We start from the raw sequence: 57,671 nt of genomic DNA, 5'->3' as shown, positions 1-57,671 counted from the left end.
TATTTCAACCCATCGACGCTGTACGGAACTTTGTTGTTCAAGGCGTAAGTCCGCTCTTCCCCAGTCAGCAGCTTATCGGCCAACGCGGCGGCGGTATGGTCTTTCAGATCTATTAATGTCAGAAGTCCGGTAAGATTCGGCCGAACGACCAAATAGTCCTCGCCGACTGCTAGCACGGAGTACACCCCATCTTTGCCGACAAGCGCAGGCAGTTCATAGTTGTTTATCTCTTTGCCTTGTTCATCGAATACGGTCACGATTTTGCCATCTGTCAGAACAGAACGCTGGAGCCAGCCATCCGGTCTGTACACTTGAAAATAATTCGTATTCGACTCATAGCGCTGCACGTAGGTTGCCTTCTTCTGGATCACAATTTTACTGTTCTGGATAAACAAGTTATACGCATCATATAGAACGTGATGCTCCTCATCTACATGTTGGTCCACGAATGTAAGTATGCTTGTTAAACCGCCTATTCCACCCATGCTCACCGAGATATTGCCCACAAGCATGCCATCTAACTTACCGATGAGGACGACAGGGTACTGCTCATCTCGCGCCGTATAGATGTCGCTTGTTTCACGGTTATACCATATTGGACTCCCAACCCCTACTTTGAGGTATGTATCCTTGCGTGTAATTCGGACTGTTTTGTTCTTTTCGTCCCACACGACCTCGGCCTTGGTAGCTTCAGAGAAGAACCGAAGCGGAGCGTAAACGCGTCCCTTCAAGTTGATAAGAGGCGCCGTTAATGCGACTTGATGGTCATTAACGGTTGCCTGCTTAGAACCATAACTCAATTTAACGGAGAGCTCCGGGTATTTCATGGACACAACCTTGGCTGCGGCATTCCAGGACACAATCGTTCCGAGCAGCTGGCCCATATCGCGTACGGATAAGTACACATTGCCTCTGGCAACGAGCGGAGCAGAGTTCGACTCGTACATGCGGCCGTTCATCATGACCTTGATTCCGCTCGCATTGGAGGTATCAACAGCTCCGGAATTATCTTCTGCTGAAGCTGACATCGGGATGCTTAACAGCATCGATATAACTAAAGTAATCGTAGCTAGAGAGGTAAGTAATCTTTTAATTAGAAGCAAGGGATCATCCTCCTGTTTAATAGTTAACCGGATGACCATTAGACGACCGCTGCTGAGAAATGTTGCGGCAAATACCTAATAATGGATAATTCATTTGCCGATCGATTGCTCAGTCGCTAACCGTAACAAATACTGGATATTATGCGTCATAACTAGAGGAGGTGTTGCTAGTGCGAATCGTAGTATTCATGTTGCTTTTCGGAGTTATTTTGACAGCTTGCGGAAGTAAACCAGAGGGGGATTTCATTCAAGGAACTGTTGATTCTACTGTTGCTGGTCTCAAGGATACGATTGGAAACCCTGAGTCGGCCAGCGTTTCCTCCAAACTCAATCGGCTGCAAGCATTAGCTGCCGCAACAGATTATGGAGCCAGAACCGAGAAATGGTTTAAAGGGGATTATGGATTCAATATGCTCACGTCTTACCCTAACGATATGGCTCAAGCGGGGGGCGATGCAGGAATTGGACTTGTCCGGATTCCAAAGCAAATTTCGGTTCGCTATCAGATTACCAGCCGGGATCAGGACGGCAACCGGGATAAACTGCTGACTGAAATTGTCGCTGATCGCAGCAATATCAAAGAGGATCAATTTAACTTCTCCTATAAGCTGCCTGATCAGCCCAACACGAATTACTTGCTGAGCTTAGAGGCGCTCAACGCTAAGGGAGTGGTGGAGGATACTTTGTTAGCACCATTCTATGTTCCGGCCCATGAACTGAATGCGCGACTTACTATTGATCCCCCTTTACAGGGAGCCGACCGCACGGAATTAAAACTCTATAACGCGGGGCCGACTGACCTGAATTTGGGCTACGGTTACACGATCTACCGCGATCAACCTGAGGGATGGACGATGGTGCCGGATGATTCGGCTGTTGATGCGATTGGCATTGAAACTCCGCCCGACCATACCTATACCGAGACGGTAAAATTTCCACAGAAACTTCCGCCGGGGAAATACCGCGTAGTGAAAACCTTTGGCGCTGCCAATACGGATATAAGAGCCATATTAGCTGCTGATTTTGAAATCCACTAGCCAATCCGACAGCTCTTCAGAACTGGATTATTGAACGACGTACTCGAAGAAGGCTGTCGGATATCGATTAAACTTAACTACCAAATATCCACGATAGCGATGTTATTCTCCAATCTCGCCTTACTCTGTGCAATCCAATCCTTAAACCACTGATTATCCGAGCTGCTGAACGATTCATCCCCATCATAGTTGCGGAACGCCCCGATATAGACAATCAACTCTCTCAACATTAGGAATAACGGAATTTGCTTCAAAGCCTCGTTGCTTAACGTGTTTTCGAGCCTATAACCTTTCAGAAAAGATCGCATGAAACGGCGTGCTTGATTCTCCCTCTGCTCCCGTCCGCCATCGTCTCCATAGACATAAACCAGATAGTATAACTGGATCGCGATATCTTCCACAAACCAGCTGTACTGCGCTTCGTCGAAATCAAAGAGCGTGATCTTCTCTTCGCTATCCACAGTAAAATTACCGACTCCCATATCCCCATGAATAAGTCCAAAAGCATCAGGATCCGTTGGCAACTCGTTCAGCCGATCCGCCATCAGGTTGTAATTCTCTTTCACGCGCTGATGGGACGGGGGAAGAATATCGATATCCTTCAAGTAATCATTCTGATGCCATGCCAATCTGCGAATGCTGCTGTCCTCGGGTTTATACAGCTTTGATAAAGCATGCATTTGACCCGTGATTCGACCAAGAGACTCATATACTTGTCGTCATCCAGACACGCCGGATAATTCACCTTCTGCCCCGGCGCTTTCTCGAAAGAAACCGCGGTAAAGAACAATTCCGCCGTCACGATTACTTCGGTCCATTCACCGGCCACGGATGGAATCGGCAGCGACGCTGAAATGCCGTGGCTCACCAAATACTGAATCCACGCCAGCTCTGCCTTTACCGCACCAACCGTACGACGGCTTCCCGGCGTTATTCGCAGAATATAAGTACGTCCATTTCGCTGGTACTCGTACACAAAGTTTTGAAATCCACCTATAGAAGTAACCTCTTCGCTGCTAAGTCCATATCGCTCCACGGCACTGGCAAGGACGCCATGACGATGGAAGAGGTCCGTAATGGCATGTTCCATATCTAATTCCCCCTAACCTGAACTCGCATCCAAGTAAGCAATCAACGATTCATAATCGATTCGGCAAAAGCAACCGGTTTGAGCAGCTCCCGATATTCTTCAGCCGTTGCCCCATCCTCCATGCTCCAGCATGAGCTCATTGCCGTCTCGACGAAGAGGCATTGTTTTAAGATCGCGCCCGGTATGCCCAGCTTCCTCTCGAACACGGCGATTATCTCGCTGATTTTGGCATAACCTGCCTCCGAATAATCATCGTCAAATTCATTTAATATAAAGCGCGGAACGTCAAATACAGGATCACCGATTACGCCCTTCGGATCAATGATTCGATAGCTGCCATCCTGCCCAAGCAAAATATTATCGTGGTGGAAATCACCGTGCAGCAGCATCTGCCCATTATACACCGCGGACACCGATAAGCAGATCTCTTCAGCTTTCTTCATATACGCTGCTAATTCACTGCAATCTTGCCGCTTGCCCATGTACTCGGTTATTCTATTTACCCAATCTACGTAAGTTGGATACAGCTCTGTGTTAGCAGCCGTTAGGTGTAGGTCGTTGAACAGCGAACTGAATACGTCCAATCTTGCCGTAAGCGAAGTCACTTCCCTCAGCGGATTCCCTGGTTTGACGCATGCTTCTAGCAACACGCTTCGAACCACATCCGCTTCATACACGTTGCAGAACCGTCTGCCATCATATTGGAGCAACGCGTTATATTCCGTACTTATCTCTACGGAGGAAATTCTGCCTATCTTCAGTACAGAACTCCCGAACTGCGCCGATTCACATATAAATACCAGGTTTGCAGAATAGGAAGGAATAAGCTGAAGCGCGCTCAGCGCCCATCGATCCGCGAAGGTGTCGAGATCCCTCAATACCTTCTCATAGAACAATTGCCCAAACTGCTTCACGATTTGATCGATTTCATTTTGCCGGAATGGATAATGCTTGCTCATTGTTAGGCTTCTCCTCCGCTCAGCTCGCTTCTACTCCGATACTCGGATCGTATCATGCTCGGGGTCCCATACCGTAGTCCAACCGAATGCCGAACCAAGCTCGCGGACAGGTGCAAGCATTTCCCCTCTTACATTGTATACTTCTTTGCCAATAGCGACAGACTGCCCATTCACATAGATGCCCCCCGTTTCTTCCAAATGAAAGGAGAACTCCTTGCCATCTTTTAGAGCAACCGCTATTTTGTCCACTGGGCTCCACGTCATTCGATACCCCATCGCTTCCATAATCCCTCTGACAGAAGCATAAACGCTCCCATCAATCTGCATCGACCACATGACAATCTGCTCCCCATTCACCAGCACGCGAGGCGCTTCCAAGACAGGTTCATATTTGGCAACAGAGAATGTTCCCCATGAGTACGGTTCATACGAGTAAGGCGGAACGCCGAAGCCTTCCTCTCCTCCCCCTAAACCTAATAGCCCGCGGCCAATCTGACCATCGCCGTTTAAGCCCGCCCCCCACAAAGTACCATCCTTCTTAATGAGAAAAGAAGTTCGAAAACCGCTGACAACCTTCTCTGCCTGCTGGCGCTCCAGCATTACGGGATGATTGAACCTATGCGGCTGCAGGCCGTCTCCGATTTGGCGGTAAGAGTTATTACCCCATACCCACACATGGTCAAGCTGATCAAGCGCCAAACATTGCAAATACGAGCATGATAGCTCCTCTATCGATTGAAGCTCCGGAATCCGTTCCAGATGGAGCGGCCCCTCCAACGGATCCCTGTTTCTACCCAGCATACCGCCATAGTTATCTCCAAAGGACCACACGGTGCCGTCCGAACGCAGCAATAGGGTAGATCCTCCTGAACCTATAATTGCCTTAATAGGATCAAGCTTCTCGAATAACCTCGGTTTCGTAATTACAGCTTGATTACCGGTCTGGCTATAATACCAATAAGGCGAGCCCCAGAACCAAAGCTTGCCACGCTTATCGATGGCGAACGCTGCATTACCTTCTATATGTATGGACGCTATCGCAGGCAAACCCGCTACTTGAGCCGGTGCAGCTAGGGACTTCGCTTTGCCAGTACCCAATTCTCCGTACTCGTTGCTTCCCCAAGCCCAGACCGTTCCGTCCTTCTTCAGAGCCAGCGCAGCGTCATAGCCTAATTGAACATCTTTCACATCGCGCAGTCCTTCGATTTCTTTCGGAATTCTCGTGAATTCCGAATGGGCTGACGAATAGGTTACCCCATCGTAAGTGCCGTATCGTAATTGGCCAAACATCCACGCTGTCCCATCCTTCTTCACGGCAACGCCCGTATCCCCGTAAGTAGAAGAAAGTCTAATAGAATCTACATCCGTTAATTCCGGCACTTGAACGGCGGTCGTTGTCAGACGCGTCGTCAGGTTGGCTCCCCAGGTCCAGACAGTCCCGTCAGTCTTCAGGGCCAGCGTACTTGCATATCCTGAAGCAACCTGTTTGACATTCGAGAGCACTTTTCCTTCAATGGTCATGGATTGCTCCCGTGAATTTTCCGCCGATACGCCTAATGGAATCAGCAAACTAGCCATACCTAACAGCACGATCAACTTTAGTAAACGAGAATGTCTCATTTCCACTCCACCTCGGAACCATTAATTAGGATATCTTCATAGATCATAGACGTTTACTCTGCAAAAAGGTTACTGAACTACTGAAAAGACTGCCAATTGGCAGTCTAGTCGATGGTCTATTTAATTCTCAGGTCAATGTCGCCATGAATTCGAGTTGGATAGTCGACGATGGTGAGCGTCAGCGGGCCTTGATAATTCGCCTTCTTGATAAAATACTGAAACTCGTCGCCGGAAGATCCCGTCATATGCGACTCAAAGGTTTTGCCGGATGCATCCTTGAATCTCATGTCTAAAATGTTGTATTGACGGTTCTCATCAAGCGGGTTGTCATTCTTCAGTTTTAAGACAATTATGCTCTGACCATCCTCCTTGCTGGTGCCGACATCACTTAAGGTAAGATGATCATCGGGACTCGCGAGCAATTTCTTATGATCAAGATCCACTTTAATCTCCAGCTTGTTTTTGTCCAATGCCCGAATACTGTTCGCCCGTAAGTAGAGCCGGTGCGGCTTACGGAAATAGTTGCTCTGGAAGTAGAGCACTTGCCGATTCTCGGTTATGGTTGAACCGGATACGCCATTAGTAATGGTCCCGAACGTTTCACCGCGCTCATCTTCAATCCGTATATCGTCAAAGTAGAACAACTTCTTCGTGTTGGCCGGATCATAAGCGACCTCCAGCCCAATCCGGGTCGGGTAAACGGTCATTTTCCCAAAGGTGATATGCTGACCTTCGACGGTAACCGTCTTATTGATAGCATAGGTTTCTTTTAAGCCTTCAAACTTCGCCTTATCCACTGGAATTGCAAATTTCCAAACCTCACCAATGGCTGTTTTCTCGTCCTTACCGACCTTCAGCTCCAGGTTGAGGATATCGGGAACCTCTGCTCCCTCTTGAAAATTAAAATCGATCGTGCCTTTCTTGCTTACCCACTCCTCGCTGAAATCCGAGGAACCATGCGAGCTGCTGAACTCTTTGCCATTCAGCAGATTAATCCGCTGAACATTAACGACTCGCTTCCGTCCGTCCATGTTGTTCAGGGTGTAGAAGACGATAACCCGCGATTCATCTGCAAGTACGCCATCCACGGTCACCTTGATGCCATCATGCTCTTCGGACAGGCCTACCGGCTGCATAAAATCATTTTCTAAGGCAAGCTCCAGCCCTTTGTCATGATTAATAAGCTCAACAAGTGGCCGAAGTCCAGGCAAATCGCCAACATAGGCAGCAACAACAGGCGAGAAGCGGACTGAAGCTACCGTTATCAGAAGCAGTAGGCATGCTGTATAAGAAGCGAATCTAGTTACTGTGCGGCGCCTTCTGCGTTGCCTTGCAAGCCGCATGCCATTCCTAATTCTCTCATCGACAGTCGAAGGAACTACAATCTGATTGATCTGTTCCTTCATTGCCTCTAACTGAGGCCAATCCTGTTCGTACGAATCGCGAAAATCATTCATGAGGTTCACCGTCCTTCTCCAGCCGCTGCCGCAACCCGCCGAGTGCTTTGTGCAGCCATGTTTTTATCGTACCTTCCGGCTTCCTTAACGTTCTCGCAATTTCGGTGATCGTCAGATCATGATAATATTTCAGCTCAATGACGGTCCGATAGTTGGCATCCAGCCGTTCCACCGCCGATTCGAGCATGACCTTCTCCAGCAAAGCAGATTCACCGCTCGCCACCTGCTGCTCTTCAGCACTGGCTGCCACCTGCCGTTTCTCATTCCGACGAGCCCGCCTCTTGGTCTCGTCCGCGCAATAGTTCATCAGAATGCGAATCAGCCAGCTGCCAAAATAGCCCGGTTCCTTCAATTTGTGTAGCTGCATGTAAGCCCGGCAGGTCACTTCTTGTATGGCTTCAAGCGCATCGTTCTCATTCTTTAAGTACGAATAGGCAATCCGGTACATTTTATCCTTGTGCTGCGTAATGAGGCTGTAGAAGGCCGCATCGTCTCCGCGTTTAGCTGCAAGAGCCAGCAATTCATCATCCATGCGATTCCTCTCCTGCCATTGTGCTTCTTCTACTTGTTAGACTCTGCAGAACGTCAAACGGTTTTCGTTCATTAAAAAAATGTGTGCTCGAATATCAAAAAGGCCGCCTAACCGGCAGCCTTCCTGGTAACGAGCATCTATTCGGACTTTCTACCAATGTACATGAAATGTTCAGCTAAACTCAATAGCTCCTCGCGTTCACATACTTGCTCCGCCAAGTCGAGCCACGCCGATACCACCTCGGGCGGTTGCGTAAGAAGCTCCGGCTCCCGCATGTATAGGAAGCTTTCGCAGTTAAGCACGTGCAGCTTCTCTAGTTGGAAAGCTTCAAAGAAGGGTGCTACATCTCGGGGACGAATGTAATAGTTGTCCGTGAATCCATGTCCGGCAAAATTCGCATCCTCAATCATCGTATGAAGCTCAGACTGGCGATCGGCAGATAGGATCAATGCCGGATTGCGGATCAGGTAGTCCCACACAAATGAATAAGATGAGACAAAGGATACGAATAGAATTCCGTTTGGCTTTAGCTTCTTCAAGCATTCCTGAATTGTAGCAGCCCGGTCCTTCTCTTCTTTCAGATGATACATCGGTCCCATGCAGAGCACATGATCAAATGGCTCATCCGCAATACTCGATAAGTCCCGGCTATCCACGCATAACCCCTTAAGCGGTAGCCCGAGTTCCTTCGCTTTATGCAACGCAAAGTTCACATTGTTAGGCGAGAGATCTGCCAGCGTCACTTCGCAGCCATGCGCCGAGAGATGAAGCGAGTACCTGCCCGGTCCTCCGCCGAGATCGAGCACTTTGTCACCTGGTTTGATGTAGCGATTCATATAACGTTTGCTAAGCTCGAACTCAACCTTGTGGCGATCGAGCCGATCCCATTCATACTGCACCGTCTCATCGTAGAACCTTCGAACAATCTCAACGTCATCCATAAGAACACTCCTCGTCGTCGAACAAACTCAATTGGAACGAGTCCGCAACAGGCGGCTGATAATAGAGATTTGCACCACTTCATTGACAATGAGATCTGCTAATTGTTCGCTCATAGCTTTTCCTCCTGATTGGAGATTGGAGTCTTTCGGGATGTTATTCTATGAGTTTCCAAGCCTTCTTGGCATAGACCAACCAAACTTTATTATCACTAACCACATCACGTAAGCCATAGACTTTGTCCATATCCGTGTAATGACCAACCGTTGCAAGTGGAATCTTATATTCGGCTGTTTTCTTGATCGCTTTGGATAAGTCAATGAATAATCCATCTCGGGTAAACTCCAATAGTGCTGCTGATACTTCCTTCGGAACAGCCCCAAACTTCCTTCCCGTCAGCTTTCGCAGCTTATCTACAATAACGTTGGCCAGAAGTATTTCATAATCGTGCTCGTCCGTTACATAGAGCTTGTTGAACCAACCATCATCATGAGCATAATACGCAAATCTCACCTTTGGCAATTGATGCAACGGTCTAGCGAGATGCCCGAAAAACAATAATTCCGCAATTTGAGTGTTGTTTAATGCATCCAAATCCTCTTCTTGCGCAAAATCCACCCAGCAAAAATCCCCATAGCCGTAAACATCATCCTCGATCAGCTCATCAAGCTCTTCCCGAGTCACATAATCAAATCGAGAATGAGGATTCCATTGCGCATTCGAAAAATGATGTTGGAGCAGAATTAGGTTCTCCGGTCTAGGCGTCACACCGATCATAAACTCATGAAATTCAATCCCATACGAATAGAAGCAGTTATTCGGATGCATTTGGCTGACATAAATCAAATCTCGGATTTTCTTCTTTTTCTTCATGAATCGATTCTCCGTTTCACTGAAATAACGCCCGCTGCGCGAGCCATAGATCCAAATCCACAGAACCTTGCACGCCCAGCAGCCGATAGAAATACCGATAGACGGGGCGATAGTGCGTTAAATCCGGAGGGGGCAGAATCGTCGAATAACCTTCGAGGAAGGAAGCAGCAGAGCGTTCATCGAGCACATATTCCAATCCGACAAAATCAAGCTCACGAGGACCAACCGCATAAGCTTCAACATCCACGACTGCGGATAACATCCCCTCTTGCATGAGGAACTGCGACGAATCTAGATCTATAAAAATAGGGCAAAAGTGAGCAGGTACCGGAAGAACGTCAAGCTCCTCAAGAATGGCGTTGAGTTTCCCTGCTATCTTGTTATCATTCGCATAATCGCGCTCGACGAGCTGCTTTATGGTGTGAGCCATGCGAGTATGGAAGAATTCCAGCCGTCCAATTGGGTCACCGGCAAGGTTGCCAAAATAGTCGCACCGCTGCGCATGCACTCGAGCCAACCAGACGCCTAACTGATGCAGGAGCGTATCAGATTGCATGGTGAACGACCGGAGTGTCTGACCGCTCATCTTCTCAACGACAAGATATTCTCTGCCCTCGATGATCTCTTGCTTCAGAATTCGCGGCGCCGGAATATCTGCAATCGTACGGAGCATTGCAGCATTCGCTATGAAGTGATGCATTCGTCTGGGATCAATTCCAAACAGATCATAACACCCCCACCAAAACTCATGGGTAGGTGCTTCCTTCCATCTGGATGAACGTACGACACATTCCTCCGATGCGGTCTTCACCAGCCAGACATCGCTCGCATGCCCGGAATAACCAGGATCGAGCGCTGTTATTTGTTCAATCGGTTTCTCAAAGAGCTGCTGAAGCTGAGAATCCGTAGTCATAGCTGGAACACTCCCCTTTGCATTATCGTGCTAACGAATCCTACAGGTCTTATTCGTGCCTAATTCGCAAGTTCTCGATTCTAACGAACTGTAGAGGTCTTATTGCGGAGGAATGATACGAAAAAGAGCCATTTAACACCACATAAGACCTCCAGGATTCGTTAGACTTTCAACCACCGTCTTTTTGTTGAAATAAGACCTCTAGGATTCGTTAGCATGCTGTCTCACCATTGACCGCGCCAACCGAAACCCAAGATCATCGATGCAAAAGGTCGGGTGACTGCGGCGGCGGCAGGTTGCCCCACAGCCCCTAGCCTCTTCGGCCCAGCTCCCACCTCGAAAAATCCGATAAGTGCCATACACTTCCTCATCATAGAGATCCCAGCACCACTCCCACACATTACCAAGCATATCGTATAATCCCCACGCGTTCGGTTCCTTCCCACCTGCCTCATGGACGATTCCGCCAGAATTCTCTTCATACCAAGCGATCTGATCAAGCTCACCGTATCGGTAACCAGTAGTGCCGGCTTTACATGCATACTGCCACTCCGCTTCCGTGGGAAGACGATAGCCGTCCGCTTCCCAGTCGCAATCCACATTATCAGAACGAATGGAGTAACAAGCCTGCAGCCCCTCTCTCTCCGACAGCAGGTTGCAGAACTTCACGGCATCCATCCAAGAGACATTCACTACCGGCCACCTCGGATCACTGTCCGAAGGAGCAGCAGCACCTGTAATCGCGCCATACAGCCCCACCGTTACCGGATATCGAGCAAGCAGAAACCCATTCACCGCCGTTTTCCATTTGCTTTTCACACGGTCGTCCCTTAGCTCAACTTCTCCCCTGGGGATCTCCACCATCGTAAGCTCAACATTGCTCCATCTATCTTTTGACACATTGCTTTCCTCCCACGGAGACTCATTTCTTATCGGTTCAGAAAAAGGATTCTAGCATCCAATCATAATCTCTCGCATGTAATAATATGGAAATAGATTCACCATCATTATGTCTTACAAAAGGAGATGTTGCAACATGGCACCATGTAATGCCCAAGCAACGGGGACATGCTCCGAGGCTGAAGGTTCAGATACGCTGGCAAGCGCAGACGCCTCTCATGTAGAAGGCTTCCAATCAACGGCGAGCGGTTTTGCCGCTCACGCGGAAGGCTATGCAAATACGGCTCAAGGACCTGCCTCGCATGCGGAGGGCGGAAGCTCGCTCGCAGAGGGGATCTATTCGCATGCCGAAGGCAGAGAAACAGATGCCTCCAATGAGGCTTCGCATGCGGAAGGTTTTCTAGCCATTGCAAGCGGATTCGCCGCTCACGCGGAAGGCTACGCCACGAATGCGATTGGTCCTGCCTCGCACGCGGAAGGCGGCGGTTCGATTTCATTCGGCATCTATGCGCATGCGGAAGGGGAAGTGGCGCAAGCCATCGGCGACCGCTCGCATGCGGAAGGGATGAATACGCTGGCTAGTGGGATGAATGCGCATGCCGAAGGGGAGTTGACCCAGGCTTCCGGCTTAGATTCTCACGCCGAAGGACTAGAAACGTTCGCTACCGGACAATGCGCGCATGCCGAAGGCGAAAGCAGCACCGCAAGCGGCAGAGCATCGCATGTGGAAGGAAACTTGAACCTGGCTAGCGGTATCTTCGCACATGCGGAAGGACAGCGCACAGTTGCAAGCGGCGATGTCTCGCATGCCGAAGGAAACCAAAGCATGGCAAGCGGCCAATCGGCGCACGCAGAGGGAGCCGTGACGACGGCAAGCGGTTTCTCCTCGCATGCTCAAGGCGTGAATACGATTGCCGACGGATTATTTTCGCACGCTGAAGGACTGAATACATCTACAAACCTGCTTGACGGGGTACACATTATGGGGCAATTCGGCTCAGCCAACGAGCTGTCCTACTCGTGGTATCTGGCTAATGGAACGAGTGAGGGTGCGCCGGGAATAGCAGCGAAGATTCTAAGTAATGGCAATGTGAAAATCGACGGAACGATGAGCAGTCCTGCTGCTGACTATGCCGAAATGTTCGAAATCTATGACGGACAACCCATCGAACCGGGCTATTTCCTCGCCTTGGTTGAAGATAAGGTGCGCATAGCTACTTCTGCGGATCCCTACATTGTAGGCATTACCAGCGGCAAGCCTGCTTTTCTATCCGATAGCGCCGACCTAGGCTGGCATCGCAAATTCATGACGGATGAGTGGGGACGAACCCTTTATCAGGATGTACAGATTCCGGAACGGCGGGACGACTCGGGACAGCTGCTTGCGCCCGGTCGCACAGATAGGCAGCCTATCTTGAATCCCGAATGGAACCCGCTTCAAGACTATGTGCCTCGGTTAAACCGGCCGGAGTGGGTAGCTGTAGGCATGGTGGGGAAATTGCTTGTACGAGATGATGGTTCTTGCCAACCTGGCGGATTGTGCCTGCCGAACGATAATGGAATCGCCACGCTCGCGGACGAAGGGTACTATGTGCTGAGAAGAACTCGCCCTAATCAAATCTTAGTGTTGCTGGGCAAGCGTTATTAGTTATTTGGACATAAAAAAACCGCCTTTGGCGGTTTTTTCTTGTTCGATTATCTGTTCCGGTTAGAACATGCCGTTCTCATTAATGGATTGCGCTGGTATGGCCTGCCCTAAATCCCACAATTCGACGATGCGGCCGTCCTCGAAGCGGAAGATGTGGACTACGGCAGCTCCGAGGTCTCCAGGCTTCTGTCTCACGTGGGAATAGACCATGACGCAATCCCCTTCTTCGATGGTGCGTTTGACATCAAGGGTCTTATGAGGATTCAAAGTCGCGTTTTCTTCCATCGCCAGCATGAGCGATTCCGCATCGCCGCGGAAGTAGGCATTGTGATGACGGAAATCAGCTCCTACATAACTCTCGTAGGCCTCGCGTACTTTCCCCGAAGCAACCAGCCGTAAAAATGACACAGCCTTCTCTTTAAGTGGTTCCGTATGCATGGCAATCATCCTTTCAATGTTTTTCAGGCCGACGCTCTTCTTTCATTTTACCATTACAAATTCATAAATTCCTCGAAACGTACTCGAGAACGTATCTCGGCTGATACGCACTTGTGCCTTCAGCTGCTGTTCTGCCAGCCCCGCTTGGAAAGCCCCGATAAACAAGCTGGCACTCTTCGAGATTTGACCGCCGAGGACAATGACGTCCGGGTCGAATTGTCGCAGCGCCGGTCCCAAAATCATCGCCATCCGCTCGCCGAACGCTTCGAACAGTTCAATCTCAGGCTTACTTCCGCGAAACGCGGCTTCAGCCAGTTCACGCACATCTCTACTGCCGAGTTCGAGGCCGAGTTCCTCGGCAAGCCGCAGCACGCCGCTCTTCGAGATATATTGATCGGCGATTCCGTCGCGATAAGGCGTCTGGTACAGCCAGCCGTTATCCGGCACATCTGAGCGATGCTTTACCAAACCTCCGTCTTCTAAGAAACAGGAGCCAAGGCCGGTGCCAATTGTGAGGCATACCGCTCTGTCCGGCTCCAATGGCGTATCCCGCTCTACTCGAACCTCCTTTGAGCCAGCCAATTCCCCAAGACCAAACAATGCCGCGTCGTTCTCGAAAGCAATGCGGAACTGCGGCGCCAGCCGACCCCGCAGACGATCATCCGCGCGCATCGCCGCTTCGAGCAGCGTCCCTACGGAAAGGCCGTACAACGACTCGAATTTGCCTAATCCTCGGATCAGGCAGATCCCGTTCTCGTAATCGAAAGGGCCGGGGAATGCGAGCCCGAAGCCGGTAATCGGCTCCCCATCCAGTCCGCCTCGCTTCAACATATCCTGCACAATCGCAACGAAATGCGCCAGGATCGCATTCGCTCCCAAATCCGATTTTGCCTCATATTGCCCAATCGTCTGCTCAATTATGGAGCCGTCACGCATGACCGCCGCTTTAATTTGCGTACCGCCAACATCAAAAGCCAGAATAACGCCTGGGTTCATCACGACTCACCCCTAAGCTCTGACAAATGCTTTGATCGTGCCAATCGTCTTGCCAACGCTCGGACCGCTTGGACGAATCGTGTACGCCGGAATGGAAGCCGGCACGATGAACGTTTCCGCATAACGGATGACGAAGGGTTCGAACGCGCCGTCCGGACTTTCCACCGTCGCCTCTTCGCCTTCGATCAAATTCAGCATATGGACGCTGCCGTTAGCTTCATGCCGAACAGGTGCGGAGAACCAGTGCCGCCGCGTCTCGATAAACTCCAGATCATGGAGACCCGTCCGCTCTTCCTTCCAGCCTTCGCCTTCCGCAACCGGTTCAACTCTGCCGACGCAGCTCTTCGTCCACTCCGTCGTCCGCTCCCACTGAATGACCTTCTCCCCATGGTCCACATGGACAGGGCGCGGTTTGCCATCCAGTCCGAGACGGTCCCAATCCCACAGCTTAAAGGTGAATATATAAGGTGTTGCGCTAATTTCAAGCACCATGCATCCCTCGCCCGAGCAATGAACAGTCCCCGCAGGAATGAGAAAATGATCATGTTTAGCAGCCGGGTACACATTCACGTAGTTCTCGGCCGGGAAAGTAAAATCACCTTGCTGCGCTTTACGCAGATCCGCCATCATTTGCTCCGCATCCACATTGTCCTTCAGTCCCAAATACACTTCCGCGCCGGGAACCGCCTCCAGAATGTAGTAGCTCTCATCCTGCGTATATGGCATACCGAACTGCTCACGGATATATTCCGTCGTTGGATGCACCTGCAAACTCAATTTCTGGCCGCCGATCGTATCGAGGAAGTCGAAACGAATGGGAAACTCTGCCCCGAAACGCGAGTACACCTTCTCCCCGAGCAGCTTAATCGATTCGAAGAAGACCAGATTAATCGAAGGCAGCTCCACCCGAAGCGCACCGTATTGAAAATATAGACTGTTCTCCTCAGGCACTCCATCAAAGCCCCACGCATACGGATGGTTCCGCTTCGGCAGATCAATGTTCGCCTCAAGCCAAGTTCCGCCCCATACGCCGGGATCAAAATACGGCACAAGCCGGAACGGCTGACTAACCGTTTGGGCAAGACCGGCAAACAAGGCTTCCCGGGAAACCATCTTGGGAGCATCCGCTGCATGGGTATCCAGATAGTAATCGATCCCGCCGAGCAGCGATTTCTTCAGTCGATCTGCCATGCGCCATTCGAAGAAGAAGCCGCGCTTGTAGAGACGGAGAATGTCCGTTTCCACGACCTTCGTTCTCCAGTTGCTATACGTCTTCGCACGATAGCGCTGCTGGATTTCCCAGCGCGCCAAGTCGGCGTACAGCAGCATATCGCCGCTTGTCACAAGTGTTGCGCCGAAACCGATAACGACAACGACGCCGGACTGTACCGCATCGATTCCATCACGGAGCTGCTGCAGCTTATCCGCATCATAGAACTCTTCCATTCGAAAAGGCGTCATATAGCCAAACACGCGGTCATCCGTCATATAACGCTCGACTTTGCGGTCAACCTCATCAGGTTCCAGCGCCGCGTCTTCCGCGTTTATGATTAGCGCAGGTGTCAGTGCAGCAGACAGCCCTGCGATAATTTCCTCTTGTCTTACGCCGGGATAACATTCCACGACGACAACGGTTTTCGGTTTGTTTTTACCCGAAATAGCTTCCCGTACCGTATCTGCGATTGCTTCATACCCCGACCACGCTTCATGCTCCCAGCCCTGAATCGTCACAATCGGTTCCTTGTTGTATCCCGAATTCATGATTAACTCCCTCTCTACTTGCGTCTACATCCCGCCGGATTTTTTCACCTATTTTAACACAAATAAGCAGGAAGCCGAACCTGATTCCGATTATTCCATTGCCGATTTCTATATTTTCTTTTCCAAGCATCGCAACTTTATGGTAAATATAGTCGTTTAAACAGTGGTCATCTAAATTATCGATTCGAAATAGAGAAGGAGTCGCGTATGAAACCACTGAAGCATTATCTTGTCTGTACTTTGGCACTATTAACATTATTTCAAACGGCGCCGCTTTCCGCGGAAGGAACGGTCGATGCACCAACAACGACGACAACGACGACAGGCGGCTCAACAACCGCTAGTCCGATTATTGATGTCGCACCAACTGGCGGCGTACTCACGCCGCAAACGCTCCCGGACAACGAGCTTATACTGAAGAAGAACAGCACGGCAATGCTGTTTAACAAGAAACCGCTCAAAGCCGCGCAGCCCTTAACGATCAAAGCCGGTTCCTCTTATGCCGCATTGAACGGAATTGCCGGTCCTTTCGGCTACAAGCTGTCCTATGATGCTAAATCGAAGGAATCCATTGCGAAGTCCGGTGCCATCGAGCTTCGATTCAAACCAGGCAGCGACATCATTAAAGTCAACGGTGAATCCGTGAAAGGACCCGGTCCCACCTTCATCCTGAAGGGCTCGCTCATGGTGCCGCTTCGTATGTGGTCGAATTTGACCGGAAGCCGAATTATCCCGCGCGGCACCGACACCGTTATCAGTTGGGCAGTACCGGTACCGCCGCCGTCAGCGGAATTTACGGTTCAGCCTACTGAAATTTTCGCACAACAGACGCTTGTCGATTATTTAGTAAACGGTGTCCCTACTGTCGTGGATGAAACCAACACCCATGAGCGCTGGGAAGGACGGCAGTCTATCTTCCAAGAAGCCGGTCCGCATGTTGTAACCCACTGGGTTCAAGGCGAGAACGGCGTATGGAGCGAGCCATTCAGCGTTACAGTTGATGTGCAAATGCCGAATCTGCCGCCGGTAGCTGATTTCACAACGGATAAAACGACTTACCGCATCGGTGAGCCTATCACCTATACGGATCTGAGCACCGACGACCGCAATGACATCATTTCCTCTAAGTTTACGGGAAATTCGCCTGCTTTCTTCAGTGAAGGTCAATTTCCGGTTACGCTTGAAGTGAAGGATGGCGGTCAATTGACCGGCACCGTAACGAAGATGATTACCGTCATCCCGGAAATCCTGTACACCGAAGATGAGTTTAACCTGCTCTTCACGCCGGTTGGACGCAAGTATACGATGGATGGAACGGCTGTACGTAACTACCCGACCCTTTCTTATTCCTTCACGAATGAACCGGCAAGACTTGTACACAGCAACAGTCCTGAGCGCTGGACGACGACAGGTCTTGTGTACGACACCGAGCTCTCCGGCGCAACCCGCTTCCTCTTCTATAATGAGAATGGAGCAGGCTACCCGCTGAAAATGTTCCTCATTGCCACGAACACAAGCAGTACCGGCCAAGCTTCCGTTGGCATCGGCGCATGGGGCAAGGGCGGTCCGGACAAATCCACCATTATGGCAGGCAAAATGGCCACGATCCGCTATATGGATGCACTCAGCAAACATGTACCGGCTAACTACGTTACCCTAGCTCCGGGCGAATCCAAGGTGCTGCTCCCTGAGATGTCAAATGTACCTCTTAAGCCGGGTGATGTGTTCTCCGCATATGCAGATGTCGTTTCGACATCGAATATTCGCTACCGCATCGTTGTCGTTCAAGATAAACAGGATCCGTTGCCTATTCTCGATTCCTTAATGGTGATGCCTCGCGATAATAAGCATGTCCGCGGCACATTCGATTATGCCGACCGCGAGATCGATCTCAGCACCTCCGAGCCGGTTGGCGCGAAGCCGCAAAGTATCTTACTCGGAGACAGCAAGATCGACAAGCTCGTGGATGGGATTGACGAGATGACCGGCCTGCTCGAGTATGATTTCGGCAACTTCGGCGTCTTGTACAAAATGAAAGTGCAGGTCGCGCCAAATACCATTGTCGGCATCAATGCCCGAGGCGGCCACTATGCAGGAGCCTTCATTGTAAACGGAGTACTCGTGCCGGTTACAACCGACAGTGCGCTTCTCACTCAAAATGAAACGGCTGTGCTCTACCGCACCGGTTCAACGGCGGAAACGCTCGACATTGTCTTCACGCTCGCATCCGGCAGCTACTTGCCGATTAATATGACCTTCCAACCTCTGCCGCAGCTTCGTCAATAACGGCAGACGGCCACATAAAGAAACGCCGCACCACGAAGTAATTTCGTGGTGCGGCGTTTTCTCTTTCTAAATGCGGCATCGTTGCCATGGAATCTCGCTAACGAACCCTAAGGGCCTTATTCGCGCGAAAATAACCATCTATCGAATCTAACGAACCGTAGGGACGTTATTTGGGGGAAATGCTGCGTGAAAGAGCCTTTTCACATCAAATAAGGCCTGTAGGGTTCGTTAGGATTTCAGAACCACTTATTCTGCTGAAATAAGACCCCTACGGTTCGTTAGCGCGTAAACCCAACTCAAGGCGCGACTCTTACTCAGCCTCTACCTTATCGTCCATCAAAATAAACCCGCCCATATCCCGCAGCGCGCCCCCGCTGGCGAGATGACCAAGCACGGCACGACGAAGCGAGGTGTCGGCTGGCGCTTGCGTCCAATCTTCGTACAAGTTGCCGAAGATACGGCGCAGGCCCTCTTTGCCGTCGCCGCCTACCGGATAGAGCCGGAATTCGCGCTGGAAACGGACAATGTTGGCGGAATCGCTTAGCAGTTGCTCGAACTGCGGATCTAGCAGCCAAGAGGTGCAGACGAATGCGAGCCGTGTCTCTTCCGGGAAATACCGCTGGAAGAACCCGACTGCTTCTTTCATGGAATCCAAACACTGCGCATGATCCATTCTGCCATCCGCGGCAATATGTACATCTAGAACAGGATCGCCGGCTCGCAGCACCGTCTCCCATTCTTCCGTTCGGAACGTCTCCGGCTGAGAAACAGCGAAACCGCCAGCCGTAATCCGGTGTCCGCGAATTCCCTCTTCGCCGTCTTCAAGCACGGCATCCCATGCTCCCGTTTCATCGAAGCGGTCATTCGTGCCGTCGATGAGTCCATCGCTGCGGAACCGTACGCCGCTCTCCGCCAGGACGACCACCTCGCGAGTACCGAGGTGACGAAGGACCCGCCTGCCGCCACCGAAGCGGCCGCGCTCAAACTGCAGCCTTCCGACCCGGAACAGCCGGAAGGACATATGGTTCACGAGCCACTCGTTGCCGAGTCCCCAGCGATTGTGCCTGCCGTAATAATCGCGCATCCACAGCGCCATGTCGCTGAGGGTATGCGTCAGAATCTCCTGCGGAATGCCTCGCTCCGCGTAGAGCCCTTTAAGCCGATTCAGTCCGCTGAGCAGAATAAGCGGTTGATACAGTTCTGCCCCTTCGCCCATCTCAGCAAGAATGCCGGAGAACGTCGCCCCGCTTGGGGCCGCGCCATTTTCCGATTGAAACAGCAGTTGATGGCCTCGCACTGCCAGCGCGCTCAATCTCTCATCCTGCCTCACTTTAACCGCTGCTTGCTGCAAAGCATCCCATGCCTCCGATGGAAGCTCAGCGACAAGGTTGGCCTCCCGAAGTGCGTCATCTTGCAGAAACCATCGCTCATCCTGAGTCATTTGCCCTTGCCCGTTCATGTATACTTCTCCCCTTATAGCGCGGCGGTGCTTCGGCAACCCGCACATTCTGCACTCGAATTGCGTTGTTTTGTCGATTATAGCATAAGTCTCTTGCTACTAATTTACCTCATGCGAGATTCACCTGTCAGTTCCTACGCAAAAAAAAGCGAGAGCCCGACAGCTCCCGCCTTTCCTTTATGCTCTATGTCTCCATACCTTGAAACACACTCGTCAACAACGTACGCGGCGGACGACCCGCAATAAGCCGGCCATCTTCCGCATACCCTTCTTCGCGTCCGTCCAATTCCGCTGCCAAGCGCTGCCTCCACTCGACTAATCGTCCTTGCCAGTGTGCGGAAGCACCCGCCGCTAGATTCACCAGCTCCTGCGGGTCGCTGATTAAGTCGAACAGCTGCTCCTCGCCCGACTGCGAGAACCATAGATATTTCTCCCGGCCATCCGTGACAAAATGGTTCGACAGCGCCCCATACGAATGCTCGCCATGCAGATACGGCCGCCACTCCGTTTGCTGGCCACGACATAGCGGTAGTACGCTGCTGCCATCTACTGTACCCGGTATCGGAGCTCCGGCAATATCGAGTAGCGTCGGCATGATGTCGCGCAGCTCAATCACTTCCGCTGCTTCGCTGCCTCTTCGGAATCCCAGCTTGCCGCCGGGATCGCTGACGATAAACGGCACCTTCGCGCTTCCTTCATACGGAAGCGCTTTGCGGTAATAATGATGGTCGCCAAGCAGCTCGCCATGGTCGGAAGCGAACAGAATGATCGTATTTTGCGATAAACCATACTCCTGTAAAGCGTTCACCAACCGGCCAATCTGATCATCAAGATGCGTAATCAGCGCGTAATAGGCTGCTCGTGCACGATCCAGTCTACGCTTTGGCACAATGCCGAAATGCGTGGTCGGATCGGAACCGTTCGCCTTCGCCGCTTCTACATCCACCCAATCCCCGATTGGGGGATCAGGCAGCTCGAGATCCTTGTACATATCCATGTAGACCTGCGGCGGATCAAGCGGCGAGTGCGGACGGACAAACGACGTGTATAAGAAGAACGGTTTACCCGGATCCCGCCGGCGCAGAAAATCGATCGACTGCGTAACCGTCCAATTCGTCGGATGCAGCTCCTCCGCAAGATGCCAGGGACGCGCGGCCGCCGATGCATTGCAATCGAGGCCGTTATCCGTAATATCAACCTGCGCGCCTGCTTGCTGACGGAGCCAAGTCAAATAATCATCCACTTGGTCAAAATGCCCATCGACCGTGTTATTATGCTTGCTGCGGTTATGATGCAGATAGCCGTCATGCAGCACGATATTATGAAACCCGCATAGATTGCGCGCGGGATACACATGCATTTTGCCGACGCATTGGGTATGGTAGCCTGCACCGGCTAGCTCACCTGCCAGCATATGCTCGTACTCCCACGGCACGCAGTCCTGGTATCCGACGCGTCCGTGCGAACGCTGGCTCATGCCGGTTAAGAGCGCCGCTCTGGCCGGCACGCAGGTCGGCGTTGCCGAATACGCATTGCGAAACAGAACACCGGATCGCGCTAAACGATCCAGGTTTGGCGTTTCCACAATCGGATGGCCAAGCGCACTTAAGCAATCGCCGCGCATCTGATCTACCGTGATTAATAGAATATTAGGCCTTGCCTGTACTTGAGATCCACTGCCGCTCATGAGGCTCCGCCTCCTTATTCACCGGAATAATGAACAGATAATTCGCGAATGGTTGGCACGCCATCACTTTCCGTAATTTCAACGACAACTCCCGCAGCCTTGATTGCCGGAATGCGGATAATCGCTTTATGACCGATATTTCTACCCTCATGCACCGTTATCAGACCGTGGGACTTGGACGTGATTACCGAGACTGTAAAACGCAGGACACTCTCGCCGCGAGTGAGATCCTCTTGAATGATAATATGATCAATTAGATGGGACTCTTGCGCTTTATACGTCCACTTCGAACCTTCCTGCGCGCAAGCAGACAACGTCGCGATCGGACGCTCGAACCGGCGGCGAATCTCTTCGCCGAATTGCGTCAGATGCTGGGTATCCTTGCTCGGGAGAAGTCCTTCGCGGTTCGGCCCGATATTCAGCAGCAGATTAGTGCCGCGACCGACGGACAAATAGTACAAGCCCATCAGCTCATCCACGCTCTTGACCATATGCTCGTCCTCATCGCTGTAAAACCAGCTGATCCGGTTATACCGCAATTGCACGTCGCATTCGGCAGGCAGCCACATTTGCGCGCCAAGCTTCTCTTTCTCGTCCGTCAAAATCGAGAAATCCGTCGAGTCCACTACGTTCCAGGTTGGCGTCGTAGCTACGCCATCCTCATTGCCGATCCAACGGAAATCCGGATCGCCCATGTTGAAGATCAGAATGCCCGGCTGAAGGCGGCGGATCTCGCCGATAATCCGGTTCCAATCGTAGGTATGGCCTTCAGAGCCGCAGCCATCGAACCACAAGATATCGATTTCCCCGTAATTTCCGAGCAGCTCGGTAATTTGATTCACGAAATAATCATCGTAGGCTTTGGCATCCTGGGTGTAGAAGTTGGCAGAGCCATCGTAAGGCGAATAATAGAGGCCCGGCTTCACGTCGTATTTCCGGCAAGCATCGACGTACTCGCGAATGACATCGCCTTTTCCGTCCTTCCACGGGGAAGCTTCCACCGAGAAAGAGCTGTATTTGGACGGCCAGTTGGAGAATCCGTCATGATGCTTCGCAGTCAGAACCGCATATTGCATGCCCGCTTCCTTCGCGGTACGGATCCACTGCTCGCAGTCCAAGTTTACGGGATTAAAGTCGGCCGGCGACATGGGACGCTCGTCGAAATCCGCATACCCTTCATAGAACGTCCGGAGTCCAAAATGGAGAAACAACCCAAATTCCATATCCTGATAAGCCAGCTGCTTCGCCGAAGGTACCGGCTTCTGAATCGTTTGCATCTCTTCTACCGCCTCTCACTTCATAAGTAGGTCTCTCGTTCTTCTGATCCTTGTGTCCCGCAGCTATTACGCTTCTTGCCACAGCGTGCGCAGATTGTCCATCGCGATGCGCGATGCTTCTTTGCACTCTTCCATGCCTTCGAACTCCACCGTAATATAACCGTCGTAGCCGGATTGTTTAATCAGCTTCGTGATTTTGCGAATCGGGATTTCACCGTGACCTACAATAGCGCCGCGCAAGTAATTGTCATGGCTCGTACGGAACCAATTGCCGCCGCCCGGCGGCTCGTCGAATGGACGGAAGTAGAAGTCCTTGAAATGCACCAGCGATGCATAAGGAAGATTCTTAATAACGCCGATAACCGGATTCTCATCTACGCACATGAAGTTGCCGATATCCAGTGTTGTTTTGAAATTCGGACGATCTACCGCATGCAGGATCCGTTGTACGCGATCGCTCGCTTGCGCGCTGAAGCCGTGATTCTCAATGGTCGTCGTAATGCCGTACTGCGCCGCATAATCAGCGATGATCTGGCTGCCTTTGACCATCAGATGCAGGTTCTCCTCGAACCAAGCAATCGTCATTTGCTCCTTTGGAATCGTAAAGGCCGTCACATCATGACGCATATGCTTCATGCCAAGACGGTGAACGAGATCGACATGCTCCTTTACGCGTGCCATCTCCGCCTCGAACGCCTCTTCATCAGGCTGCACGAAATTGGCAGGCATTGAATAGTTGGATAATGCGATGCCTGCTTCCGCCGCTTTATTGCGAACCGCATCCGCCAATTCCGGATTATCTACGAGTGTAAAGCCGTACGGAACGATCTCCATATGCTCCCCGCCGTTATCCGCGATCCACTGAATCGCATCGAGTACCGTCATTTCGCCCGACTTCAATGCGTTTAACAAGCTATAGGTGCTTAATCCGATTTGCATCCTCTTACTCCCTCGTTTGCGTTAGATTATTCTTCGTATCGCTGCAGCTTGAACACCGCTTCGTTACGGCCGGCAACGACGCCGTTGTCATTGAACATATCGGCAGGTGCCAAGGCACGCAGCCTATCCATCGTTTCCTGACGGGAATAGCCGATCTGCTCCAAGATGGAAGCAATAATGAGTGGCCATTCTTCCGACGAACCATCCAGCACCTTCAAGGCAAAACCGAGCTTTTCCTCACGCAGCCCGAAGCAATAGACCCCCTTCGCCCCGCCTTTGGCAACAATATTGTCGTCCATCAGCAGAATCGAGCAGATTTGCCCCGTTCCGGACACCATTTCAGGATGGCGGTTCATAAGCCCCGTAATCTTGCTAGCTGCGCTTCGTACCGCTTGATCTTCAATCAGCTCAGGCAGAGCCAGCTTCAGATAAGCCGTCGCCAATCGGTCGAGCGGAATCGCAAATACGGGACAGCCGCAGCCGTCCACGCCGGTCACGACTTCTTCAACCGGCATAGCGGCCAAATAAGCAAGCGTAGCTGCAATCTCCAGCTGAGCAGGATGATCGGTATCCGTGTACCCTTGCAGATCATAGCCTTTATGCTTACATAGCGACAGAATGCCAAGATGCTTACCGGAGCAGTTGTGATAAATTCTCCGTTTCGGCGAGCCGCTGACGAACAGCTCATCTCTGGCTGATCCGTTTAGCGGGTACGTAGGCGAGCATACCAGCTGCTCCTCTTCGATGCCGATTTTCGCCATCATCGATTCCAGCTCCGACACATGGAACGTTTCCGACCAGTGGGAGCCGGACATGATCGCGGTTTCCTTCTCCGACAATCCGAATGCTTCGTCTGCGCCATGTATAAGTGCAGGAAGCGCCTGAATCGGCTTCCCGGAAGAGCGTAGAAACGTCAAGTGGCGGACATTCCCCGTACCGTATCGGATCCCTTTGGCATCTACGCCGCAAATATGGCCGCAGTGCACATTTTCCACATAACCCCCGCGATACTCATTAACCAATACCTCAGACATCTGTTCGCTCCTCCTATCTATTGCGTTGTTGTGCTTTGACCTATTTCGATTTAAGAACAGCCAGTAGTGCAGCCAGCCGCGCCGGATCAATTGGGGCCTGAGACCGTCCGTCCTGCCTCACGCCTGAGCCGAAATGAACAGCGCGCACGCCGGTTTGCTTCACGAAATTGGCGGCTGATTCCAGCGTCAATCCGCTTCCCGCCATAATTTCCGGTCCGGACGAGCCGTTCCCGCTTCTGCTTTGCCGTACAAGCTCCTTAATGGGATCGACCGCATTCAGCACGCTCGGTTTCCCGCCGGAGGTTAGAATCGTTCGAACCTGCGGATAGCGGGCTAATACTTCGTACGCCTCCTCCAGATTGCGCGCCTCATCGAACGCCCGATGAAACGTAACCGGAATGCCATCCGCCGCTTCCAGCAGCCGCTTCAGCTTCTCTTCATCGACCGTCTGCTCAGCAGTCAGCACGCCAAGCACATATGCGCCGATGCAAGGGAATCGCAGCGTCTTCATTTCGCGGACCATCTGCTCCATATCCTCTTCCGAGTATCGGAAATCCCTGCTGTGCGGACGAATCATGACATGAACCGGAATCGTAGCTTCCGCTGCGATTTCTTCCATGATAGGCAGTGCCGGCGTAAGCCCGCCTTCCTCGATCACGGAAACAAGCTCGATGCGATCTGCGCCATATTCGGCAGCAACCCGGGCATCTTCCGGGGTTAATGCTATAACTTCGAGTAGCATAGCGAATCTCCTCCTAGCTGAACTGCTATCCACGCTTACCATTTTTCACTCTACAATTTTCGTGCGGCAGCTATCCGTTCCCCGATTTTCCGTCTGCCTTTTTCCTGCTGCTAAATCCAATCCACGATGAAGTTATCCAGCACCAGTGAACCTATTTCCGCGTCGTTCCTCATAATAGCCAAGTAGTAATCGGTATAAGGCCCGGTCGTCAGCTCCATAAGCCATTGGCATTCGCCTTTACATAAAGGTTCCACGATATCCTGAGAAGGACCGCCGTCCGTCGTTCGCAGCGCAATGGCGTACTGACCGTCATGATCTGCCTTATAGTCAAAAGCGATCCGGCAGCGCTGATTCGGCATCAGCTTCAGCGTCGATGGCACCGTCCGCAGCAGCTCCCCTATCAACTGGTCCATTGTCTTGAGTGACCATTCCCCTCCAAGCGTATCCTCCGTGAAGCCTTCATGCCGCTGCGAGAGATGCGTCTTGCCGAGTTTCGGGTTGGCGCTGACGAACAGGCCCCATCCTTCATCAACATGCTCGAAGTCCTCGTAGACCGCATAGTCCCCGTACGATGCTGATCCGACACTGATTTCACGGACCCGCACATCGTCAAAATGAACATAGGAATCTGCAGCACCTTGTTCGGCAAGGAGAGACAACATCACTTCCTGCGGTTCACCATTCGCAACCGATAGTCGGAACCGAACCGCAATCCGTTGATAACACGTGCCGCGTTTATCCGAATCAGGATCGCAATTGATGACCGTCGTGCGATCAATCGCATGACTAATAGCGGGACCTCCGTAACCGGACACGCGAATTGCAGCCTCCCGGCCATCCGAAACCTCTACCCATACGGATGCCGAATACGTCCGGCCGCTCTTCAAGCCTTGCAGTTTCTGAACCACCTGCGCATCGGCCCCATCATTACCGCTGATGCACAAATAAGACTGGCCGCAGCTTGTCTCCTTGATGGCGATATGTTTCGCATTGCAGCCGGTGGACGAACGTTTCCACCATGTGAACCCATGGCTGTCGAACCCCGGATCCTTCACAGGGCTGCCTTCACCCCACAGGATGTCAGGAATTGGAGGCGCCTCTTCTTTATATAACACATATGGCGTGCCTGCGTCTGCCGCAATGTTGACGTAACCGGAAAAAATCGGAACACGCTGCACGAATTGACGTCCTTGGTTCGTCAGCCGGTACAAATGAACGATCCCGTTCTCCGGCCAGCTTGCCGGAAGCTGCCATACGGTGCCCGCGCTGCCATCGTTCCAGTGATAGATTTTGACCTCTTGCACCGGGTCCCACGGGATAAATACGGCGTTCCCAACTGCAACCGGTATGCCACCTCTCCGAATGGTCGCTATCCCTTCTTCCAATCGAGAGGTAACGCCATCCGTGAACACGATCTCATCGTCCTTCCAGTTCATAATCGCAAAATGCATCAAATACCGGTAAGGCAGCTGCTTCGTGAAGAACGAGCGAATTGCCGCCGGCAAATCCCGCTCCCGCTGCCAGCCCATAAACCCATTATCGCCATAGCGCGCATAGCCGCCTTTCAGCAGAACATGTTCGGCATAAGCGTCCTTGTCCTGATGACGAATGAACCGAGAGATTCGGCTGTCACCTGTGGAATCGTGCGTCCATACGGCATCCGCATCTAAGGCATCCGCTTCTTCCGTCCAGACGGTCCACCCGTTATCGCGCAGCCTCTTCGATAGCCGCCATGCCGGCCAGTGCTCGTCCCGATACGTGTCCACGTAGATAAATCCGAGATGAGGCGCCTCTTCCTTAAGCGCGTCTAAGCGTTTATCGAATTTCCCGGACAGAATGTCCGTTTCTCTATCCATATAATAAGACTGATCGAGCCATCGCCAGCCGGGCGTTGTCGTCACTAGCTCATTCGAGTAAGCCTTCGCCTCCGGATAAGCTTCGCTGTGATTGATATGAACGCCAATAACCGCACCATAGCTTCTCGCCCGCTCCGACAGCAAATTCAAATCCGCCAAGCCGCCTGCCCGCTCGTTATAATTGCCGCTGTAATCGGGATGGCCGCTATCATGGCCTTCGCTCTGATACCCTTTCAGCTCCAGCATTTGCCCAAATCCATCGGTATACAGATAAAACTTCTTCACATTATCGAGAATACGCAGAAACGGGAATTGTGCCATACTGCCAAAATTCATCGCGATATGCGCATAGCTACTGCGCAGTATATCCGCTCCTGGGATTGCAGGCAGCGACTCCCGAACCGCAATAGCCCCATCCTGCCAATCTACGAGCCCGTCCCCATTGCGGTCATCCGTAAGAACGATTTTAGCCCACGGCTCCTCAATGATCTCCATATCCGGACCTCTGTAAGTCCAATAAGCATGCCAAATAGCCGTCCGCTTCGCTCCCTGGCGTACAACAGTTTGAACGCATAAGCGTTTGCGGTTATGCAGTGAATTGCCGATCACGCTTGCAGCCAGCTCTGCGGTATTCAAGATCGCTATGGCGCAATACTCCGGCGCAGCAGCTGGCGAACAATCAGAAACCGCCCCGAACTTATCGCCTTTAATCCCTTCCGCACAGGCCACGTTCGCCTCCGCTTGCGTTTCTCGAACAGAAACAAGCCCATGATTCGGGAAAGCAACCGTACGGATCCGGAATTCTCCGCTCTCTTGAATCTCGGAGACGCGTAGTTCCAGCGCGGCGTCCGAGACAGTGAAAGTGACTACCATTTCTACCTGCAGCTCAGTAAAATCCAGCCGATAGGCTATTCCACCGCTCGTCGTTTTCACCACGGAGATAATAGGTTCATAGAATCGACCGTTCAGCTCCACGTAAGAGAGTCGGTCATCTTGGCCGAACAGTACCGCTCCGCTGGCCTTCCAGCGGTATTGCAGAACACGCGGGAACGCAGCATCCACTTCCACCTCGAGCTGCTCGGAAGACAGTACCACCATAGATGCAGACTCTCTTTCCAATGCTGCATCCGCTTCAGAGACGGAAGCTTCGCGGTAACACGCCGCAAGCGGACTCACGCGCGCATCGCTAAATAGGCCGTGCCCACCGCTGCCACCGCCATTATCAACGCGCTCGCCACTCAAAGCGCAGAAGCCGACAGCCCCCGCTCCACGCTTCCATTCCGGCACTTCACCGTGATAGACTTGATAACCATTCATTGCAACAGTAAGCACAGATTCACAGAATCGCAGCTCTAAGCGATAAGGTTTGCCTTCATAGAGAGGATCCGATTGAAATAGAACGCCTTGCTTGCCGCACGGCATCAACCAGATCCACGTGCTCTTCCCGAACGGGTCCATCGGCTTGTCGCAGCCAATGAAGATCCAGCTGTCCTTCCCTGTATAGCGAATTATTGCGCCAACCTTCCCGGAAAGGCTGAGGGGAGTCAGCGTAAACGCAAACTCCCCATCGCTAAGCTCTTCTGCTTTCTCCAAGGTAACGACGGCATGCTCGGAAGCGTCAGCGACAAGCGCCAACGCCTCCTCTTGCATCCATGTACCGCTAATTGCACCCGTCATTAGATGCTCCCCACTTTCGCGGCTTCTGCCTGCACCTTCTCTGCTTCGCCCCATGTGCTGACGGTAACGCTAACGACCGGCTTCGGATCGCCTTCAAACTTGCAGCTGAACGAAAGAGTCTGACCGCCTGTTCGAACAATCGGCGCCTCGGCGGAAGCCTGAACCGTCCGCAGCAAATTCCAGTTCACGTCATAGACCTTCCCGGTGCGGTCTCCCTCACACACGAGATATTCATACGCGCGCACATCCGTATCGAAGGTCATGTAATCTCCATTCGTATAGAAGGTCGGTCTGCGAATAAGCGCGTCGGTATTGCCGTAAGAAGGCGATACGCGCAGGCTGAAACGCAGCGGCTGCTCGCCGAACTTGTTATAGAACGCCCAATCCGCGCCGCCCGGCTGACCCGGCTGTAGCTCTGCCGGATTACACTCGAGCGGCTTCGACAGGCTGACCGGTATAAGGCGCCAGCTATCAACGCCTTCCGCTTCCAGATGCCAATCGCTCTTCGGATCGCGCATCCTCTCGCGCTGCTCGGCCGAGAACGCCCCCGCATTACGCGCGGTCTCCCACTGACGCACTTGCTCCAGAAGCGCATCGATGTTGCCGTTACGCTTAAGCACCGGCATATCAGCTGCAAGCGCAAAGCCAGCTCCGAAGCCGGCCGCTTTAGATAGCACCCATTCGATCTCATCGATCGTCGTTGCTTCGAAACGATCGGAGGTCGAGCGAATAAGGAACCAGCCAAGCATCGGCGGAATGAAATTGCGCTCAAAATACCGCTGATTCGTGAGCCGCCATTCCAACTGTCCCTCGCGCGTCGATACGCCCCACGGCTCACCCCAATTGAAACGGGTGAAAATATGCCACAGGTAATTCGGTACGACGATACTCGCATCATTAATCACTTCTGTTCCCCAGCCGTCGTAACACTTCTGGACGAAGCGATTTACGCCGTAGCCGTCCTGGCCCGTTGCGAAACAGCCTTCCAAACCGTCAAAGGAGATTTGCTTCAAGCCTGTCGCTTGAAACAGCTCTGCGATCCGCTCGCTATATGCATCCTGCAGCTCGATATTCGGGAAGAACACGTCATACGGATGATCCCACAATCGGCCAATCTCGGCGCCGGCCTCATGCCCCTCTGCTGCCGTTCCATTAACGCCGCGCTTTACGCCAAGCAGCCTCCATGGCGCTTGTTCTGAAACCGAGTCGTATTCAATAATTTCAGTACCGATCAGCGCGGATTTCCGGTACAGATTCTCCTTGAATGGCTGAGGTTGATCGACTATCAGCTCCTCAGCTTGAGCATCGATTGCTTCTACTAAACTAGCGGAACCAACCATCTGTAATCTAGCATCCGGCATGGGAGCGACATAAGGATCATTCAGCGTCGTAAAGTTAGACAGCGTGTGAACGCCGACATGCACGCCTTCTAGCTCAGCTGCTTCCACGCAGGCGCGCATCCCTTCATCGCCTCGCGGGAATTGCCCCGGCTTCAGAATAAAATGACCCCATTGGGTGAACGGATCCGGATGATACACATACTTCAGCCCTGCCTGATTCGTATAGTGCACCGCCTCAGCAATGGTCGCCTCGGAGAAATCGGTGATCAGATACGACTGGTTGGCAGCAGTAGCCGTCTTCATCCACTCGCCGTCAATCGTCGGATGGGGTAAGCCTTCTCCCAGCTCAACCGCTTCAATAGCAGGCAGTACTTGAGCCGCCGCACAGCCGAACAAGGCAATTTGCGATCCGATGATCGCCGCATCTTCCCCGTGCAGAGGTTTAACCTCGATGTCGTTCAAATTCCAAACCGGTCTGCGGCCGCCTTTCGAACGATCCCGCGCGAAAGCCTGCAGCAAGCTGCCTTCGCCGGTTGGCCATGCCGTGCTTGCTTCATAATCGAATTTGCTGTCCGCATACGATTCGCCTGCAAATGCTAATCTATCCAACTCGGCAGGCCATCCGCCGATTGTTTTCATATTCAGGGCCAACAAGCCGATTGCAAATTCGCCATCGTGCACGATACCTACCGACTCACCGATGGAGCCTGCTACCGTCGTCGCGTACGGCCCCCATAGAATAGCGTCTACCGCCGACTGACCGTCGGCTTCGGTGATCCCAATTACTTCAAATGTAATGTACTTCTCCTTTATGCGAACAGCTACATCCACTTGTGCTTGGCAAGCCTCATAAGAGAAGCTCAATTTACCCAGTTGAGCATCATAAACGACCGAGGTCGATGCTTCGATTTTCTTTCCGACAACAAGTTGCAGCAGCGGTGAACGCTGCCCGGAAGCCGAGAAATTTTTACCATTCGCAACATCCTTAAGCTCGACTAGATCCCCTTGATTACTAAGTCCAACCTGCAATTGCCCCGCCTGAAATTGAATTTGAAATTGTTCCATTTTACACACTCCTTCTCCCTTAAAAATGGATGTCCTTCCCAACGCAAGATTGGAAAGGACATCGGCATCGCTTGCAATTCACATTATTGTTTCAAGTTGGCATCGTATACTTGTTGGGCTTCTTCAAGCACCTTTTCGCCGCCCATGCTCTTCCACTCGGATACGAATTTGTCGAAGTCATCCAGCGATTTGCGGCCTGTGATGAAGTCGATGAAGTTTTGCGTTGTGAACTGCTTCAGCTTATCTTGTGTTTCGTTATAAACCGGCTTGTTGAACGGAGCCAGAATATCGATGTTGCGCGTGCCTTTCGCTCTCGTATCTTTAGCCAATTGACGCATACTGGCATCCGAAGTATACGAGGTTTGGAAGTCATAATCGTTGAACGAACCGCTCATCGAGTATCCGCCAAGACCCAGCTTCTTACGCTCATTCTCATCGGTGTACGCACCAAGGTACTCAACAGTTCCGTTAGCGCCTAGCTTCCATTGCTGGTCCTTCTCACCGAAGTTGATTTTCTCGTAAATCTCCGGATCAAATTGCGTAGCCTCGAACACCTGCATGTACTTGACCATTTTGTCTTGGTCCTGCTCAAGCTGTTTGCCGAACACGACGCCGGAAGCATAAGCCGGATTGTACTGCGAAATACCGTATTTTCCATCCGGACCTTTCACGCCGCCTGTAATCGCGAAATTAAAGTCAGGGTGCTTTGCCTTCAGCTTGTCGAACCATTGTTCGCCGCCTAGGAATGCATTGCCCGGCAGGAACGCCCACCAGTAGAACTCCACCGCGCCAGTCTTATCCGTAAGCACTTTATCTTCTACGTTGTTGCCCTTGTTGACGACGAACTCAGGGTCGATCAGCTCGTTCTTGTACCAGCGGTTTAGTACTTCGAGTGCTTGCTTCGCGCCTGGCTCGATTTCGCCGCGAACGACCTTGCCGTCCTTCTCCCGGAAGATATTCGGATAAGCATCGAATGCACCGAACACGGAGCTGAACATGCTCTCGATATTGTCGCCCGGAGCCGTCATGCCGTACGTATCTTTCTTGCCGTTGCCATCCGGATCGTCATTGCGGAATTTGGTCAGCAGCTCTTCCATCTCTTGGAGCGTTTCAGGCGTTTTCGTTACACCGACCTTCTTCATCCAGTCTTCGCGGAAAGCAAGGTCCAAGCCATCGATGCCGATATCCCAGATAACTGGAAGCGCATAGATTTTACCGTCTCTTCTGACATATTTAAACGGATCATCGCCGAGGAAACGCTTCAGCCACTCCACGTATTTCGGCATGTTTTGCTCAATCAGTTCTTGTGGAATAGGAGAGATAATACCTTGTTGCAAATATTTATCATAATCCGTGAAGGATGGCTCCTTCATCCAATCCGGGATATCGCCCGAGGAGATCATCAGGTTCACTTTCTCTTTGAAGCCTTCGCCACCGGTTGGAACGAACTCGACGTCGACGCCGAATTTATCGCGGATCGCCTTCACGCCCGGTGCGTCCACCTTTGCAATTTCAGGACTTGCGGTCCAGAACTTCAGCAGCTTCTTCTCAGCCGGCTTGTTGTCTGCAGCAGCAGTATTGTTGCCGTTTGCTGACGTATTCGTATCGGACTTCGATGAGTCGTTCGAAGTATTTCCGTTCGTGCTCGAACCCGAATTACCGCAAGCCGAAAGCACTGAAACTAAGAGAACACTTGCAAGAGCGCCAGACATTAACCGTTTTTTGTTACGATTCACATGAACCAACCCTTTCTCTTATATGTTTCTTTATCTATTGAGAGGATTCTCATCCCTTAATAGCCCCAATCATGACGCCTTTGACAAAATACTTCTGGACGAACGGATATACGATCAGCATCGGCAATATCGAGAACATGACGACCGTGGCCTGAAGCTGGCGGCCTGAGAAATTAGTATCCTTGCCCAAATTCTGAATGAGCAGCGTGATGTCCGAAGTGTTGTTCTGTATGATAATTTTGCGCAGGACAACCTGCAGCACCTGTTTATTCGGATCGGTGATGTAGATCAGCGAGTCGAACCAGGCGTTCCAATGGCCGACACCGACCCAAAGTGCGACAGTTGCAAGCACGGGCTTCGACAGCGGAAGCACGACCTGCGTGAATATTCGCAAATAGCCTGCGCCGTCCACACGCGCCGACTCCTCCAACTCTTCAGGAATGGACCGGAAGAAGTTGCGCATAATCAGTACGTTAAATGCGCCGATCATGCCCGGGATAACTAACGCCCACACGGTGTTCATCAAGTGCAGCTCTTTAATGAGCAGATAGGATGGAATCGTCCCGCCGGCAAACAGCATGGTGAACAGAATCATGCTCGTAAAAAACTTGTTATGCGGCAAATCCTTCTTCGACAGCGGATAGGCCGTTATCGCCGTAAACACGATGGAGAGAATAACGCCAAGCACGGTACGAAGCAGCGTATAGCCGTAGCCGCTCCAGAGCTCTTTGAATTGCAGCGCAAGCTTGTAGCTGCCAAATGTAAGCTGCGAAGGGAAGAGGACTATGCCTGAAGAGTAGGCGGCACTGTCTACACCTCCGCCATCCAGCGAGATGACAACCTGCGTCCAGAACGGATACAGCGTCACAATCATAATGATTGCTAGAATAGCGTAGATAATCGTATCGATTAGTTTGTCTGAAGCCGATTTTTTCACGTTAATCATGTGGTCTCACCTTCCCCATTACGTACTACCACAACGCGTGGTCTTTCCCTCCAATCAGCTTCACTAGCCGATTAACCGAGAAGATTAGAATGAGCGCGACGACCGACTTGAACAATCCGACTGCCGTAGCGTAGCTGTAGTTCATCTCGACAATCCCTTTGCGGTAGACGTACGTGTCGATAATGTCCGCGACATTGTAAACCTGCACATTGTACATGTTGAAAATTTGGTCGAAGCCGGCGTCCAGTATGCCCGACATCGAGAGAATCAGCATGATCGCGATAATGGGCACCAGCATCGGAATCGAGATGTAGAACATTCGTTTAAACCGGCCTGCGCCATCGATAACAGCCGCTTCATACAGCTGCGGGTCAATGTTCGAGATGGCCGCGAAGTAGATGATCGAGCCCCAGCCGAAACCTTGGAAAATGCTCGTAATGACGAGAATAGACCGGAAGTAACGGGGGTCTGCCAAGAACAGCACCGGATCGCCTCCGAACAGCTTGATGATCGTGTTCACCGGGCCTTCCAGGGCGAATAAGGAGAAGAATATCCCTGCAAGCACGACCCACGATATGAAATGCGGCAAGTACGTAACCGTCTGAATGAATTTCTTATATTTGGCATTCATCACTTCGCTGAGCAGCAGGGCGAAGATGATCGGTACCGGGAATCCAAACATAAGCTTGTACAAGCTGATAATCATTGTGTTCTTCAGTACCGTGTAGAAGTAATCGTCGTGGAATATTTTCTCAAAGATGTCAAAACCAACCCAAGGACTGTTCCAGATGCCCTGCAAAATCTTAAAGTCTTTGAAGGCAAGCAGCACGCCGTACATCGGCAGGTAGTGAAAGACCAGGTAGTACAGCATGGACGGAATCATCATGATTAACAGAACGCGGTACTGTTTATATTTTTTCCATCTTTCTTTTCGAAGCTTCGTTCTCGAAACGGCCAAATCCGTTTTGGCCGCAATCGCGGTATCATTCACTTGCGGGCACTCCCTTCTGCATGTAAGCGCTTCACATCTCTTAATTCAACTATAGCAGGGGCGCTCCGATTCGAAATTATCAAATATTTGTGAAACCATTCAGTTTTTTACGCACTTGCTCCGGTTCGAACCGGCTCTACCGCCAGAGTCAGAATTTCATTCGGCTGCAGCTTCAAGCTAATAATACCGTGGCCGCGCGAATCCAATGGGATCGAACCGATCTGTTCGATGGCCGCCTGATCTCCCCCGGAGAAGCCTGCATAATTCAAAGGCAGCTCTAGCATGATTTGCTTCTCTTCGCCGACCGGATTAAATACGACCAGCACCGCTGGAATTTCAGCTTCCAGCGATACGTGCATGACCGCGTCGGGCTCAAAGCCGTTCGGCCTGGCAAGATGCACCATTTCGCCGGCTAATGTTCGTCTATATTTCTTGAAGAAGGCAACCCACTTATGGAAAATAGCCTGCGTGACTTCCCCAAAATAAAGCCGCCGGCCGTATAAGGCTCCGCAGTGGCCATATCCGAATACGCCGCCAAAAGCATGGTCATAAGTAGCCGGATTTTGTTCTGAAGGCTCAATACTGTGCCCATGGTATTCTTCCAGGTTGCAGGATGTCCAGGTCGCGCATGCCGGATCTTTGTAACGCGAGTCGAAGGTGTATGCTCTTGTGGTAACCACAAGTGGCATGCCTCCCATTGCATTCTGGTCTTCTTCCCGATACCCGCCCGGACGCTGGTGGACACCATGAAACATCGATTGCATCTCCTGGGGCACGGTAATCATTTTGTTCCGCTTGGTGATTTCTCCGAAAAACCGTTTCTCCCACAGCCAATTCATAAACTCCACGCAATGCGGATTTGGATGGGCATGATCATCTGCAAGGCATGGCAATCTGTGATAAGGACCGTCTAATCCCAGACCGTCAAAGCCAATATCATCCAGAAGATGAAGCAGCTTACCTTCGATATATCCGCCCCAAGGCGACTGGTAGCACATATTCCCTAACCCCCAAGGGTCATAGCGAATTCCGTCAGGGCCAAGGTACTGCCAGTCTTCATGCTGCTTGAACACCTCGCTGTCCGGCCATGCGATCGTCGTTGAGCAGTAAGGAAGAACGGCGATTTTCTTCGTATGGTAGTAATCAACCATCCTCTTCATATCGTCCCACCCGTTCGGAAATAGATCGGGCCTCGGAATGTAGTCTCCGGTGTTGGTAAACAGTTGTCCAACGAACAATTCAACCGCTTCAATGCCGTCCTCGGCGGCTCTGTCGGCAATCTCTAGCAGCTCCTCGTAGGTATTGCAAGAATTAACAATCTGCTTAATCAAAGGCTGGGTCATCCAAGGCGCAATCTCTTTGTATATCCGATGAAGAAGAATAGACGCTTCGTCCCGGTCGCCTGATGTCACCGCTTCATAACACGTAAAGGTTTCGAACGATTCGCCAGGCTTCAATTCCATGCCGATTGTCTCCGGAAACTCGAAACGGGTGAACGAAAAGTAATAAGGGTCTTCCTTACGGTTATCCCAGTAATAATCGCTAAACACGGCTAATTCAAGCTTGCCTTCAAACAATCTCAACGTATCGACGCACACGTTATCCACCACGATAACTTCTTTGGACGGATTGCTCACTTTTACGGATTTGGACAGCAGAGGCAGCCGATCAGCGATTTCGTATTCAATCATAAGTTCAAGTCCCGGAACTTGATCGTTTCTGGCTCTGCAAAACAGCCTCAACACATCGCCATAGTTGCCTCTCGCTTGTTCAATGCGAATGACATCAAAAGCCCCTTCCCGATCCCAATGCTTGGATTTCCGTTGAGGTCCTGCTTCATACTCCGTTCCATTCACGGTTACGGCCGCTTCGAATGGAAGCCAGGGTTCGAATGAAAATACCGGAATCCACGCGTCCCCCCGTGATGATCCATGGGGGCGGATCTTGTATGCGGTTGTAACCGGACCGTGCTCAATATCCAACTCGCGTAAGATATAGTCATTCATCAGCTTGATTTTGTTGTTATCGACTGTAATCCCCATAAGCCTGGAACTCCACTCCTTTGAGTTATGTAAGCGCTCTAAATTTCCTAATCAAACTATAGCAGGGCGGCTCCGATTCGAAATTATCTAATATTTTAGAAACCGTTCAGTTTTTTACTTTCTTGACTAAGAAAAAAAGCCTGTCCAAGAATCGGACAGACTTTAAGCCCTGATATACCGGGGAATGACGATTTGCATTTGCGTACCCTCGCCAAGGATACTCCGCACTCCGAAACGATATTCCGAGCCGAACTTAATCAGAAGCCGCTCGTTCACGTTCTTCAGCCCATAGCCGGAGGAATTGATTTCAAGTATCGAATCGGCGGTTTCCGGGGACATACCAGGCCCATTGTCCTCAATCGTAAACGCCACCTTGTCTCCCATAAGCTTCGCGCGCACTTGAAGCTGGCCGCGGCCGCCGTCTTCCTTCCGGTTAATACCGTGCAGAATCGCATTCTCTGCCAGCGGCTGCAGAATGAAATTGATCGTAGCGCAGTCAAACACCGCCTCGTCGATGTCGTACTTTACATCGAAACTGTGGTCCTTTGTTATTTGGATTATTTCGATGTACAATTTCACATGCTCCAGCTCGTCCCTGACCGGAATCATATTGTCTCCGCGGTTTAGTCCCGTTCGGTAGAACTTGGAAAGCGTCGTGACGACCTTGCTGATGTCAGGCGCATCGCTGCGCAGCGCTTTCCAATTGATGAATGATAAAGTGTTGTACAGAAAATGGGGATTCATTTGCCATTGCAGGGCCTTGAATTCCGCTTCCTTCTGGATGATCTTGTTGCGGAACAACTCATCTATCAGCTCGTTCAACCGGATGAGCATGCTGCCAAATCGGTTCGTCAGTTCGCCGATCTCATCCTTCGATTCGCTTCTGACCTTCATACTCAGATCGCCAATTTCGACCCGCTTCATTAGTGAGTTGAGCGAATAGACGCGCCGGATCATCGTCCGCGAGAAGATCCAAATGACGATTAGCACGATGACCATACATGCTGCGATAATGATAAGAGTCGCATTGATGATGGAGCCTGCATTGCGGGACATCTGGTCCGTCGGCACAATGCAGTAGATCGTCCAATTCGTCTGCTTCACCGTTTTCTTGACCAAAAATGCGTCGACTCCCCCGTAGGTGATCGCCCCTTCTTTCAAATGCTGCAATTCAACAGAATCCACATGCGGATATAACTTGTTCTGATTGGCATAGATAACCCGTCCTTGTCCATCCACCAGCACGACAGAGTAGTCCTTTGCCAGCTCCGCGACGTTTCTGAACACGCTGTCGCCATTGATTTTCATATAGACGATATTAACCTTCTTGCCGGCAAATAGTTGCGGGAATTTATTCACCACGATAAGCCCGTCTTGGAAGAACCACTGACTGCCCGTACCTTTCATCGCTTCCTTGTACCACTCTTCGTCCTTCACCCGATCCGCCGACAACACGGACTCCCCATATTCCGGCACATAGGTTTGTGTATAGAAGGTGATTTTATCGATTTCTTTGTCCATGACCGTCATCATGTTGAAGTACGGCGTCAAATACTCCTTTAGGTCATACGAGAGATTGACCAGATCCAGGTAGTCGTTCGCCACGATTTTCTGGAATGTTTTGTTAAATACGATCGACTGCGTCGTTCGGTTGTAGCGTTCCACGGTGTTGTCGATGCTGCTCGATATCGTATCGATATTCTTCTCGATTCCTTGAAGTCCTTGAATATTCAGCATCTGCTTCGACTGATTGTAGGCATACAGCCCCAGCACAATTATTGGAATAATGATAACGATCAGATAGGAAAGGAACAGCTTCTGTTTGAACCGCATCTGATTCAGCAGCCGAATGATGAGTCGTTTCATAGTGCAGTCTCTTCGCGGAACTGGGAAGGTGTCTTGCCGTAATGGTTCTTAAATAGGGAGCTGAAATATGGGAAGTTGCTGTAGCCAACCTCTTGACCGATGTCTATGATTTTGCGGTTCGTCGTGAGCAGCAGCTCTTTCGTCTTCTCCATCCGGTAGATCGTCAAATATTTATTAAAGCTGATGCCCTTATGCTTCTTGAACAGATGGCTCAGATAGCTTGGCGACAGATACACCCGCTCCGCGAGCAGCTCCAGCGACAAATCGGCTCCATATTCCTTCTCGATCATCTGGACGACACTTTCAATGACCTTAGGCATGGAATCGGGCGAGCTCGTACCTGTCGACTCTTGCTCCTCCATGATGGTAAGTACGATCCGCCGAAGATCGCTCAGCTTGGCCGCTCTGTAGATCCGTTCTAGATTTTGTTTGAACATATCGGCGTTCTTCTTTACGGAAGCGTCGAATACGGCTTTTACGATTTCTGTGCAAATGTATTTGATGTAGTTTACGGGGAAATATTCGCTGTTCTGCAGTTCATTAAAGAGCTGTTCGAACCGCAGCTTAGCCCCATCGTAACGGGAACGGCTAATATGCTGTCTCAGTTCTTCCAGCGCCTCGTCGATTGCTACGGTCTGCTTGTCCCCTTCAGCCGAAGCAGGATGTGCGAGAAGTACGGTGCCTTCCTCGAAAAAGAACTTATACTCCAGCATCGATTCCAGCTGATGGAATTGCTGATACAGCTGCCTTGCATCATCGACGATACCGCCAATGACAACGCTCACATCTCCATCGTAGGTTTCCCGGAACCAATTGATCAGCCCCCTGCCCTGTTCAACCAGCTGCTCCCTGGTTAGCTCCCTGTCAGCATCTACGACGAGCAAGCTTTGAAACTCATTCAGGTGAGCCACTTCGAAGCTGTTTGGGACGAATTCGCTCAATCTGCGTTCAAAATCCTGATCCAACAAATCAAAGAAACGATTGCGTGAATCGAGCATGATCAGCCGAATGCAGGAAGTGCCAGCTAAGCCCGCAATCGGTAACGGTGACAAGGCGGTTGCCTGCTCCGCATCTTCTTGCATTGGCAGCGTGTGTCCCATGATCAGATTGGATAGCAGCCTTTGCTTCGTATACTGGGCGTTATTGCGATAAGCCTCCTCCATCCGGGTCTGCTGCGCCTTGGCTTCCTGTTCTTCCCCGCATAACTGAATGACCTGCGAAACGACGCGAAGAAACTCTTCCACCTCGACCGGTTTGAGTATATACCGAACAGCTTTCAAATCAATTGCGCGCTGCGCATACTCGAACTCCCCATATGCGCTCATGAAGATAACTTTGACCGGAATATCTCGCTTCCGAAGCTCCGCAGCCAGCTCTAACCCATCCATTCCTTTCATCCGAATATCGGTGAACAGAATATCGACCGGATTGTCCAGCATGAAGGCAAGCGCACTCTCTCCGCTGTCCGCTTCATGGATTTCAAGCTGCAAGCCATATTTGCCGATCAGGAACTTCACGCCTTCTCTTTCGAACTGTTCGTCGTCAACGATGAGCATCTTGAACATGGGCACTGCCCCCCTGGTGAGGATAGACTTTAACTTTGCACGCTGCTGTCTGGTTGCTCGCTCCAAAACTTATTTCATCATTGTAACTGAATCGCGTGTTTGCGCCAATACGAATCGTTTCCAAGTGGACTAGAGGGCTCGCTTAACCAAGAAACTGTGCCAGTCGAATGTTCTTACGATCGCTGTTGTATTCGGATTCCTTGAACAACTGAATCAAGGTTGGAATCCGAATACAAAGGCGAACGCTAATGCTTCTTCAGAATCATTCGACCTGCTCCGTTTTGGTTAAAACGCATTATTTAGGGCAACTTCATCTGCCTAGGCACATAAAAAACCTCCCATTAGCCCTATAAATCTAGGTTGGCCAATGGGAGGTTACTATGGACAATCATTCAATCGCTATGAATTGATTAATATTCGGCTGAGACCCAACCAAGTATCGGTCAGGGAATCTCCACCTCTTACGCGGCGATATTGTATCGAGCCTTTGATTGCCGATAACATAGCTAGCGCGATCGCATTTGATTGGGGCTCCTTGCTAGAGTCGGCAACGTTTGGGCTGATCATGTCATGCATGATTGAAAGCTCAAATTGACTAATCTCCTGAATTCTTTGTCTCATCGTTTCCGGCAGCAGCTCGAAATCCGCTTGCAGCGATGAAATCGGGCAAATCTCATTATCGGCTAACTGCTCAGATTGCAGATGGCAGAATTCGACGAACTTTACTTCGACCGAGTCCTCCGATTGCTGCATTTTTTCCGAGAAATCAACCAGTCTTTGATAGATTTGCTCCTGCACGGCCAGGCCCAAGTCTTCCTTCTTCTCAAAATGATAATGAATGCTCGCTTTCGATATGCCGAGATGCTTAGAAAGGTCGTCGTAACTGAAAGCCGCATACCCTTTTTGACGAATCAGCGATTCGGCTAAATGTTGAAGTTGCTCTTTGCGTGTTGCGGTTTCCATATTGCGTGCCTCCCTATCCAAATGATGAACAATAGTGAAAGGGAACTGCCGGGCAAATACCGGCAGTTCCTTCCGTTATACAGGTTAAACTAGATCCGCCCAGATGCCAGAAGCAGCTCGTGCAGCACTTTCGCCGCAGCTTCGCGCGTCGTAGCGCCGGTCGGCTGGAAGTAGAACTTGCCTTTGGATTCGACGCCCTTCATCAGTCCGGCTTCTGTTACGATTTGAATGCTTTCTTTCGCATAACCGCTAAACTGAGCAGCATCAGCGTAAACAAGGGCAGCAGGTTGGTTGGTCTGCTGCAGGCCAACCAGCTTAACCGCTCTAGCCAGCATGACCGTCAAATCTTGACGGGTAATGGCAGCATTCGGATTGAACCGGCCATCCGAGCCCGTTACAAGTCCGGCTTCATAAGCGCTTATCACGTCGGAAGCAAACCAGTCGCTGCTGCGAACATCGCCGAACGGATTGACCGCCGCTTTGGATTGCAGTCCCAGCGTTCTTGTGAGCATCGACGCGAATTGTGCGCGAGTCACGTTGGCCTTCGGCGAGAATGCATGCTCGGAAGTGCCGTTCAACAGGAATTGGTCTGCAAGCGATTGAATTTGGTCCTTCGCCCAAGACTTATCGATATCGGTGAATGATACATGCCTCGACGCAGCGGCATAGGTTGAGAAGCCAGGTCGACGAATCGTGACGATGGACTTGCCTTCGCCTGCAGCCGTGATTTTGGCAGGTACAGGATACACGTGGCCGCCGTCAAGATACAACGCGCCTGCCGTGCTTGCACCATTCTCGACTAGGAACGATCTGCTCACAGCTTGGTCCGCCTTCAGCATAAGCGGAGCGGCAACGCCGTTCTTCAAGCTGCTTGCTTCGAAGATATAAGGTGTTCCCAGTACAGTGGCATCTTTCACTTGCTTCGTAAATTCGGATTTGCTGCCTTCATCCTTCTTGATCGTAATGACGATATCCGCCGCGCCATCAGTAACTTGACCCAAGGCAAGGAGCGGTAAAGCGACGGATGAATCGTTCCAGGTGAAGACGATCGTCCCCTTCAGACCCGCTTCTTTCACGAGCTTGGCCTGTGCAGCCGTTAATTTCAGCTGTGCGGAGGAAGCATTCGGGGAAGCGGCTCCGATGGTGAGCGCGACAGACTGCTTCGCATCCTTAAGCGCTTGCTGCAGGTCGGCATCCGTGACAGATACGGACAGCTCCGTGCCTTCCAGCTTCGATTGCGGTGCAATCGCAATGCCGGTTTGCCCCTTCTCGATTACGGAAGCAGCAACATCCTTGTTGTACGCTGCATCGTTAGGGGAAGTAATTGGTCCCCCGGTATAAGGCGGATTTGCAGGCGGGTTAGGCTCGTCAACTACAGTTTCATCGGACACATAGAACGATTTGAATGCGACGGATTCATCGACGAGATTATAGTTTTTATCATAGACCGAACCTACGACCGCCAGCTTATACCTCCCTTCCGGGAGATATTCATTTACTTTACTGCCATCTTGCACAAGGATACCTAAGTTATAAGAGCCATCGAATTCCGGGATGATGATAGTAGACGGAATCGGCTTTAAGATGTCCTTCGCTTCATCCCGATCATAGATTTCGGACAGTATGCCCAACACTTCGTTATCCAAGTTGACGATTGCCACGTACAGGTGGTTAATTTCTCCTGTCGGAAGCGACGCCGTAATGTCGATTGGCGCGTCTTTGGAAACCGTTGCATTGCTGAGCGTCAGGTTCTGAATCAAGAAATCGTTGTCATCGGACTCATCGCCGATATGAACGACGAACGGCAGATGCAAGGAAGGCAGTCCCTCGTTCTCCAGCAAGACTTCTCCTTCATATACGCCAACCTTGGCCCGCGCGATAGACTTCGCGGTCAGGTTGAAATCGAACTCGCCGCCCGCTCCGACCGTAATTTGGTTAGCTGTGACGCCTTCGAGTCCCATGATGATCTCGCTTGGATTCGGCGTAGGGATCGGATGATGCGGATCGGACGTTACCGAAGGGTGCATCACGATTTTCGCCTTATACGTCACCGACTCATCCGAGAGGTTCTTGACGCGAAGCGGCTTCTTAACTGCTTCTTTGGCGCCTGGATTGATCATGCCGAAGCTCACGCTGCTTCCTTCGCTTGGCATAACGATCGGGTTCATCTTATCGTCGTGGAGCGTTATTTCGTCCATCGATTCAATAATGGCATGCGTGTCAATTGCGTTCATGACATTGACGCGCCCCGCGCCTTGCGAGTAGACATCATACATCGTGCCCTTCTCGTCATGGATCTCCTCCGCCGTATTCGCCAGCGCTGCGCGAATGTCTGTCGGTGTCCAGTCCGGATGAGCTTGCTTAATCAACAATGCAAGTCCAGCCACATGAGGCGTAGCCATGCTCGTGCCGCTAAGCTTGGCATAGGCCTTGTCATAGCTAGCATCAGGATTCGCTTGTCCGTAAGCAGGAATCGAAGAGAAGATGGAAACGCCGGGAGCGCTCAAATCCGGCTTAATGCCATAGTTGCCATCCGAGTTCGGCCCTCTGGAGCTGAAATCAGCCATGATGTCACCGGCTACCGCAACGGTCTTGAAGTCATTCTTCATCGTAAACTGCAAGGTTTGATCCGAATGCGCCTTCAACTGGCGAGCCAATGCACGCCCCATCTTGCCCGGCATGTCGAATGTCGGAATATAGTCGTAGCCGTCGCCAAGAAAAGCAAGCGGACCGATCGCGCCGTCGCGTGACGGAATTTCTTCCGATAAGTCAGGAACATTCTGGTCACTCGCACTGAAATTGCCATTGAAGATGACAGCCGCTTTCGCGCCGTGCTTTGCAGCCAATTTGACTTTCTCATCGAAGCTGGAAAGCCCCCGGGAGATGAACACGATCTTGTCAGCCAGGAATTCCGGTTTAAGGCCTTTATAATCATCTTCCCTACCCAGACCGACGTAAACGCCTTGAATCGGATTGCTGCCGAACATCGTGTTAAAGCTATCTTGATCCGTCTTCCAGCTCATCAAGCTCATATTCGTGTCATAGACTTCGGACCCGACTGCGCTATGAATCGTTCCCTGGACGCGGTTGCTATCGCTTGTCACCGCACCGACGGAAATGGCCATCTGCGAAGAAGCCGGTGATCCCATGGAATAGTAATATTGATTGCCGCCGCCGGCATTGCCGTTCGCGACCACGGCTACAACGCCTGCTAATACGGCATTGTTCACTGCGATGGCGTCAGGCGAGTCCGGGTCCTTCTCCAGATCGCTCCCTAAGGAAAGGTTAATGACGTCCATATGATCATCGACAGCGTGTTCGATCCCGTCGATAACCTGGGAGGACGTACCGCCTTCCGGGCCGAGCACTTTATAGGCATACAGATCTGCCTCATAAGCGACACCCTTCTGCACATGAGCAGATGTCGGGTTGGAAGCCGTGCCGGCGATCGTGCCGGATACGTGCGTACCATGGATGGAGCCTGTTGAATCTTCATAGCCTTTTTCCGGCAAATCTTCATACGGATCGTCGTCCTGATTGATGGCATCGTAGCCGCCTTCGACGTAATTGCCTTTGAGATCCGGATGCAGGTAATCGATGCCGGTATCAATGACGCCGACCTTCAGCCCTTTGCCCGTGAATCCGCGATCCCACGCCTTCAGAACACCTATTTGCTCGAGCGGAACCGGATCGAAATCCGATGAGCCGGCAGCGCCTTGATAGCTGTCTGGCTCGTCAATCGGGTAATAGATGACATTCTTATGAATGGCTTTCACGCCCGGAAGCTTGGCCAACTGCGGAATAAGATCAGCCCGGATCGTAATCTCCATTCCGTTTAGCACCGTATTGAAGCTGCGGTTGATCTTGAACGGAATGCTGCTCGCCTGTGCACTGCGAACGAATGCATTCTGCTCGGATTGCACATTCACTTCGCTTGCTTCCGCGGCCAGCGTTTTATACCCTAGCTTCGCGGCATATTTACCAACGGCCGCAGGCTGGCCGCTTAGCTGAATGATTACATTTATTTCCTTGGTAGAAGCGGTGTCGATGGCATCGGAAATGTAAGCTTCACCCGGGATCGCGGTGATCCCGGCCTCCGGCTTAGCTTGCTGCAGCAGCTGGGTTACGGCTTGCAGCCCTTCCTTCGTTATGAATGTCTTGTCCAGCGGAGCGGCATGCGCGGCTGGCAAGCCGGTCGTGACCATACTTCCGGCCAGCACCGAGACCGTTGCGAGCGAAAGTGATTTTTTGAGAAGTGATCGTTTCACGTTCAGGTACCCCATTTCGGTTCAGAATAGTAGCTGCTTTGCAGGCTAGTTTAAATTCAGGACGTCTAGACCGTCGATGGTAATGATACTGTTGCTCGACTTGGGATTCGCTTCGCCGGCATGCACGATTTTGACATGATGCACGCCGTTTGCGAGCTCGCCTGACGTAAAGACGGGTACCTGATAGCGAAGTTTATCGCTGTACAGATCGACCGGCGCCGCCGTTACGGATTTACCGTCGATGAAGATATTCACTTTGCCGCGGTTACTTCCTGTCGTGGACCAAACGGTGACCTTCGTGCCAGTGAAAGTGAAATCGACGGAACTGCCAGGAGTCGTGGTATAGGTCTGTACACCGTCGGCATATTTCTTGCCGTACCGTATAGTCCAAGGACCCTCGTAATTGGCGGAAGGATGTGTCGGCGAAATTAAGCCGGAGAACACGAACGCATCCACATTAAGTGCTAATGTCGGGTCAATGCCACGTACGGCTATAATCTCAACGTCGTGATGCCCGTTAGGCAGCACCATTTTGAACAACGATTGCTTTGATTGAGGCGACTTGCTGAATAAATTGGCGTACCCCATAGGCAATCCGTCGATTCGGATCTCAGCGGTACCTTGCATATCGTTCTTCGTGCCGATCCATTCGAACAGATTGCCTCTAAAGCCGAACTTGACGAAGCCTTCCCCGGTTAGCTGCTTCAATGTTCCACCTGAATAGGAAGGGCCATTAAGCGTGGTCCAGTTCCCCTCGTAAATAAGTGAAGCATCGCCGTCCTCAATCATGCTCGATGAATTGCCATACTCCACATTCAAGGTATACGCGCCTGCGCCATTTACAGCATAGACGTTAATGTAATACGTACCTGCCTTGGCTGCGCGGTAGGTGATCGATTCGGTTGACGTGCCAGCCGTTTCGGAATAGGCGACCGCGCCTTCTTTGCTTTGTACCGTCGTTGCGGAATCATCGTATAGAATCAGATCGAAATCCGTCCCTTCTTCACCCTTGAGTGTGAAGGTCGCGGTTTCGCCGGCGTTCAGTTCGACGGAATAGACATGATTCGGATCGTTCGCTTGGTCGAGTTTGCCCTTAACAGACGTATCAATCAACGACATGCCCGGGATGTCCTTGTTCCACAGCGCGCGATAAGCACTGATCAGTTTACCGCTTACTGTAAGAGGCTTTAACTCATCAATCGATTTGCCGCTCGTCACAATACGCTGCTTAATATCCAGTGCACTCATATCCGGATTCTGGCTACCTACCAGCGCAGCCACGCCTGCAGCGTAGGCGGCAGCATATAACGTACCTTGGGAATAGGAGTACCTGCCTTTGCTATTTTTGATATTGACAGTGGTCATCTCAGGCTTATTGCTAATAACGGTGTCGTAAAATAACGAGAAATCCATGAGCTTATATTCTTGACCCTCATAAATCGTGCCGGGAACGCCCCAACCTTTGAAAATGTAGCCGCCTTCCTTGACGAGCTTAAGGCCAAGTACATCCCTTACAAAAGCGGATTTCGGGCTCTGGTCGATGGCGTCCTGTCCCGTTAGCATCAAATGACCGCCGTTGCCAAGATAGCTGGTCAAGTTCGCTTGATCATTATCCGTAAGCAATTTGGCATTATTAACTGCTGCTGCCGTTCCCGTGAACCAGATCACGATATCGTACTGCTGCAGCCCTTGAGGTCCGGTGAGCGCCGGTCCATCGAAGGTTTCATCCGCCGTCGTGAACGTTTCATAGGAATAACCTGCTTGCTGAAGCAACCCTTCATAAACAGCCATAGGATCGCTTTCGTATAGGGGACCTACCCCTCCATCGCCGTTGTTAAAGGAGCGCTTGCTGTCATTGACGAGCAGGATTTTCGGTTCGGCTTCACCGGCCGGCTTCAGGTAATCCATAGCGCAATCGAACATATCCTGCCGTTGACCGGCATATTGCGGGTCTTCGATCGGAATTTCTTCAAACCCAATTCCGTTGTAGTACGCTTTATAAGTGCCGCCATCGATTTGTGCCGCATAACCGGCATCCACGTCAGGCGTTGTCGAGATGACCAGTTCGGACGGTGCAGCGACATCGACGGACATTTGTCCGATCGCAGCGCCTACTGATCGGTTCCCAAGAATATTGACACCTGTAACCGACAGCATATTGGGACTTGGATAGGCAGCCGGATACACCGGTTGTACATCCGTATTTAAAGTTCCAATCATGCCTTGGCTTTCGCCGGCCGGGGCTACGAACAACATGTTAGAGGCGTTGATTGCATCTTCAACCAGCTTGCTTCTGTATTGATACACGATTCCGAGCGTAGCGATCTTGGCGCCATGCTCATCGGCATAGTGAATGGCATCCACGACATCCGTGAAGTAACCGAGCTCTTCGGAAGCCACTTTAAGCGGCATGACCCTAACATCAGGCGCCACACCCGCGATGCCTTCGTTATTGTTCATAGTAGCGGCGATTTGGCCGGCAATCGTTGTGCCATAGGTATCATTTAGGCCGTCGCTCGTATCGAACAACGTGTCGTCATCGTGGGCAAAATCCCAGCCGTTCACATCATCGACTAGACCGTTGCCATCGTCATCGATTTTGTTATCCGCAATTTCCTTGTCGTTGGTCCAGAACTGACCGACCAGATCGGGCGCGTCCATCTTGACACCGGTACCGATGACTGCGACGGTCATGTCCTTGCTGCCCGTCGTAATTTCCCATGCTTCCGGCAGATCCATGTCGATATCTGCCACGCCGCCGGGTACCGTGCCTTCATTGAGATCTTGCCCGGTGTTGTTGAGCCCCCATTGTTCATGGAAAAGCGGATCATTCGGCAATACGGCAGATTGTCCCGCGTCCGCTGCTGAAACGGCTGCCTCGTCCGACAAGTTGACCGGACGGATCATTTGCGGAACCAATGCAGAATTGATCTTGTAATCAGGTTCCGCATAGAGAACATTCGGATCCTTAAGCAGCTCTTCAATGACGCTATTTACATCAGCTCCAGCCGCAAGCTTCAACAGCTCCGCATTGGGTACGGAGAGCGGACTGGAACCTATTATTTGATTGGTTAGCGATACGGCAAATACGGACTTCTGCTCCGAGCGATATCTGACAATGACGCGATCGGCGGCATACTCCGGTTTTTCAGGTAATGTGCTGCCGAATGCGGGCAGTTGCGCGGAAGCTTGCCGTGCGGCAGTCGCGTTTGAATGGTTGGAAATCGATTGAACAAGGGAAACTTCTCCTTCTGTCCACTGGCTTTTTCGGATCGGATCGTTGTGCTGGGATTGCTTGGCTAATACGGGTGTTACAACTCCAAAGATCAGCATCGACGACAGGAGTGCGGAAGCCATTCGCTTACTTTTTCTGATCAAGCCTTATCACGTCCTCACTAAAATAATTAAAATATTTACAAAAAAAACATAGGAAACGCTTACATTGAATTCCATCTTCGAATCTACCTACCAGTAGATAGATGACTATTATGAGTTAACATGCGAAAATCCCTAAAGCCAGTTAACCGTATTTATAGGCATATGCCCCCTTTCGTTTCTCTCCTTAGTACGCTCCTACCACCTGCCTCTTATACCGGAACGTATGTGATGGATCCGAAAGATCGTGTCACTTAATCTAACATTGTTATTACAACAAATTCTGAAATGATTATATATTTACTAGATTGAAAGAGTCAATTGATTTATTTTTTTAACTTTTTTATTATTTCTATAACTTTTTAAAGAAAGTTTACGTCAGTATACTGAGGATTCGATTCGGAGGTGGCATAAACCTAACGCAAAACAGTCAAACCGGTCTATGAAGCAATGCATACTTACCTATACATTTATACATCGTATTTTCTCGTAAATCTTCTAGAGGTCGTGTTCGCGGCAACAGAAGTGCTGAGGGTATAGGGCCATAAACATGAATAATCTATCACTAACTATTATTCCTACATCTTTACATTTTCAGAAAATGAGAGACTGCACTATGCATAGATATATAGGTAAATGAGGGTGTTCATATGATTTCGAATCGCTTCTGTTTAACAGTGGATCATCAAGTAAATTTTGGAGTAAATACCCAAATTAAAGAACAGCTCAAATGGCTGATCGGAACGGGTCAATTAAAGCCCGGCGATCCTCTGCCTGCCGCAAGCCAGCTGGCTGATTTGCTGGGGCTTAACCGAAATACCGTAAATGGGGTATATAGCCAGCTGAAAGTCGAAGGTCTTGTTTCCATGCAGAAAGGCAAAGGGACACAAGTGCTCGGCGGTTCGGCGACGGAACGGCTGCGAAGAAAAGGCATACCTATGAAGAGACTGCTCGATGGCGTAATCAAAGGAGCCCGGGCAGAAAAACTCGACCTGCCGGAGCTCTTCATGGCGGGCCTGGGATATAGTCTGCTGCAGAGCGGTCTTCCTACTGTTCCGGCTCGCATCTTGCTCGTGGAAAGCAAGGACCAAGATCTCTATTTCTATCAAGAAGAAATCGAGCGGGTAACCGGACTTGAGGTCTGTACGATTTTCCTAGAGGATTTGTTGGAAGGAACTCGCACGATCAAAGAGGCACGTCCAAACGATATTTGGGTAACCAGCTTGAACCAGGCGAATCGCGCCAAAGCTATATTGGCTCCTCTGGACAAGAAGGTGCATGTCGTCGGCGTCACGGTCGATTCTTCTATCGTGCTCGAGTTAGCTAAGCTGCAACGAGATTCGAATGTATCCTTTGTTTCTCATTGTAAATCCGGCGGTGAATGGATGCTCCAGCGCATTCGCGAGGACGGCATTACGCACTTATGTCCGGTAATTATCGGGATCGATGAGCACGACAATCTGGAGGAAGCCCTTCGAAGCTCAGCTAAAATATATACTTCCAAGGCTGTATACGCAGAGCTTAAAGAATTGGCTCCGGACAAAGTCCAGCTGTTCAAATTACGACTGGAGCGAAGCAGCGAAAATCTGCTGAGAGAGCTCGCTGCCACGGACTTGCATTATCGGTACGGTACAGGATTTGCTCCATAAATAACAAAAGTTGGGCAGAGGTTATCTGCCCAACCCTTAATAAAGTGAAGCCTTTCGTAGGATTACAATACTTCTTCCAGCTGCTTGCGGCTGTGTGTATCCAACTCACGCCAATCTGTAATCTCACAGCGTTTTCCGCTCATGTCGGCCAGAATGACTCGGCCGCCACCGGGATATTGCATATGCTCGTGCAGATTGCGCATGACCATCCGGGTTGCGCCAAGATGGGTTTGCAGCTCCCACATCCACAAGTCGGACTTGAACTTTACGCTTTCGACACGCGTCACACGCGGCATGAAATACCGCAGCTGCAACTCCTTCTCAAGCTCAACTGCACTTTCTTCATACAGGTCTTTAATGTCCGGCACGATCCCGAGCTCTTCGCCTTTCGTATTTCGAATCGAAATATATTGGGTGGTGTAGAGGAACGGGAATGCCCGGTACACCTCGAGCTCTTCGTACGTAACGCCTTCTACAATACCTTGGAACACGCCGCCTTGACCGCGGCTGAAATAGACATCATCCGGTGAGAATAACCGAATTTCATATTTGTCTTCAGTAGTAGTCATCAGCCCTCAACCCCCTTGATCTTGGACAGCTCTTTCTGCGCGTCAACGAGCTTCCGGTAGGCGCCATCCTCTTTCTCGAGCAGTTGCTCATGCGTGCCGACTTCAACGATTTTGCCGCGGTCCAGTACAACAAGCCGATCTGCATTACGAAGCGTGGAAAGACGGTGCGCAATCGCGAATGTCGTACGGCCTTTAACCAAACGCGAAATCGCTTCTTGAATTTGGCGTTCTGTCTCCGTATCCACCGATGCGGTGGCTTCATCCAGAATCAGAATGCGCGGATCATGGATAATGGCCCGAGCGATGGCCACCCGCTGCTTCTCACCGCCGGAGAGCTTATGCCCGCGCTCGCCTACGCGAGTATCGTAGCCGTCCGGCAGCCTAACGATGAAGTCATGCGCATTGGCAATCTTCGCCGCTCGCATAATCTCAATTGGTGTTGCGTCTGGTTTGGAATAGGCGATATTCTCAGCAATCGTACCGTCAAACAGAAACGTCTCCTGCAAGACGACGCCGATCTGCTTTCGCAGGTCAACCTGACTGATGTCCCGGAGATCCGTTCCGTCAATGAGAATGGCACCTTCATCGGTATCATAGAACCGGCAAATCATGTTAATGAACGTCGACTTGCCTGCTCCGGAATGTCCGACCAGACCGATCATCTCGCCTGCTTTTACCTGCAAATTGACATTCTTGAGCACCGGATGATGCTTCTCGTAGCCATAGGTGACTTTCTCGAAGATAACGTCGCCTTTGATGACGCCGATTGCTGCAGGATTACGAACGTCAGGCACATCAGGCGGCGTATCCATAATCTCGAATACTCGATGTGCAGCCGCCATGGCATTACTTGCCCAACTAATCATTTGGCTGATCCATTGCAGCGGGCCGAATAACATCCCGAGGTAAGCGATAAGCGCCATTAGTACGCCAAGCTGCATGTTGTCATGCAGTACTTTGCTTCCGCCGTTATACCAGATGAGCAGCGTGCCCAATCCGGCAATGAAGGCGAAGGCCGGGAACATGAAGGACCAGAGACCTTCCATGCGGATATTGCGTCGTACCACTTCAACATTCGCATCCGCATAACGGGATAGTTCATCCTGCTCCCTGCCGAAGGCTTTTACAACTCGAATCCCTTGAAGGGAATCGCCGACCAACGTGTTAAGTCTGAAAATCGAGCGCCATTGCTGATACCAGCGCCGTCCGATCTTCGGCCAGATGGTCATCGATACGGCTACCATGACCGGAACCGGTAGAATGGCATACAGCGTGAGCTGCCAATCGAGTCCGAACATAATGATGAAGATCGCGATGATCCGCAGTCCCTCCGCGGACATAAACACGACGCCGTCCGTCATGAACTGCCGCATTGCCTCTGAATCGTTGTTGACCCTGCCGATGAATTGCGACGTTTGGCGGCGGTCGAAGAAGGCAAGTGAGAGCCGCATGAGCGAGCTGTAGACATCTTTTCGCAAGTCGCCCATTAGTTTAGATCCAACCCATACGCCGATTAATCCGCGAATCGTTTGCATCAGCGACATGAGAAGCATCGTTGCGCCTAACCCAAGCACCACGTACAGCAGTGTCGAACCAATATCCTTAGGGCCAAGGACGTCATCGATAATGACCTTCGTTAAGTAAGGCGGTACCAATTCTACGAGTGTTGTTGTGATTAGCAGACAAGCGGCAGCGATCATTTGCAGCTTATATGGCTTGGTGTAGCTTAGCATCCGAGCGGCTACCTTGCCATTGTGTGTGCATATCTGGCAGATCTGCGTCCCTTCTGACAGCGGATTGCCACAGCTGTGGCAGCTGCGTGGAAGCTCTCGCTCCGAAAGCACCGGTCGCTCTTCATTCTTCGCCATCGCGCTGAGCAGCTTCGCCGCAAAACCGAACACCGGCGATTGCGCAGCTGTATAACGCGCGATCACGACTGGGCCTTTTCCCGTGTCAGCCAGCAGCGTGCCTCCGCCGACTGCACTGACAGCCCGCGCTTCCTTCAGCTCTGCTAACGGCTGCCTGAGCAGCTGCGTCTTGTCTTGCTGCCATACCACGATGTCTTGCTCCGTGACAGCCAGCCATTGCTCTCCGAATCGGCCATCCTGCAGCAGATCGGTTTTGGCGCTGAACAGCAGTTCAGACGTTAGTTGCTTCCTCAGTACTTCCGGAAGCTGGTCTTGAATAGACATGGTACCCTCCTGTGTCTCGAAACAAGTTATTGGGCTGACCCTTAGTTGGACCCGACAATCCAATGATGAGTCGGCCACTACGAATATATGTTCTATATTTGCTTTATATTTCCTTCTTTCTTTGTAAACTTTACCCATAAATATGGATATGCCCAAAAATATTCCCACTTTTCGCACGATACCACACTTCCAGCAAGTAACGTTCGCCTCCGAAAGGGACGTTCGTTTACATTGCGATTGTTCAAATCCCCATCGGAGTTTCTAAGGCCACAGCGCTCGTTAGCACTTTTTTCTCCCTACCCCCGAACTAAAGTGCCGGGTAAAAAAAGGTACATTCATGCTATAATGCTAGCATTAAACCATAAAGCGAGGGATTCCCAAAATGAAAGTGTTAGTGACCGGCGCTTCGGGCAATGGCGGGCAAGCGATTAGCAGAGCGCTTATCCAAGCGGGATATACGGTTCGTATGGCAGACGTGTCGCCTCCGGCGGGGGCAGATTTCGCCGATGTGGAATTTGTCCGCTGCGACAGCAGAACAGCTGGCGACGTTCGCCGTGCAGTGGAAGGCATGGATGCCGTCGTTCATCTGGCCGCATGGCATTGCGCGCATAATCCGCCTGTGAGTGATGAGACGATCTTTGCTGTAAATGTGGATGGTACGTTCAACGTCTTGGAAGCCTGTAAGCAAGCAGGCATCCAATCCATCGTATATGCTTCTTCGATGGCTTATGGCTGGGGGTCCGTATACAGCGTTTCGAAGGTAATCGGAGAAGATTTGTGCAGATCTTACCATGAGATGACCGGCGCCTCGATCGCCATGCTTCGCTATCATGAATTCATTCCTCGTCCTTACTTAGAATTCGGCTCGCGTCTGCTCCGCAATGGCGTCGATCGCAGTGATGTGGCCGCTGCTACCGTAGCATCATTGAAAGCCGCCCTTAATCGGGATATCGGACTTTTCTGTACAATCGTACATACCAACCACGGCATGCCTGAGGAAGTCGTAAACAACTTCCGTGAGCTCGGCCCCGCTTGGTGCGAAGAGCAAGTTCCCGGCGCACGTCAGCTCATTGAGAAATATGCGATCAGCCTGCCCGGCTCCGTTGAGCAGCACGACCTCTCCGAAGCGGAGCAAGCGCTAGGCTGGAAACCGGCGATCGGGTTTGTTGAATTCCTACGTGATCTCAAAATCCGCGATGAACGCGGAATCGATGTCGCCAGTCTGTTTGTACCCTCCGAATTGCCATCAGATCTATAGCTACAACAAGGGCCGCCTCCAAAAGTATGCGACGCAACTTTTGAGACGGCCCCTTTATCTATTATACAGAGGTTACTTAAGGAGGCTCATAATTAATGAAGGTCACCATAGGCGTACAAGCCGTAATCGTTCAAAACGACTCTATTCTCACCATCCATAAGAGAGACAACGAAACAGGAGAACACTCTTACATCCTCCCCGGCGGCAAGCAAGAGTTTGGCGAAACCTTGGAACAAGCGGTCTATCGCGAAGTATTCGAGGAGGTAGGAGTCGCGATGGACCCCGATCAAATCGGAGTCGCTTGGATTCCTCTTCATGAACTGGCTAACTTCCCATTTTATCCGAAAGCATTGATCCCCCAGCTAATCGAGGTTGCGAGCGGAGCTAGACCAAGGCACTGCTATGTCGGCGATATGAACTAGAATCATAATCCACTACAAATGATGCACTCTGCGAGTCTCAAGAATTTGCTCAATATGGTGTGCGGCATGCTGGGTATCATGATTCAACGCATCGCAGACCGTTGCCTTACCATGTCCATGCACGAGAACTCTATCCAATGAATCCGGCAAAGTAGCGCATAAGTAGGAGATGTATTCCCGCATCATGCTGAACAGCCTCATCTCTAAATCTATTGATCGATTTCTATAGCTCATCTTGGTGTTCCAAACATCCCCGTTAAACTCATTGAACTGATAAGTTGCTCCCGTGTCCGCCAAAGCGTATCGGTTAATTTGAAAATAATTCATATCGCAGTCGATAATATGATGGACGATTTCCCTGATTGTCCATTTGCCTTCTGCTCTGGCCTGATCCAGATCAGAATCACTTAAACCTGCAATTGCCTGCGCAAGTTCTAAAGGCGCTCTCTTGTAGGCTTCAATAAGTTCTTGACCAATTGCTGAAACCATCGCGATCCCCTCCAAAATACGTCCAGCTTGCTCTTCATATTCGATGCTAGCTTCGCATCGTCCTTGCCCGTGCCAAAAGAAAGAGCCCCTAATTCATCCTAGGCGGCTCAACTCTTTCAACTCTCCCTCCCAATCAACGAACCCGCCGCTTAAACTCACCCAGCTGCTCCAATTGATCCGGATCCATTTTACCAAACCGGTTCACCTTCACGTCGAGGCAAACCACGCCCTTCCGATCGGTTACTCCCTTGACCCAATCCACAAGCTCAGCGGTCGGCCGCGATAGCCCTTTATTGCCCCAGCCCGCCCAATTAGGGTCATTCTCACCCAAGAAGGTAAAGGTGAAATATTGAATACCATTCGTCTCATCGACCCATCTGCCGTTCTCCGGAAATTCGCCGATTTCATTCGTCTCACCTGCGGTATAGTCCTCATATGCCGAGTTCATCGCTATGCCTCCAATGCCGGAATTCAAGCACATGATGCGATGCGCATTCCCCGACTTCGCTGCATTGACTATACTGCTCCAGTTATAAGGCAGCTGCATATTATCGTAAGACTTCATCATTGCCGGAAACACGCCGTCAAACCACCAGCCTGCGAGCAGCACGCCATAACGATCAGACCATTCCTTAATGACGGACTGCCACAGCCGCATCGTCTCTTGAGCAGGTGCAGAGTCGGTCCCCTCCGAGAATCCAAATGCGCGAGTAATCGCGTAGTCGCCCTCCACCAGATGCGCGGAATGAGGCGGATTAGCCGGCACATAGAGCATTAGCTTAATTCCGTATGTAGCTAGAGCATGCGCGATTTCCATTGGAAGATCCCTCGTCGCGCAGCGTTCGCCCGGTCGCACGCCTGCTATCTCTTCATACCTCGCATTTGGCGCCAAAAAACGACCGCAGTTCTGCCCGAGCGTCAGCAGCACAAAGCCGGCCCCACTGCCAGCAACCTGCTCCGCATAAGCATTCACATCAAAGCTGTTAATGACGTCATTCCAGTCTTCGTGCTGCTTCCACTGTTCCTCGGGAGAGGCCGCAACCCTATTCAAATAGTTAGCTATAAAATGATGCGAGATTCCATACTGCGCCGCGCAAAGCCAATCCGTATTCGGATTGCCGTTCACCGCGCGAATCGGACCAGCGGGCTCACTTTCCGCTTCTTCACCCACCCCATTGCGAAGGCGCACTTTTAAATATCCTCCACTGTAAGAAGCGAGCAGGACGATCGTTTTCGTGAATATTCCTGACAGCTCCACATAGGGACTATCCAGCGTTTCCGAGAACAGCCAACAATAGCTAGTAACAGCACCACTTGGCGCGTCATCGCCAGTGACAGCCGCCTCCAGCATCCCTTTTACATTCGGTTCACCGACAACTCGCACCTGCATATAACGGTTCCACCTTTCCCTAAGTCCGTCCTAACAATAGAGATGTACGTTGTAGAAGCTATGTAACAAAACACTATCAGTAAATCGTATTTTGTTAAAGAGTAAATATTGTAGCTGACATGGACTTTTTGCAGAGGTTTTCGTTTAGGGAATTTAGCGGGCAATAAAAAAAGCACCCTTGTGGGTGCTTCTAATTCTATATGGTTACACATTGAAAACTGGATACGAACCTTTGCGAAGGTCTTCATTTAGCTGATCTTGATCCGAAGTTGAACATCCGAGCGAATGTTCGTAGGATAAGCCCTCGACCGATTAGTATTCG

The 57,671-nt window shown here is 51.1% G+C and carries 41 protein-coding genes (1 of these 41 running past the window's edge); 6 read left to right on the top strand and 35 right to left on the bottom strand.

All coding sequences use genetic code 11. The features are described from left to right. Positions 1-1,103, bottom strand: the 5' portion of a protein-coding gene (locus AC6ESO_RS26755; protein WP_497094057.1) for a copper amine oxidase N-terminal domain-containing protein. The gene continues 499 nt to the left of window position 1, outside the view; 1,103 of the gene's 1,602 nt are visible here — the first part of the coding sequence; its start codon is at positions 1,101-1,103; its stop codon lies beyond the left edge, outside the window. A gap of 170 nt (positions 1,104-1,273) precedes the next feature. On the opposite strand from AC6ESO_RS26755, the gene AC6ESO_RS26750 reads away from it, so the two are divergent. Then, complete coding sequence (locus AC6ESO_RS26750) at positions 1,274-2,140, top strand: immunoglobulin-like domain-containing protein (protein ID WP_497094056.1); 867 nt, start codon at positions 1,274-1,276, stop codon at positions 2,138-2,140. Between the two features lie 77 nt (positions 2,141-2,217). On the opposite strand, the gene AC6ESO_RS26745 is transcribed toward AC6ESO_RS26750, so the two are convergent. The 10 genes from AC6ESO_RS26745 to AC6ESO_RS26700 all read right to left on the bottom strand — a co-directional run bounded on the left by AC6ESO_RS26745 (position 2,218) and on the right by AC6ESO_RS26700 (position 11,387). Then, the gene (locus tag AC6ESO_RS26745) at positions 2,218-2,820 is read right to left on the bottom strand and encodes a phosphotransferase enzyme family protein (protein ID WP_497094055.1); all 603 of its coding nucleotides are present in this window, start codon (positions 2,818-2,820) and stop codon (positions 2,218-2,220) included. Next, positions 2,742-3,230, bottom strand: a complete 489-nt coding sequence (locus AC6ESO_RS26740) for a phosphotransferase enzyme family protein (RefSeq protein ID WP_497094054.1) — start codon at positions 3,228-3,230, stop codon at positions 2,742-2,744. The genes AC6ESO_RS26745 and AC6ESO_RS26740 overlap by 79 nt, the downstream gene beginning before the upstream one ends. A 41-nt stretch (positions 3,231-3,271) precedes the next feature. Further along, entirely contained in the window at positions 3,272-4,189 is a 918-nt protein-coding gene (locus AC6ESO_RS26735) for an aminoglycoside phosphotransferase family protein (RefSeq protein WP_497094053.1), read from the bottom strand. Positions 4,190-4,219: 30 nt separating this feature from the next. Continuing rightward, positions 4,220-5,809 (bottom strand): stalk domain-containing protein, encoded by a 1,590-nt coding sequence (locus AC6ESO_RS26730; protein ID WP_497094052.1) that lies wholly within the window; start codon positions 5,807-5,809, stop codon positions 4,220-4,222. A gap of 116 nt (positions 5,810-5,925) precedes the next feature. Next, complete coding sequence (locus tag AC6ESO_RS26725) at positions 5,926-7,266, bottom strand: DUF4179 domain-containing protein (RefSeq protein WP_497094051.1); 1,341 nt, start codon at positions 7,264-7,266, stop codon at positions 5,926-5,928. Continuing rightward, a complete protein-coding gene (locus tag AC6ESO_RS26720) occupies positions 7,259-7,798 on the bottom strand; it encodes a sigma-70 family RNA polymerase sigma factor (RefSeq protein ID WP_497094050.1) in 540 nt (179 codons plus the stop codon). Before AC6ESO_RS26720 ends, AC6ESO_RS26725 begins: the two co-directional genes overlap by 8 nt. 137 nt (positions 7,799-7,935) lie before the next feature. Beyond that, positions 7,936-8,739, bottom strand: coding sequence for a class I SAM-dependent methyltransferase (locus AC6ESO_RS26715; RefSeq protein ID WP_497094049.1), 804 nt, complete (start codon positions 8,737-8,739; stop codon positions 7,936-7,938). A gap of 154 nt (positions 8,740-8,893) precedes the next feature. Beyond that, the gene (locus AC6ESO_RS26710; RefSeq protein ID WP_497094048.1) at positions 8,894-9,610 is read right to left on the bottom strand and encodes a hypothetical protein; all 717 of its coding nucleotides are present in this window, start codon (positions 9,608-9,610) and stop codon (positions 8,894-8,896) included. A gap of 16 nt (positions 9,611-9,626) precedes the next feature. Then, positions 9,627-10,523: a phosphotransferase gene (locus AC6ESO_RS26705; RefSeq protein ID WP_497094047.1), complete on the bottom strand. Its 897-nt coding sequence runs from the start codon at positions 10,521-10,523 to the stop codon at positions 9,627-9,629. Between the two features lie 201 nt (positions 10,524-10,724). Further along, positions 10,725-11,387, bottom strand: coding sequence for a formylglycine-generating enzyme family protein (locus tag AC6ESO_RS26700; protein WP_497094142.1), 663 nt, complete (start codon positions 11,385-11,387; stop codon positions 10,725-10,727). 172 nt (positions 11,388-11,559) lie between these two features. On the opposite strand from AC6ESO_RS26700, the gene AC6ESO_RS26695 reads away from it, so the two are divergent. Further along, complete coding sequence (locus tag AC6ESO_RS26695) at positions 11,560-13,071, top strand: peptidase G2 autoproteolytic cleavage domain-containing protein (RefSeq protein WP_497094046.1); 1,512 nt, start codon at positions 11,560-11,562, stop codon at positions 13,069-13,071. A 60-nt stretch (positions 13,072-13,131) separates the two neighbouring features. On the opposite strand, the gene AC6ESO_RS26690 is transcribed toward AC6ESO_RS26695, so the two are convergent. Genes AC6ESO_RS26690 through AC6ESO_RS26680 form a run of 3 tightly spaced genes read right to left on the bottom strand, consistent with a single transcriptional unit; the run spans position 13,132 to position 16,266 of the window. Further along, positions 13,132-13,509, bottom strand: a complete 378-nt coding sequence (locus AC6ESO_RS26690; RefSeq protein ID WP_497094045.1) for a nuclear transport factor 2 family protein — start codon at positions 13,507-13,509, stop codon at positions 13,132-13,134. A 42-nt stretch (positions 13,510-13,551) separates the two neighbouring features. Further along, entirely contained in the window at positions 13,552-14,505 is a 954-nt protein-coding gene (locus AC6ESO_RS26685) for an ROK family protein (protein ID WP_497094044.1), read from the bottom strand. 12 nt (positions 14,506-14,517) lie between these two features. Next, complete coding sequence (locus tag AC6ESO_RS26680) at positions 14,518-16,266, bottom strand: class I mannose-6-phosphate isomerase (protein WP_497094043.1); 1,749 nt, start codon at positions 16,264-16,266, stop codon at positions 14,518-14,520. Between the two features lie 207 nt (positions 16,267-16,473). Between AC6ESO_RS26680 and AC6ESO_RS26675 the strand changes: the two genes are divergently transcribed. Then, positions 16,474-18,552 carry a copper amine oxidase N-terminal domain-containing protein gene (locus tag AC6ESO_RS26675; protein ID WP_497094042.1) on the top strand — a complete coding sequence of 693 codons (2,079 nt, stop codon included), beginning with the start codon at positions 16,474-16,476 and terminating at the stop codon, positions 18,550-18,552. Between the two features lie 310 nt (positions 18,553-18,862). Here AC6ESO_RS26675 and AC6ESO_RS26670 read toward each other — a convergent pair whose 3' ends face one another. The 17 genes from AC6ESO_RS26670 to AC6ESO_RS26590 all read right to left on the bottom strand — a co-directional run bounded on the left by AC6ESO_RS26670 (position 18,863) and on the right by AC6ESO_RS26590 (position 49,383). Continuing rightward, positions 18,863-20,011 carry an acyltransferase domain-containing protein gene (locus AC6ESO_RS26670; RefSeq protein ID WP_497094041.1) on the bottom strand — a complete coding sequence of 383 codons (1,149 nt, stop codon included), beginning with the start codon at positions 20,009-20,011 and terminating at the stop codon, positions 18,863-18,865. A 184-nt stretch (positions 20,012-20,195) separates the two neighbouring features. Beyond that, positions 20,196-21,698, bottom strand: a complete 1,503-nt coding sequence (locus AC6ESO_RS26665) for an arylsulfatase (RefSeq protein WP_497094040.1) — start codon at positions 21,696-21,698, stop codon at positions 20,196-20,198. Positions 21,699-21,712: 14 nt separating this feature from the next. Next, positions 21,713-22,975, bottom strand: coding sequence for an alpha-L-fucosidase (locus tag AC6ESO_RS26660; RefSeq protein WP_497094039.1), 1,263 nt, complete (start codon positions 22,973-22,975; stop codon positions 21,713-21,715). A gap of 66 nt (positions 22,976-23,041) precedes the next feature. Next, positions 23,042-23,914, bottom strand: coding sequence for a sugar phosphate isomerase/epimerase family protein (locus AC6ESO_RS26655; RefSeq protein ID WP_497094038.1), 873 nt, complete (start codon positions 23,912-23,914; stop codon positions 23,042-23,044). 26 nt (positions 23,915-23,940) lie between these two features. Then, on the bottom strand, positions 23,941-24,948 hold the full coding sequence (locus AC6ESO_RS26650; protein WP_497094037.1) for an asparaginase: 1,008 nt from the start codon (positions 24,946-24,948) through the stop codon (positions 23,941-23,943). A 40-nt stretch (positions 24,949-24,988) separates the two neighbouring features. After that, on the bottom strand, positions 24,989-25,690 hold the full coding sequence (locus AC6ESO_RS26645; protein ID WP_497094036.1) for a copper homeostasis protein CutC: 702 nt from the start codon (positions 25,688-25,690) through the stop codon (positions 24,989-24,991). Between the two features lie 110 nt (positions 25,691-25,800). Then, positions 25,801-29,223 (bottom strand): endo-alpha-N-acetylgalactosaminidase family protein, encoded by a 3,423-nt coding sequence (locus tag AC6ESO_RS26640; protein ID WP_497094035.1) that lies wholly within the window; start codon positions 29,221-29,223, stop codon positions 25,801-25,803. Continuing rightward, entirely contained in the window at positions 29,223-31,628 is a 2,406-nt protein-coding gene (locus AC6ESO_RS26635) for a hypothetical protein (protein WP_497094034.1), read from the bottom strand. The genes AC6ESO_RS26640 and AC6ESO_RS26635 overlap by 1 nt, the downstream gene beginning before the upstream one ends. Before the next feature lie 83 nt (positions 31,629-31,711). Then, the gene (locus AC6ESO_RS26630) at positions 31,712-33,364 is read right to left on the bottom strand and encodes an extracellular solute-binding protein (protein ID WP_497094033.1); all 1,653 of its coding nucleotides are present in this window, start codon (positions 33,362-33,364) and stop codon (positions 31,712-31,714) included. 49 nt (positions 33,365-33,413) lie between these two features. Then, complete coding sequence (locus tag AC6ESO_RS26625; RefSeq protein WP_494817826.1) at positions 33,414-34,310, bottom strand: ABC transporter permease subunit; 897 nt, start codon at positions 34,308-34,310, stop codon at positions 33,414-33,416. A gap of 25 nt (positions 34,311-34,335) precedes the next feature. Further along, positions 34,336-35,301, bottom strand: a complete 966-nt coding sequence (locus AC6ESO_RS26620; protein ID WP_497094032.1) for an ABC transporter permease — start codon at positions 35,299-35,301, stop codon at positions 34,336-34,338. 107 nt (positions 35,302-35,408) lie between these two features. Beyond that, positions 35,409-37,343, bottom strand: a complete 1,935-nt coding sequence (locus AC6ESO_RS26615) for an alpha-galactosidase (protein ID WP_497094031.1) — start codon at positions 37,341-37,343, stop codon at positions 35,409-35,411. Between the two features lie 162 nt (positions 37,344-37,505). Next, positions 37,506-39,209 carry a sensor histidine kinase gene (locus tag AC6ESO_RS26610; RefSeq protein WP_497094030.1) on the bottom strand — a complete coding sequence of 568 codons (1,704 nt, stop codon included), beginning with the start codon at positions 39,207-39,209 and terminating at the stop codon, positions 37,506-37,508. After that, entirely contained in the window at positions 39,206-40,774 is a 1,569-nt protein-coding gene (locus AC6ESO_RS26605; RefSeq protein WP_497094029.1) for a response regulator, read from the bottom strand. The genes AC6ESO_RS26610 and AC6ESO_RS26605 overlap by 4 nt, the downstream gene beginning before the upstream one ends. A 399-nt stretch (positions 40,775-41,173) precedes the next feature. After that, entirely contained in the window at positions 41,174-41,737 is a 564-nt protein-coding gene (locus AC6ESO_RS26600; protein ID WP_497094028.1) for a TetR/AcrR family transcriptional regulator, read from the bottom strand. An 89-nt stretch (positions 41,738-41,826) separates the two neighbouring features. After that, positions 41,827-46,005, bottom strand: coding sequence for a S8 family serine peptidase (locus tag AC6ESO_RS26595; protein ID WP_497094027.1), 4,179 nt, complete (start codon positions 46,003-46,005; stop codon positions 41,827-41,829). A 45-nt stretch (positions 46,006-46,050) separates the two neighbouring features. Next, positions 46,051-49,383 (bottom strand): S8 family serine peptidase, encoded by a 3,333-nt coding sequence (locus tag AC6ESO_RS26590; protein ID WP_497094026.1) that lies wholly within the window; start codon positions 49,381-49,383, stop codon positions 46,051-46,053. Positions 49,384-50,030: 647 nt separating this feature from the next. On the opposite strand from AC6ESO_RS26590, the gene AC6ESO_RS26585 reads away from it, so the two are divergent. Next, a complete protein-coding gene (locus AC6ESO_RS26585; protein WP_497094025.1) occupies positions 50,031-51,029 on the top strand; it encodes a GntR family transcriptional regulator in 999 nt (332 codons plus the stop codon). A 62-nt stretch (positions 51,030-51,091) separates the two neighbouring features. Here the strand turns inward: AC6ESO_RS26585 and AC6ESO_RS26580 are convergent, their stop codons facing one another. Both AC6ESO_RS26580 and AC6ESO_RS26575 read right to left on the bottom strand, forming a co-directional pair. Further along, positions 51,092-51,598 carry a DUF1854 domain-containing protein gene (locus tag AC6ESO_RS26580; protein WP_497094024.1) on the bottom strand — a complete coding sequence of 169 codons (507 nt, stop codon included), beginning with the start codon at positions 51,596-51,598 and terminating at the stop codon, positions 51,092-51,094. After that, on the bottom strand, positions 51,598-53,790 hold the full coding sequence (locus AC6ESO_RS26575; protein ID WP_497094023.1) for an ABC transporter ATP-binding protein: 2,193 nt from the start codon (positions 53,788-53,790) through the stop codon (positions 51,598-51,600). Before AC6ESO_RS26575 ends, AC6ESO_RS26580 begins: the two co-directional genes overlap by 1 nt. Before the next feature lie 382 nt (positions 53,791-54,172). Between AC6ESO_RS26575 and AC6ESO_RS26570 the strand changes: the two genes are divergently transcribed. Both AC6ESO_RS26570 and AC6ESO_RS26565 read left to right on the top strand, forming a co-directional pair. Continuing rightward, positions 54,173-55,048, top strand: a complete 876-nt coding sequence (locus AC6ESO_RS26570) for an NAD-dependent epimerase/dehydratase family protein (protein ID WP_497094022.1) — start codon at positions 54,173-54,175, stop codon at positions 55,046-55,048. 95 nt (positions 55,049-55,143) lie between these two features. Beyond that, positions 55,144-55,470: an NUDIX domain-containing protein gene (locus AC6ESO_RS26565; protein ID WP_497094021.1), complete on the top strand. Its 327-nt coding sequence runs from the start codon at positions 55,144-55,146 to the stop codon at positions 55,468-55,470. A 12-nt stretch (positions 55,471-55,482) separates the two neighbouring features. Here the strand turns inward: AC6ESO_RS26565 and AC6ESO_RS26560 are convergent, their stop codons facing one another. Together AC6ESO_RS26560 and AC6ESO_RS26555 are read right to left on the bottom strand one after the other, a co-directional pair. Then, complete coding sequence (locus AC6ESO_RS26560; RefSeq protein ID WP_497094020.1) at positions 55,483-55,959, bottom strand: DinB family protein; 477 nt, start codon at positions 55,957-55,959, stop codon at positions 55,483-55,485. A gap of 133 nt (positions 55,960-56,092) precedes the next feature. Beyond that, entirely contained in the window at positions 56,093-57,349 is a 1,257-nt protein-coding gene (locus AC6ESO_RS26555; protein ID WP_497094019.1) for a hypothetical protein, read from the bottom strand. Positions 57,350-57,671 lie beyond the last annotated feature (322 nt).

This window comes from Paenibacillus rhizoryzae (genome assembly GCF_059686995.1).
Note: the sequence above shows the minus strand (reverse complement) of the source record. Positions and strands in the feature narration are given on the sequence as shown.

What these genes read in the sequence shown, in the direction of transcription:
- AC6ESO_RS26610 (WP_497094030.1), bottom strand. Translation starts at nt 39,209, where the DNA reads ATGAAACGACTCATCATTCGGCTGCTGAATCAGATGCGGTTCAAACAG.
- AC6ESO_RS26690 (WP_497094045.1), bottom strand. Translation starts at nt 13,509, where the DNA reads ATGCATACGGAACCACTTAAAGAGAAGGCTGTGTCATTTTTACGGCTG.
- AC6ESO_RS26570 (WP_497094022.1), top strand. Translation starts at nt 54,173, where the DNA reads ATGAAAGTGTTAGTGACCGGCGCTTCGGGCAATGGCGGGCAAGCGATT.
- AC6ESO_RS26575 (WP_497094023.1), bottom strand. Translation starts at nt 53,790, where the DNA reads ATGTCTATTCAAGACCAGCTTCCGGAAGTACTGAGGAAGCAACTAACG.
- AC6ESO_RS26675 (WP_497094042.1), top strand. Translation starts at nt 16,474, where the DNA reads ATGAAACCACTGAAGCATTATCTTGTCTGTACTTTGGCACTATTAACA.
- AC6ESO_RS26605 (WP_497094029.1), bottom strand. Translation starts at nt 40,774, where the DNA reads ATGTTCAAGATGCTCATCGTTGACGACGAACAGTTCGAAAGAGAAGGC.
- AC6ESO_RS26560 (WP_497094020.1), bottom strand. Translation starts at nt 55,959, where the DNA reads ATGGTTTCAGCAATTGGTCAAGAACTTATTGAAGCCTACAAGAGAGCG.
- AC6ESO_RS26580 (WP_497094024.1), bottom strand. Translation starts at nt 51,598, where the DNA reads ATGACTACTACTGAAGACAAATATGAAATTCGGTTATTCTCACCGGAT.
- AC6ESO_RS26555 (WP_497094019.1), bottom strand. Translation starts at nt 57,349, where the DNA reads ATGCAGGTGCGAGTTGTCGGTGAACCGAATGTAAAAGGGATGCTGGAG.
- AC6ESO_RS26615 (WP_497094031.1), bottom strand. Translation starts at nt 37,343, where the DNA reads ATGGGGATTACAGTCGATAACAACAAAATCAAGCTGATGAATGACTAT.
- AC6ESO_RS26625 (WP_494817826.1), bottom strand. Translation starts at nt 34,310, where the DNA reads ATGATTAACGTGAAAAAATCGGCTTCAGACAAACTAATCGATACGATT.
- AC6ESO_RS26745 (WP_497094055.1), bottom strand. Translation starts at nt 2,820, where the DNA reads ATGCATGCTTTATCAAAGCTGTATAAACCCGAGGACAGCAGCATTCGC.
- AC6ESO_RS26600 (WP_497094028.1), bottom strand. Translation starts at nt 41,737, where the DNA reads ATGGAAACCGCAACACGCAAAGAGCAACTTCAACATTTAGCCGAATCG.
- AC6ESO_RS26665 (WP_497094040.1), bottom strand. Translation starts at nt 21,698, where the DNA reads ATGAGCGGCAGTGGATCTCAAGTACAGGCAAGGCCTAATATTCTATTA.
- AC6ESO_RS26725 (WP_497094051.1), bottom strand. Translation starts at nt 7,266, where the DNA reads ATGAATGATTTTCGCGATTCGTACGAACAGGATTGGCCTCAGTTAGAG.
- AC6ESO_RS26735 (WP_497094053.1), bottom strand. Translation starts at nt 4,189, where the DNA reads ATGAGCAAGCATTATCCATTCCGGCAAAATGAAATCGATCAAATCGTG.
- AC6ESO_RS26740 (WP_497094054.1), bottom strand. Translation starts at nt 3,230, where the DNA reads ATGGAACATGCCATTACGGACCTCTTCCATCGTCATGGCGTCCTTGCC.
- AC6ESO_RS26695 (WP_497094046.1), top strand. Translation starts at nt 11,560, where the DNA reads ATGGCACCATGTAATGCCCAAGCAACGGGGACATGCTCCGAGGCTGAA.
- AC6ESO_RS26710 (WP_497094048.1), bottom strand. Translation starts at nt 9,610, where the DNA reads ATGAAGAAAAAGAAGAAAATCCGAGATTTGATTTATGTCAGCCAAATG.
- AC6ESO_RS26645 (WP_497094036.1), bottom strand. Translation starts at nt 25,690, where the DNA reads ATGCTACTCGAAGTTATAGCATTAACCCCGGAAGATGCCCGGGTTGCT.
- AC6ESO_RS26680 (WP_497094043.1), bottom strand. Translation starts at nt 16,266, where the DNA reads ATGAATTCGGGATACAACAAGGAACCGATTGTGACGATTCAGGGCTGG.
- AC6ESO_RS26650 (WP_497094037.1), bottom strand. Translation starts at nt 24,948, where the DNA reads ATGTCTGAGGTATTGGTTAATGAGTATCGCGGGGGTTATGTGGAAAAT.
- AC6ESO_RS26660 (WP_497094039.1), bottom strand. Translation starts at nt 22,975, where the DNA reads ATGCAAACGATTCAGAAGCCGGTACCTTCGGCGAAGCAGCTGGCTTAT.
- AC6ESO_RS26685 (WP_497094044.1), bottom strand. Translation starts at nt 14,505, where the DNA reads ATGAACCCAGGCGTTATTCTGGCTTTTGATGTTGGCGGTACGCAAATT.
- AC6ESO_RS26585 (WP_497094025.1), top strand. Translation starts at nt 50,031, where the DNA reads ATGATTTCGAATCGCTTCTGTTTAACAGTGGATCATCAAGTAAATTTT.
- AC6ESO_RS26730 (WP_497094052.1), bottom strand. Translation starts at nt 5,809, where the DNA reads ATGAGACATTCTCGTTTACTAAAGTTGATCGTGCTGTTAGGTATGGCT.
- AC6ESO_RS26715 (WP_497094049.1), bottom strand. Translation starts at nt 8,739, where the DNA reads ATGGATGACGTTGAGATTGTTCGAAGGTTCTACGATGAGACGGTGCAG.
- AC6ESO_RS26720 (WP_497094050.1), bottom strand. Translation starts at nt 7,798, where the DNA reads ATGGATGATGAATTGCTGGCTCTTGCAGCTAAACGCGGAGACGATGCG.
- AC6ESO_RS26565 (WP_497094021.1), top strand. Translation starts at nt 55,144, where the DNA reads ATGAAGGTCACCATAGGCGTACAAGCCGTAATCGTTCAAAACGACTCT.
- AC6ESO_RS26635 (WP_497094034.1), bottom strand. Translation starts at nt 31,628, where the DNA reads ATGGAACAATTTCAAATTCAATTTCAGGCGGGGCAATTGCAGGTTGGA.
- AC6ESO_RS26705 (WP_497094047.1), bottom strand. Translation starts at nt 10,523, where the DNA reads ATGACTACGGATTCTCAGCTTCAGCAGCTCTTTGAGAAACCGATTGAA.
- AC6ESO_RS26700 (WP_497094142.1), bottom strand. Translation starts at nt 11,387, where the DNA reads ATGGTGGAGATCCCCAGGGGAGAAGTTGAGCTAAGGGACGACCGTGTG.
- AC6ESO_RS26640 (WP_497094035.1), bottom strand. Translation starts at nt 29,223, where the DNA reads ATGACGGGTGCAATTAGCGGTACATGGATGCAAGAGGAGGCGTTGGCG.
- AC6ESO_RS26655 (WP_497094038.1), bottom strand. Translation starts at nt 23,914, where the DNA reads ATGCAAATCGGATTAAGCACCTATAGCTTGTTAAACGCATTGAAGTCG.
- AC6ESO_RS26670 (WP_497094041.1), bottom strand. Translation starts at nt 20,011, where the DNA reads ATGAACGGGCAAGGGCAAATGACTCAGGATGAGCGATGGTTTCTGCAA.